Origin of the sequence: Mesorhizobium sp. LSHC420B00 (genome assembly GCF_000503055.1) — a bacterium.
Classification (GTDB): Bacteria; Pseudomonadota; Alphaproteobacteria; order Rhizobiales; family Rhizobiaceae; genus Mesorhizobium.
Genome location: NZ_AYVY01000046.1, coordinates 1 through 46,977, shown reverse-complemented (window position 1 = coordinate 46,977; position 46,977 = coordinate 1). Strand labels below are relative to the sequence as shown.

The following is a 46,977-nucleotide window of genomic DNA, read 5'->3' as shown; positions in this document are numbered from 1 at the left end:
CCTCTCGCAGGTTCTCTTCGCAAGCCCGAAGAACCTCGGTTTCGCCGAGCGATCGAGCAGCGGCAATCAGGATCGTGTAGGAGGCGATTTCCATGTGCTCGAACGTGTAGCTCGCCAGCGATCCTTTCATCACCTCGTCTCCGGCGAAGACGCCGCTCAGCGATTGCGCCATCGCCGTCAGCTTGCCGCCAGCATCCTTCATCGTGGATGAACCCTCGTCCATCTGATCGAGACAAGTCTTCAGCCGGGCAGCCTGCTGCTTGGTCTCGTCGAGGTGCTGTCGGATTCGGTCGCTCAGTTCGGGATAATTCTCGATACGACTCAACTGCCCGTTCAACATCGTTTCTGCCTGCTCTTCCATGGCATGAGCGTCTCTAAGCCATTGGACAAACCATTCCCGACTTTCTGACATTTCGAATCTCCTTTGCTACTTAAGGAAAAACTTTCGGAAGAAGACATTGTTCCGGAGCAAAGCCCGCCGAACGGCCCTTGACATTCCCAGAGGATCAGCGACGCAGCGGCCCTCAATTCACCTCGCGAAAATCCTGCAGCGATGCGTGGGAAAGGCCAAGATCGCGGAAGACCGGCGCAAGGAAAACGGCCCGTGGACGCTCGCCGCTGCGCCGCTCCATTACAAAGTCCAACTGGCACTGGCCCGCTTCCTGGCCATCGGACGCGGCGACATACGGCGACATATTGAAGTGCCGCGCATGGCATACTGCGACCGCTGCATGTCGTTCCTGGCAAGTAAGAACGGCAAGCAGATGAAGCTACCAGCGCTCGGCGAAGCTGAAGTGGTTCTCGACGAGGCGCTGATCGCGGCGGCTGGCGCTCCGCATTGCGCCTTGTGCCTCAGCGCACCACCGCAGTCACAAGGAACGCGACGGCCTCTCCGCTCGTTGATTGCTTTTCGAATCGAGCCGCCGTCATGCCCTCCACATCGATCCGCAAGATGGAATATGATCTGGATAGAAGGACCCTCTCGGTGTGGTTCGTCGCCGGCGGTAAGCGGTACGAGTTTGAGGGCGTAGCAGTGAAGGAAATGCATCGCACATTGCGCGGCGAACGTGCTCCGCAGGGATTTCCGGCAGAAGCTCTGTTGCGGCGGGGCCGAACAAGGGGCGAGCTTCTTGCCGGGCCTACGCCAACACCAGAGTGAGTTCAGGGTCCGAGACAAGCTCTAGAATCTCGCCTGCTTCGAATGCTGCCCGTAATCACACGAAAACTCATTCCCGACCGCCTGTGCCGATGATCTCCGGGGATACGCCACGACGCCTGCTTGATTTATGCGGGAGTCTCCCGACTACGTTGCTGGATGGTAGCACGCCACAACTTGAGACGGTTTTGATCGAGATGATTGTCCAAGCTGCAGACTTTCCGGCGGCCAGCTTCGATTCCGTAGCAGGCGACTGCGCCGATAAATCTGGAGGCCGAATACTCTTCAATGTTCGCGTTAACAGCCATGCGGATGTTCAGCGAGTTGCCGCCGTCGCGAGCAAATCGGACGGGGGGATGACTCCTTTGCTTCTGCTGTTGGATCGTACGGGGACATCGATCAAGATCCATGAGGTGCCGGTTGAAGACTACCCGTTGGTAGTCTCCATCGCCCGTTGGGCCAATCAGCCCCTTCACTCGCAAGCCATTACCAGCGTCAATGTCGAGGTTACCCCAATCTGTAAGGATGCGCCGGGAGTCCGGATAAATCTCAACGCGAAAAGTGCCAGTGTGCGGGTTGGACCGAAAGGGCTTGGATATACAGTTAGCACAACAGGCAAAAAGCGCCTCAGTGCGAGCATCCCGGGCACCGGACTTTCTTATTCAAAGGTTGTTTCGTCGAAGCGACAGCCAGTGCCTAGCGTGCCGTCGCAATTAGTTGCTTCTCAAACTAAGCCGTCTTCGAAGGGCCCGCTCGCCCTTGTGCTATTCGCCATGGGCGCTGGACTGGTTTGGTGCAGCACGCCATATAATTAAACCAAGATTACCGGAGGACGGTTATTAACTACTTCCGACTCGGAAAAAATACGAAATCCGAACGGGCCGATGACGACGCCGGCGACGAGGTAGCCCAGGATCGAGCCCAGTCCCATGCGTTCTGAAGATCGGAACGGCGACGACCCCTGCGGCAAGCAGCGCCACCACCTGAACGAGATCGCTACCCGATGCTTCCGCCGCCATGCCTCTTGTCCCAGTGTCTTGCAGCACTCCTTGCATGCACTGGGAGCGGGAGGCAAGGGCGAGAAGCCTGCCAGGAAGGGTACGTGCCGTTGCAGCGATTCCTCTGGTGAAACGACGGTCCCCACTTGCTTGCCGGACGTTCGGCATTTATATCTGCCAAATGCTTGACCATTCGTCTCGACCGTCTTCGCTGCCAAATATCCCGATGGATGCGCTCAGCGAAGTTCTGCAAGACTTTCGCTTGACTGGTGTCAACTATGGCCGCTGCGAACTCCGACATCCATGGAGCATAGAATTTCCGCAACAAAAGCTGCTTCGGTTTCATTTTGTCGGCCAGGGTCCATGCTGGATTCATACCGACAGCCAAGGCTGGCAGGAGTTGCGCGATGGCGATCTGGTGCTGCTGCCGCAAGGCATCGGCCACCGGCTGGCGAGTGCGCCGGACGTGGTAGGCGACTCGCTTGAGGGTTGCCAGGTGATCAAGTTGGGGGGCAACGTATGCGAAGTGGTGCGGGAAGGAACGGGCGCCACAAGCACCCTTTTCTGCGGCTCCATGGCCTTGGGCTCTTGTGCGCTCAACCCATTGATCACGTTGATGCCGTCTGTCATCAAGGGTTGCGACGTGGCTGGCAATGACCCTGTCGTAGGTCCTTTGCTGGCGGCTATGACGGTGGAGGCCGCGCAACCGCAGATGGGCAGCGCCACCATCTTGTCGCGTATGGCGGATTTGCTGACAGCCAGGCTCATCCGCTGCTGGGTCAATTGCAACGGAGCCTCGACCACCGGTTGGCTCGCAGCCATCCGCGACCCCCATATTGGCCGGGCTCTGGCAGCCATGCACCGAGATCCCGGCCACAACTGGACGCTGGGAAGCCTCGCTAGCGTGGCAGGCCAATCGCGATCGATTTTCGCCGAGCGCTTCAGCGCTGTCCTGGGGGAGGGTGCTGCACATTATCTCGCCCGCCTGCGCATGCAGCTTGCCCGCGAGTTGCTGGGCCAAAACGGCTTGTCGGTTGCCGAAGTCGCTACCCGTTTGGGCTACGATTCGGAAGCATCCTTCGCGCGAGCATTCAAGCGCATCACCAATGTCTCGCCGGGTGTTGTGCGCCGCACAATTCCCGGACGAATAGATATGAATTTCGGATTCTGAGACACATATCATCCGGGCGGACTCGTCTATGAAGACCTCTAAACTTTGGAGATCTTCCCGTGACTGACACAACATTACAGCTTGAAGAGGCCGCGATTGGCCTTGATGCCGATGCGCCAGCCACATGGAGCGTGGCCACCTGGTTCGCGGTCATTTCATTGGCGGCCACCAGCTTTGCCCTGGTGTCAGCCGAATTCCTTCCGGCAGGTCTGTTGACGCCGATGGCGCGCGACCTCGGCATCAGCGAGGGAACGGCCGGCCAGGTCGTCACCGCCACCGCTTCCGTCGGCGCCGTGACGGCCATGTTGAGCAATGTTCTCATCGGCCGGTTGAACCGCAAGACGGTGCTGGTTGGCCTCATGGCCTTGGCGGTCGCGTCCAATATTCTTGCGGCGTTGGCGCCCAATTTCTGGCTGTTGTTGTTGGGCCGGGCCGGGCTGGGGATCGCGCTTAGCGCTTTCTGGGCACTTTCGGTTGCCGTCGTAGCGAGGCTGGTTGGCGCCAATGCGACGGGTCGGGGCATGGCTATCGTTACCCTCGGCGTCTCACTCGCCACCATTGCCGCGCCGTCGATGGGTGCATTGATAAGCGACTGGCTGGGATGGCGCAGCGCCATGGCCATGACAGCGGGGCTGGCCGTGATTGCCATGCTGCTGCAGTTGCTTAGCCTGCCGACCTTGCCTGCGGCAGCAAGCAACAGTCTTGCCGACGTGTTTCGGCTGACACGGCGGCGTGGCATTCAACTCGGCATGCTTGCCATTGTTTTGCTGATGACGGGGCATTTTGCCGGCTCTGTCTATGTGCGCCCGTTCCTCGAACAGGTGACGCTCCTTGGCACCGGGCCAATTGCCTTGGCGTTGCTCGGATTTGGCAGCGCCGCTGTGATCGGCAATATTGCCGGCGGCCGCATGGCCGATGCCAATATCCGCATGGCTCTCGTGGTCACCGCCGCGCTGATGGCGTTTGCGGCGCTGGCATTGGTGCTTTTGGGGGCGCACATTGGCGTTGCCTTCGGGTTCGTTACGCTTTGGGGCTTCGCCTTCGGCATGGGGCCGGTGGTGCTGCCGACCAATCTGTCCCGTGCGGCACCTGATGCGCTGGAAGCGGCGGGCAGCCTGATGGTCGTCTCTTTCCAGGTGGCCATTACTGTCGGCGCGGTTGTCGGTGGCTATGTCGTGGACACATATGGGGCCACGGCGCCCTTGACGCTTACCGCCGTCCTTGCCGCCACGACGGCTGTGCTGGCGCTGCTGCAGCCTCGCAGCTGAGTTTTTGCCGCAGTTGACGCCGGCGGCCTCAAATCCGGGCCGCCGCGATGTCGCAGCCGCGTTACACAAGCTTTATGCAGTTCTCGCGTTGCGTTTTGCCGCAATCGGCGGCTATGGACGCTCGGCTTCGGCACGACACTGGGCGAGGCCTGCAAGGCCTATGACGAGGTAACGGCCAGCATCAAGGGCTGATTTCGGTTGGGGATCGAAGGCCGCCCCATCGGCGAATACAGCGCCGCCAAATCCCCCTCTAACGCCGCCGCGCCTCATTCACAATCGCCCGATGCGGCGCAATGGATGATCGCGCCGCACCCGAGCCTCGAGATCAACATAACTGAACAGTTCGCCAGACCGTTCGTCTCCGCCGCGCATGCCTCGTTCTCCGAATCTCTCCGGAGACACTGAATCACGCTCACAACCTCGCTGCGAGCCACTTTTTCAACAGCCTGCTAGGCGCCCGAGCAGCTGCCTCGGGTTGTGTCGCTATCGACAGGTGTGAATTCGACAGCGGCGTCCTGTTCATCACTGGTCTGGCCAACATCCTCTTCCGCGTCGCTGGAGAAGGCCGGCATGATGTCGCCCGCCAGCAGCTTTTCTTTCGAGAGCAGACCTGCGTCCTCGAGCGCTTCGATGTCGGGAAGATCGCGCAGTGTGACGAACCCGAACTGCAGCAGGAACGCCTTGGTGGTGACATAGGTGTAGGGCGCACCTGGCGTCGGGCTGCGCGGCCCGGAGGCGATCACGCCGGCACCGCGCAGGTAGCCGATCAGGTCGCGGCTGATTTCCTTGCCAAGGAAGGAGGACAGCTCCGCCCGCGTGATCGGCTGGAAGTAAGCGATCGTCATCAGGACGAGCACCTCCGACTGCGAGAGGTCTATCGTGCGCTCGCTGGCGCCGACAGCGGTGCGGATGGCGTCGGCATAGGCCGGCCGCGTCAGATGCCGAAAACCGCCGGCGACCGCGACCAGGTCATAGGGTCGGCCGCGCAGTTCCCCGCGGATGTCGTCGATGGCGTTGGCGCTAACCGCTGGCCGGCAGCGCACATCAGTGACGTGGCCGAACACGAAGCTGGCGCGCGCTATCACGCGGTTGCCGAGGAAGGTGTGCCGATGCGTGAAATTGCCGAAGTTATCGGCGCAGGACTCGGTGTGCCGGTCGTGTCGCTGCCGCAGGAGGCGGCGACGGACCACTTCGGCTGGCTGGCGATGTTCGCCGGGCTCGATATGCCGGCGTCCAGCACATGGACATGTGAGCATCTCGGCTGGCAGCCCACCGGTCCGAGTCTTCTCGCCGACCTCAGAGTGCGACTACCGTCCCGTATCCGCCAAATAAGAACGCGCGACATTGCGCCGCGCGACGCCGTTCGGTCCATCCCTATACGACGAAGTCGAAGCGCCCGATACGGAGGCCGCGATCGCTCCCCATATGCAGGACGAGCCGGGGATCGAACAGGCGATCGCTCCTGTTACGCGGATGATCGGGGAAATAGAGCTGAGTGGTCAGCATACGGCCGTCTGGCCTACTGAAGATGGCGGTGTCGACGATCGCAGAACGGTTCATATCAGGCCCGCTGCTGGCGAGCTTCATGGAAGCCTATCCCGATCTGCATCTCGACATCACGATGACGGACGCAGAGTTCGATATCGTCGAGGCCCGCTTCGATGCCGGGGTCCGGCTTGGAGAAGTCCTGGAACAGGACATGCTGGCGGTGCCCGTGTCGTCCGCCCAGCGGCATTGCGCGGTCGCTTCGCCAAAATATCTGGCCACGCGAGCCGCTCCCCTGCATTCACAGGACTTAACAGGCCATGTCTGCATTGGTTGGCGGCCGAGGCCGGATGCCGCTCCTTACCGCGGGGAATTCACCGAGAACGGCCGCGACTTCGATGTCGCGGTCGACCCCGCATTGTCGACCTACGATCTGGGTTTGATGATCCGGACGGCCTGCGCGGGAGCGGGCATCACCTTCGGCATGGTCGAGACGTTCCAGCCATACCTGACAAATGGCAAGCTCGTGCCGTTGCTGGAAGACTTCTGCCCACCGTTCGATGGCTTTTACCTGTACTATCCGAAGCGGCACCGCCAACCTCTGAAGCTCAGAGTGTTGATTGATCATGTTCGTACCCATCGCTGATCCTCTCCAATCAACCGAGGTCGCAGAATGCAATCGTTCACCATCGACATCCCTGATGCGCAGATCGAGGACCTGACGCAGCGACTTCGAAACACCCGTTTGCCCGAAGGGATATTTCAACCCGATGATGAAGACGGGACGAGCTTGCCGCTGGTCCAAGAGCTCGCACGGATTTGGCGCAACGATTTCGATTGGCGGGCGGTGGAGGCGCTGCTGAATGAACTGCCTCACTTCACGACGAACATCGGTGGCCTCGACATTCACTTCATTCACAAGAAGGGTGTCGGTTCCAATTCCAGGCCACTCCTGTTGACCCATGGTTGGCCTGGCTCGTTCCTCGAGTTCGTATCAACCATCCCGCTTCTGACCGATCCAGGCGCTCATGGCCGCAATCCGGATGACGCGTTCGATGTCGTCATTCCTTCGTTGCCCGGCTACGGATTCTCGTCGGCTCCGCAGGAACAGGGGTTTGGTGCGCGACGTACCGCAGATATCTGGAATACGCTCATGCACCGACTGGGCTATCCCAGATACCTCGCCCAAGGCGGCGATATCGGCGCAGGCGTATCTTCATGGCTGGGTGCCAAATATCCCGAGTCCGTCGTCGGCATGCACCTCAACTATATTCCCGGCAGCTTCCGGCCTCCCCTTGGAAACGACTACGCGGCCGTCAGCCTCGAGGAGCAAGCTTTCCTCGACAGAGCGGCGAAGTTCGCGGCCGAAGAAGGGGCTTACTCTCTTCTCCAGTCCACGAAGCCTCAAACCCTGGCCTATGCACTGTCAGACAGCCCGATCGGTCTGTTGGCATGGATGACCGAGAAATTCGCGAGCTGGTCGGACTCCGGCGGCGATCTTACAAAGGTAATATCGGCGGAAACCCTGCTGACCAACGTGTCGATTTATTGGTTCGGAAACACGATTGCGTCGTCGCTACGAATGTACAAGGAGAACAGGCTCCAGCCTTTTGCATATCCTGAAGTGACGTCGATATCCGTACCGATGTGCTTCGCGCAATTCCCGAAGGAGTTGCCGGCACCGCCCCGGTCCTGGGTCGAGCGCAGTTTCAACGTTCGCCGTTGGACTGAAATGCCGAAGGGTGGGCATTTCGCAGCCTTGGAGCAGCCCGAGCTTTTGGCCGCTGACATAAGGGCATCGTTTCGGGGCTTGGGAAGTGAGATATTCTCCCGCCCGCCAGGTTGAGTACGGCACCGCGATTAAGCCTGCGTCGCAACATAATTCGTAACATTTGTTGTATCGAGAAATCAAGATCGCTATATTGCACCGCGGGACGGGCCGCCGCTGGCCCGATTGGCAGGTGACTTTATGGAACCAATTATTGACGCCGTCGTCGTTGGTGCGGGACCCGCAGGTCTCAGTGCCGCTCTGTTCCTGGGGCGGGCGGGACGATCGACCGTTGTCTTCGACGGCGGCAAATCTCGCATCCACGCGGTGGAAGAAATTCGAGAGCATCTGGGATTCGACGGTCGGTCGACGGATGAATACCTGAAGCGAGCGCGCGATGAGGTCCTGCAGTACGGCGTCGAAATCAGGCAGGCATCAGTGTGTTCTGTCGTTCCGAGGTCCGACGGCGTGTTTGACATTGAATACGGGGACGGGGCAATTACCGCCAGAACGGTCGTGCTGGCCACGGGACTGAAAGATGTCCTTCCGCCATTATCGGGACTTCCGGAAGCATGGGGCCGCGATGTTCGCGTTTGCCCCTGTTTCGATGGGCACGAAGTGCGGGGGAAGCGCTTTGTGGTATTCGGGTTGCCCGAACGGCTCGCGCAAATGGCCTCCTGGGTTTGGATGTGGTCCCAAGATGTGACAGTGGTCACGGATCACGTGTTCAACGAAACTGACAGCGAACGGCTCCGGCTTCTGGACATCAAGGTCGTACCCGGAACGGTGACCGGGCTGCTCCATCGCGCGGTCAGGCTAGTGGCCATTGAAACGGCGAGCGGAGCAGAAGTCGAATGCGATGCCGCATGGATCGCCGCACCTATGACGGCGGCATCTGACTTGGCAGCATCACTTTGCGAGGTCGACGAGATCGGGCTTGCCAAAGCCGACAAACACGGCAGGACCAGTCGGCCGGGCGTATTCGCCATCGGCAACGCCAGTGATCCGTTGGCACATCTCGCCCACGCGTCGGCTGCGGGTACGAATGTCGGTCCGGTCGTGACGCTATACTTGCTCGAGCAGCATATAGCTGCTCGGCGGGCCGCATAGTCATGCGAAACGACAGCCGTCTTTCACGAATGCTGCATGTCCTGCTTCACATGGCCCGGCAGGCCAAGCCGTTCACGTCCGAGCAGATCGGCGAGATGCTCAAGACAAACCCTGTCGTGGTCCGCCGGACCATGGCGGGCCTCCGCGATGCCGGATATGTTACGTCGGTCACGGGGCCAGGCGGCGGCTGGACCATCGCCTGTGATCTCGAAAAAACCACTCTTCTCGACATCCAAAAAGCGGTCGGCGGTCCGAACCTATTTGTGATCGGGATCGACAATCCGAATCCGGTCTGCGCAGTAGAGCGGGCCGTCAATGCGGCACTCTCGGAGGCGATGGAACGCGCGGAAAGAATGCTGCTTGATAGGTTAGGAGAAGTATCTCTTGCTAGCCTGGCCATCCATTTCGGTGGCTTATGCGAAGGGAATCATGGTTCGGCGAAATAGTCCGCTTTGCGCCCCGTTCGCGACGTTCAGATTGCGATCGGCCGTGCCTGAAAGCTGCCCTCCGCTGCAGTCCGTCGCGCAACACAATGGGTCGAAACGCAGGGGTTCGGGCGCGTCCGGCCCCAATGCTTTCACAATAGAGATCAATGGTTTGTTGCCTGGTTGCCATTCTGGTAAACGAAGTTCGCAGGGTCAGAGGGAGACCGATAGACCCCCGTCGACCGCCAAAACATGTCCGTTGACGTAGGCGGCAGCGTCGGATGCGAGAAACACCACGGCTCCGCTGAGTTCCTCAGGTTGAGCCCAGCGGCCAGCAGGGGTTCGCGCCTCGACCCATTTGGTAAAGGCCTCGTCGTTGATGAGCGCGGTGTTGAGCTCGGTGGCGAAATAGCCGGGGGCGATCGCGTTGATGGTGATGCCGTGACGGCCCATCTCGGCGGCAGTCGAGCGTGTCAGTCCATGCAACCCCGCCTTCGCCGCCACATAGGCGTGAATGGTGGGGCGGCCAAGGATCGCTGCAACCGATCCAGTGTTTATGATGCGCCCGAATTTGTTCGGCAGCATCAGGCGCACCGCCTCGCGCATCATCCGGAAGCAGGCCGAAAGATTGACCGCAATCACGCGGTCGAAGTCCTCGTCCTCCCATTCGACCAACGGGCTGCGATGCTGGATGCCGGCGTTGTTGACCAGGATATCGAGGCGGCCGTGGCGTTCGACAATCCCCTCAAGCGCCGCCCTTGAGGTCGCCGCGTCCGCGACATCGAACGGCAGGGCTTCGGCCCCAATTTTTTCCGCTGCCGCGGAGAGGGTGTCCATGTTGCGCGCATTGACAATTACCGTTGCGCCGTTTTCCGCAAGCGCCTTGGCCATGGCAAAGCCAAGGCCACGCGAAGCACCCGTCACCAAAGCGACCCGGCCCTTGAGCGAGAACATTTCCGACATTGAAATCCCTGGAGCGCGATAAGACGACAATGCTGCAGTCTAATCGCAACTCGCTCCAAGGAAAGGGCGGGAGTTTCCTCCCGCCCTAAAGCATTATTTGGCGACGCAGGTATCGGCCGTCTGCGGCGTGCAGACGTCGAGGCCTGTGTAGGTCGGGTCAGCCGGGGGCGCCTTGCCGTCCTTCATATCCTTCAGTGCCATCATCGTCTTGTAGCCCATTTCGAACGGCCGTTGGCCGACCTGGCCAAGCGAGAGCCCTTCCTTCATCTGGTCGATCTGCACGGGAAGCGTGTCGGCGACGACAAGGGCCAGCGCTTTCGAGGCAATCTTGTCCTTGTACGGTGCGACCGCGGCGCGGTTGGCATCAGGAATGAACTGCGGGAAGCCACCCGTTGGAATAAATGCATCAAGGTTCGGATTTTTCGCCATGATGTCCTCAAACTGCTGCACCGAAAGCGGGAAGTCATCGTTGGTGTAGAGCGGACAGCCTTCGATTTCGGTCCAGCCATTCTGGCCCGTCAGCCGGTCCCCGGGCGAGGCCGCCGATTTGGTGCCCGAAAGCGTATCGCGAATGCCCTGCATGCGTTCATTGTGGTTGGCCGCCGCCGCGCCGCCCGACTGGATGCAGATCGTGCCGCCTTTAGGCTTGACCTGCATGGCAAGCTTGGCAAGGTTCACGCCGATCTCATAATTGTGGGTGCCGATGTAAGCGACGCGAAGCTCCTTGTTCTCGGGCAGCAGGTCGGAGTCCCAGGTGAGGACCGGGATGCCAGCTTCCTTGGCGGCCTGCAGCGCAACCGCCATCGCCGCGGCGTTCGATGGTGACACGGCTATGCCGTCCACCTTCTTGGCCACGAGATCCTGCACGATCTGCACCTGCTCGTCGCCGCCTCCATGCTCGCCGGGGCCGATATACATGCATTCCAAGGCGCCCTTCGATTCGGCTTCGGCCTTCTTGCACCCGTCGCGGGCCTGGTCGAAGAAAGGATTGTTCATGTTCTTTGGTACCAGGGCGAAGGTATATTTCGCCTGGGCGCCGGAAACGGCGAGCACCATTGCGCAAAGCGCCACGGCCGCCATCAGCAGTTTTCTTTTCATTTTGACGTTCTCCTCCTAGGTGGAATGCCCCGCAGGCCTCCCGCCGGCGGGGTTTCTAGCGGCTTTTTTTGGGCATCAAGACTGCCAGCCAAGCGGCGAGAATCGATTTGCCGCCGGTTTGCATGCCCAAAAGAACCGCGAGAACGATGAAGGCGCCGACGAAGGCGCCTTGCCAATTCGAATCGATGCCGGCCATCAGCAGCGCATTCCGGATGACCTCGAGGAACGCCGAACCGATGATCGCGCCGAAGGCCGTGCCGGCTCCGCCCATAAGGCTGGCCCCTCCGATGACCGTCGCGGCGATCACGCGCAGCTCGTAGCCTTGGCCCATGGCATTGATGGCCGAGCCGTTGTAGCCGAGGAGCAAGAGCGAGGCGACCGAAGCGGTGAACGCCGAGAAGACATAGGCCTCGAATTTGATCCAGTCGACCGGGACGCCGGTGAGCCGTGCCGCCTCCTCATTGCCGCCGATAGCGAAGAGATGGCGGGCCCAGGCCGTGAAATTGAAGACGAAACCGACGATCAGGGCCAGAATCACCATGGTCCAGAACTGCGACGACAGTTCTGGTATCCAGTGCGGTGCCCAATTCTGCGGCCCATGCAGCGGCCATTTCGCCTGACCGATCGCCTTTACGATCGGGGCATCGGGCCCGAATTGGTAGAGCATCTGGTTGGCGGAGAATACGACCGCCAGCGAACGCGCCGCGGACAGCATGCCGAGGGTGACCACAAAGGACGGCATTCCGATATAGGCGACGAAGAATCCGTTGACCGCGCCGCACGCCATACCGGAGAAAAGGCCGACGGCGAATGCGATGTACCAGGGATAGTGCCAGGTCAGGAACAGGCCGGCGACGATGACCACCAGGCCCATAATCGAGCCCACCGACAGATCGATGCCACCGGTGATGATCACCACCGTCATGCCGAGCGCCATGATGCCGAAAGGTGCGAAGTTGCGCGTGACGTTGGCGGCGTTTTCGGAGGTGCCGAAGCTCGGCTCCATAGCCGCCATCAAGGTGACGAGGGCAATGAGCGCGATCGTCACCCAGAACGGCTGACTTGAAAATACATGTTGAAGCGCCGTCTTTTCCTTGGTCGGGACAAAGTCCGACATGGCCGGTCGGCCGGTTTCCAGGGCCGACTCCCTAACACTAACCGACTCCCGACCACTATTCGCCACGGATGGCCCCCGTTATCAGTCCGGTGATTTCCTCGGGCGACGTATTGTCGACATCCTTGTCGGCAACCTTCGAACCTCGCCTGAGCACAATGATACGATCTGCAACGGCGAAAACGTCAGGCATGCGGTGGCTGATCAACATGACGCCGACACCTTGCGCTTTGAGGCGCCGGATCAATTCGAGCACCTCTGCCACCTGGCGTACCGAGATGGCGGCCGTCGGCTCGTCCATCAACACCAGCTTGGCGTTTGAAAGCCGCGTCCGCGCGATGGCTACCGCCTGGCGCTGCCCACCCGACATCTTCCTGACGAGGTCGCGCGGCCGGGTTTCCGATTTGAGTTCCCTGAACAGCGCAGCCGAGCGGTCGATCATCGCCTGCTTGTCGAGCACTCTGATCGGCCAGAAGCCCTTCTTCATCTCGCGGCCAAGAAAGACATTTTGCGCGGCCGTCAGATTATCCGCGAGCGCCAGGTCCTGATAGACGACTTCAATTCCCTTGGCACGGGCCTGAACGGGTTTATGAAAGTGACAAACCTCGCCGTCCACGACAATTTCGCCGTCGTTCGGCGGAAAATTCCCGGCCACTGTCTTGACTATCGTCGACTTGCCGGCGCCGTTGTCCCCCATCAGACCCACGACTTCACCCCGCTCCACCTGGAAGCTGACGTCGGTCAGGGCCTGGATCGCCCCAAAGTTCTTGGAAACGTGACGAACCTCAAGCACCGGCATCGCGGTCCTCCCCGGACAACATTTGCCAATTTTGTCCCGGTGTTACGCAAGGCAGCTAATCAGCGAAACGCACTCAACACAATCATTATTAGATTGGCCTTATCAGATGGCAATCTTCCTCTGCAACGGCAGGTGAGAAGCGGCTAGGCCGCTACATCAATTGCCACCAAGGAGCAGGGGAGTCCTCATGGAAGAGAAGCGTGAACTGAAATCCGCTGATATTGTTAGCACTCTGGGTAACTGGGAGAGAAAGCGCTGGTCCCGGTGGCGATCGTCGGTGGTCGACGCATGGAGAGCTGCCAAGCCAACAGAGGAGCCTTCAAGGACAATGATATCAAACGAACAGAAGCCCACGCCGTTTCGACCGTGATGAGGTCCGGGAGTTGAATGGCAGCTAACCTTGAATCCGCCCCTAAACCGGACGGTCTGAAATCGGCCCACACCGGTCGTTCACACCAACCCCACCCTGAAATCCTGCAGAACCTGAGCCAGCCCTCGCGCGCCGAGAAGGTTCGTAACACGCTTCGCCTGAAGCTTCGGCACCGCGCGATCGTAAATGGCAAGATTGGTCGCCTCATTGAGGCGCGAGGGATAAATGATCCCGTCGGGCTCGGATGGGTGCTGGTGAAACGCCAGTGACCACCGGCGTGCCAGGTTCTGGCGCTGTGCCCGGACGACATCGGTCGGCACACCCATCCGAACGGCATTGTCGCCTCCGAGATCGACCAGGCGTAGGTCTGTCGTGGTCGCGATCTCCGCATAGCGCCGTCGGGTCAGCTCCACCTGCTCTATTGGAAGATCGTCAAGGATTCCTTCGCGGCGGTCGCGGAGCACGGTCTCTAGGAAGCACACCTTCAGGGAGTCACCGAGGTAAAGAACGCCAAACCGGTTGGCGTCAAGACGGCGTCGAGGATCGCTGAACCGGCTCGGCGACTTCCCGTACCCCAATGGATCAGGATAGGTGCTCCAGTAGATCCGACCGAACGTCCGACCCCGCGGTATGGTCTCGATTTCGAGCTTTGCGCGCGCGAAATCGGGTGGAGGTGGAACGCCGGGCATTCAGTCGAAATCGCCCCTGGCCATGCCTTCTGCCGCGGCTAAAACCGAGGCGTCATCGCCTTGTTGAAGGGCTCGAAGGCCCGTCCGCCCATCGAGGGCGCCATGGCGCGACACCAGAAACCGATAGACGGCCCAGGCACTGTTGCCAAACATGGCATGCAGCGCCGGCAATGCGCCGAAGGGACGACCGTCCTCGTCGAGTTGCCAGACAGGAAAGCGGAAACCGCGTTTGGCGCCATCGATCCCGAGCACTTGACCGCTTTGCCGCCTGGCGTTGACCGTCACCCGCGACGTGCCGAGCAGCTTGGCAAAGGCATCCGCGCTCAGCATGTCCTCGCCGGCGACAATTTCGGCGACACGCTTGCGGCCACGCGCGCGCGCTCCGGCAAGAGCCGCCTCGAGATCGGCGTCGGGCATGCCCGTGTCCTCGACGGGAAAGATGTCGTCTGAAGCGATCGGTTGCTCTTCGACCGGCGTGATCGTCTGCGCATCAGCCGCCGCATCGACCTCTACCCGAAACGATACGCGGTGGCCGATCTTGCGGCTGCGTGCGATCGCTTCCTGATAGCGTTCGAGCACTACCTTCTTGAAGGCCGCCTGTGCCGGCAGCTTTGTCGTGAAACTCAGGGCGGCGACTCCCGCATGCGATGCGGTCCCGCTATGATTGCTGCGTTTTGGCGCGGCCATGATGAGAACCTCCTGCTGTCAATATGGTTACAGCGCGCAAGTTCGTCAAGTTAGATAATTTCGTAAAGTTAGTAGCGAATGGCTGCGGACTAAACGATTCCCCATGCCCGAAACCTTCCCCTCCCCGTCATCTCACGCAGCCCTAGCTCGCCGACCAGATTGAGCCCCCTGTTTTGTCACTTTTAGCCGCTCCATCATGCCGGTTGAGACGAGTGGCCGCGACAGCACGAGTCCAACCACGTCGGACAGTTTGGAACTGGCGCGGCGGTCGCGGAGTTTTCGCTCCATCTGGCTTTTCGCCAGCACCAGCCGGTCGCGTTCCTTCAGCCCGGCCAGCGCGGCGTCATGGAGGGCATCTAGGCAGGCCAGCAACCGGTCGGACCGATTGCGCGCCCGCCGCCGCTCCCGTGGAATGTTTTTGGCACCGAGATGCAGGCAGGCGAGATGGTTGGCGGCAAGACCTTCCTGCCGCAGCAGCGCGGCAACCAGCAGTGGCCCGAGCCAGGCGACATGCTGCAGCACCTCGATGTCCGACCAGGCTTCGAGCAGGACCGCGCCGCGCAGGACGACCGGCAGATCGCGCGTCCTGGCGATCACGTCCTGCCATTCGGCCAGCCGTTCTTCCTCATTCCAGTCGAGATCGTAGATCAGGCCGTTTTGCGGCTCCGGCCGGTCACGTCGTGACGTTTCCTCCTTTCGACCAGGCACGTCGGCGTCGCTCAGAATCTTCGACGAGCGCGCTAGGACAGCATCGATCTCGGCGAATTCCTCGGCTAGAAGATCATCCTCTCCATCATCCTGACCGTCGGCTTTAACGGGGCCGGCGACCTCCCCTTCCCGGCTTCTTGGCCCCGATGCCGGCGTCGCGCCGCCGCGGCCGGCCAGCGCCAAAAAACCGTCGCGGCTGAGCGCCCAGTCCGGCTTCTGCGCAAAAATGCGCCGGCGTGTCCGCGGCACCGCATGTGCGCGGGTGAGCTCGTGGGTCGGTGTGCGGATGTCCATATGGGCGTCGTGCAGGACCAAGTCCTCGAGATGGACGAGCTCGCCCTCCAGCCAAAGGGCAGAGGCCGCGTCGGCAAAATGCTGGCGCTCGACAAAGCCGTCGCGGACCGGTGAGCGGGCCAGCCGCTCGTCGAGCCGCGCCAAAGCCGCGGTAGTGCGTGCAACGGGCTCGAACAGGGTCTCCCAGGGGCAAGTCTCGAATCGCATAAGCCATTGTTTTCAGACTAGCTGATTCGAGCTAGTCAAGCTAACCGGCATTTAAGTTGACTTGTAGGGGATTTTCTCCAACGTGCTTTTCACTATCGATAATGAACCTCTTATCGATACTTAATCGTTACACTCAGGCAGCCCAGTTCCAAGTTCGTTTGCTTTCTCCCTCCGAGCCCACGATGCAGCGATCCCTTCGCAGGTCAGAAGCAGCAACTGGTATACTGCTCGTTGCGCAAGCTCCGGCAAACTCGCAACCCGGGCGCCCCGCGGCGTGGTCGTTGCGCAGTTAAGATCATAGACGACCGCGCGACTTCCCCCTCGCGTGCTAGGCACCTGCGGCTTCCTTCATGCGCGCCAGATGCTCCACGGCAGATCTGTTCAGCGCACTTGTGCAGTGCCGTCCGTTCTCCCAGCCAGACGAGCGCTTCCTCACTGATCAAGTAATGTTTGGAATAGCGGGCCTTAACACAGTGAAGACGGTTGACGAGGAAAGCGAAACCGACGGGTGCGCGTAGGCCGTCTTCCGTGATCGCGGAATTATCTGAATCACCAAGTTCGGTACTATCCACCGCGGCGGACCCCAACCCGCCCGGCCGGCGCCTATTCAGGCAAACTACCCCAACGCCCCCCAAGCGGCGCCGGCCACCTTCCCCGCTAGGCGAGCGCTTCAGTTCCTCGGCAGCTTGTGGATCTCCAACCTGACCGGGCCGCCTCTGTCACAGCTCGTACAGAACAGGGCCCTTTCGACCGTGCTGAACAGCGCATCTTTGCCATAGCGCCGGACCAGGCCAGCGGCCTTCACCTCGGCATGATGTGAGCAGTTTTTGCCCCAGGCGCGCAGCGTGTGCCATTCGCGCAGATCGCCAAGCGATACGTCGAGGCCAGCGTGCACGCTACCCGCAACGATGGTATGCGGCGGTACCGTGGGCTCGCCCGGTGTAACGATCTTCTCCATCACATGCCGGCTGTTGTAGTGGATCAGCAGCATCCCCGGCCGGCGCCTGATAGCTGCCTGCCAGGCGGGCCTGGCTGACGCTCGAATCCGGCGATCGACTTATCGTCTCAACGAGCGCCTTCTCCTCGCGGTCCCAAACCTCGATCCGGAAATTGTCCTCCGCTGTTTTTGCCATAGCCTCGCCGACCAGCGCTTTTGGCACTTCGCGACCATTCCTTCCCGCTTCAGATTGAAACAGAAATAAGGAACAAATTCCTCTCCGGTCAAGGCGCTCTTGACCTTTTTTGTTCTTATTTCGTTCGGGGTCGCAGGGTCTTGGCGGCTTCCTGAAGGCGGGCGCGATCGAGGGTCCGCTCGCCACTGTGCGAGCAGTGGGAGGGGACCCTATCAGCGCATGAAGGGACTAGGATACGCATGACGACGTTATCAACTTCAACCCACCGTGCAAGTTCCAGGCGCTATTGTGCGCAGGACCATTACCCAACGCGGTCAGACTTAGGTCCTGTGGTTTCGGGCAGCTCGAACATCCAGTCGAAATGGCGCCGTCTTGACGATCGCCAGCCCAGCGCCAGTATCCTGGCGATGGATGAGAACTACAAATATGGGGAAAGAACTGGCCTGCAGCTCGTTCGCATGGCGATTGAGCTAACCTGCCCCGCCGGCGTTCTGCCTAGCGAGGAGGCGGTCAACCTCCTCTATGGCCCGTTGCCGGTGCATGAGGGCGAGGCACTTGTAAAGGCGATCATTGAGACAGTCGAACGGCTTACGCGCGATTAGCGGGTTCCACGCAGAAAGCGGGCTTCACGTAGAAGCGATGACCAATTGTTTCCTATCAGGTTTACAAGGTCTTTGGCTTGTGGTTCGGAAATGCCGGTTTGTTGCATTAGGTGCTTCACGACCGCACCGACCGCCGTAGCCTTATCATGCTCATTTTCGTCAACCATAGGGACACCGCCCCCGTTGGTGACGGTAACTACTGGTATACTAAGCTCCCCGAAAAGACAACTGACGAGATGCTCAGATTGTATGTTTTTAACACTCCTTCCGGTGTCGTTGACTCCCCTTACGAGCGGTAGTTGAATTTGTTTCTAACTCGCGGCTCCTTTGGGAGGGAGTGAGTCAGATGCTGGGGCGCCCTTCGGGGCCATGGTTTCTATCCGAACGATCTCGCAATTTGTCAGCGGGTCTTCGATCAGGTTTGCAGCGAGCGAAAGCTCGATCCATCATCCCCGGAAGTAGATGGACTGGCAGCGACGCTCATTTCGCTCTTCGGCAACGGCTGCACCGACGAGGCGACACTTCTTCAGTTGTTCAGGAAAGCCACATAATGGCGAAAGCGAGATCCGCGCTTGGAGACGATCCTTATAGCGCCGCAGAGTTCGCCGAAAGGCACGGCTTAACTGTGAGGACGGCTGAGATCATTCTCAAGTGCAATGGTCCTTCGAAGGCGGCATGCGACGGAGCGGCGCGCGCGTTCAAAGAAGCGTTGGCGATGCGCAAAAGGCATTGGTTCGGAGACCCGCACTAACCCTCGTCCCAGAAATCCTGCAGCGAGGCATGCCGCAGGTCTTCCTCTCAGGTACTTGATGCGCGCCTTAATCCCTGGCTTGACCCATTGCGTCGCCGGCCGTTTGGGCATGTCCTTCGGCGGCGGGCCGGCATGCTCCTGCACCCGCTTCCATAGCCGTTCCCGCATCTCGCGATTGACGCTGACGAAAGCGCTGCCGGCATATTTCCGCGTGCCGGGCTCCGCCATCAAGGCGAAAGCCGGCTTGCCTTGCCCCCACTCGACACCGAGCAACTCGAATTCGCCCACCGTGTAGCATTTGGTTTTCAGCCAGTTTGTGGTCGGGCCNCGCCTCGCCCGGCAGCGCCTGGCTAAACTGGATGCGGATGTCTAACGGGATGATGCCCTCCAGGATCTCGCGGCGCTGCTCCATCGCCATGTCGCGCAGATCGTGGCCGTTGAGGTGCAGCAGATCGAAGGCGACGAAATAGAGATCGTGCTGGCGTCGCGTGATCGCTTTTCGCAGCTCGGCAAAGTCGGACAGGCCCTTGTCGTTGAGAACGATGATTTCGCCGTCGATGATGGCGTTCTCAACGTCCAGCGTTTTAGCTGTTGCGGCGAGGTCGCGGTATTTCGACGTCCAGTCGAGCCCGCGACGGGTGAAGACACGCACCCGGCCGGCGTCGATGATGATCTGGGAGCGGTAGCCGTCGAACTTGACCTCGTGAGTCCAGTCGTCGCCCTGGGGTGGCTTGGCGACCAGGGTAGGCATCATCGGCGGAATGAACTCGAGCCGGCCGGTACTTACAATTTTACGCAGATTAGAGAATTAGGCACTCGGCTTATATTAGCCAGAGCGAACAGAAGGTGATCCCGCTCGGAAACCAAAACGCGGCGGTCTGCGTTGCGGATAAATGACGAGCATCAGAACTGACAACATCGCTACCGGCTACCAAGGCAAGCCGCACGACCGGCCAGTGGATGACGAATCGAAGCACTTTGTCTACTGCCCAGTCTGCGGGCAGACGTTCGACGCGCGCGATCTTGGACAGGTGTTCCACCACGCTGAGCCGCAGCACGAGCCACTTCCGGTCGCGCAATAGTCCAGCTAGTCAAGCTCCGGCGGCAGACTGACCTTGAAACCTTCAGCGCGCCAGCGACGTTGGGATTTCGGGGAAAGAGGTAAGGAGTGAGCGCCATCACCGTCGTCGCCTACAGCCTTAGCACAAGAGAGCGCGCGATAGCTTGGTTCCGCTGATTTGAAACGCGCTACAGAGCGTCCGAAGCTACGCGATCGGCTCTAGCGGGAACAGACGTGATCGCGCGCTGATCCTCCCGCGTCTGGATGGAGGAGACGCGGACCGGATCGATTCGGCCGATCTTGCGATATCGTACGAGGGGAAGGATTTGCTAGGGGCACCGGACCTTTTCGCGCCCCGGGGCTTCACCTGGACCGCAAAAAAGTCCCGCCGCACTGCCAGGACGGCGGGACCGATCAAGCGCTTTGCACCAGGCGCGGGGATGCGAGGGGGGTGGGCTTTGCCAAATGAGCGCCGACCGTAAGCGACCCTAAGCGCAACAGCGGCAAAGCGTCTACCAACCGCCGGTTGGAGGCGACAGGACGATTGAGACACGGAGAGGTCAGGTCATCCCGGGTCGCTATCGCTCGCAACGAGACGATAGCGGAAGTTGTTGCGGATGTGCTCGTTGAAATAGCGGCCCTTGGCGAACGCGGCCCGGAGCGCCGCAAAGGTTTCCGGCGGTACCCCCTCAAACTCATACCGCTTGCCGCTGGCCACAAACCAGACAGAGAGGATTCTTCTGTCAGGATCGTATTCCGTTTTGCGTATCGAGGTGGACGGCATGACGGCGGTTCGATTCGAAAAGCAATCAACGAGCGGAGAGGCCGTCGCGTTCCTTTAGCGCGGTGAGGAACGACACTTGGTGAATGCGAGCGCCGCGGCTGGGCCTATTCGATGTTCCGGCGCGTCGGGACAGGAAGTTGGGAGGGAGCAACCGGAGCGGGTATCCGCTGCCACGCATGCACTTACAGCATTAGTGCATCGGGTTAGGTATCGCAACCTGAGCACCCTGCCACGAAGCGGCGCCTCGCGCCTTTCCCTCGAAGGGGCTTCGTCGACGAGAATGGCGAAGGGCCAGGGGTGCGGCTGAAGAAGGCCCCAGCGCCTTCCACGCAATTGCCATCTCCGGCGACGAGGTCGACAGCTTCGTCGTCCTGCCGCCGTCAGGCGCTCGTCCGACGCGGCCCTACGCTAGGTCGAGTCTTTCCTGAAGGGGTGTTTCCGGAATATGACTTTCTCGCCAACGCATCCCGCTTAGGCATGCTTGGCCTATTTAGCCACGGAACAATTAGTTCAAAACTGGCGGCTGGCCCAGCCTGAAACCCTTCAGCGCGGCGGCGATGCCCATCATCACAGACTGGTCGAGGTAGTCGAGCACCCGCAGCGTTCCCGGCACATCGCCACCAACGCCGCAGATCGGCACGACCCGGTAGTCGCCGTCGAACGGCATACTTTCACCGTTGCGCAGGGTCATCGATATCTCAGGCGACGGAAGAAGGCCATCGTTATCAACGGTCTCCCGATAGGCGCGGAAGTGGAAAATGGCGAGACCACCGCGGAATATTACGAGCGGCACGTTATCGGGAGGCCCGGCTCGTTTATCATTCCAGCCGACAGCTCGGCTGAATTTCAATGGGCCATAATCAACAAGCTAATTCGAGAAGTAAGTTTCATCTCCCGAGAGACACGCTCTTAGAACGATCGCACCGATACGCGCGGGAAGGCTCCTATAAATCTGTCGAAGAAATCTTCGGTGACGAGGCCAGAGTTGGAATGATAGACAGAGTGTTAGAAGGACCTAGGCGGCACGTATAGGCAGATTGTGTTGTCGGGGCCAGGTTGCACTTCACGATGCCGGTTTGCCGTTGCTTTTTGGGTATGGCACCAATGGAAACGCATGTCGTGTGATTGACGCACCCTGTTGTCAGCGTAGGGCACCAATTCACCGGATGGCATCTTGAAGCCCTTGCTTGTTTCGCGCACGGCGCCATCTGCGATCGGCTCACAATGCTCATCTTGGCAGCACTGCTTTTCATACCAGCTACCATGTGCGGATACCAACGGCACTCGGAAAGCGCAAGCTGCGGCCATGATAGCGCCCAACCCGAGGGCGCTGCCGTGCCTCCTCAATAGCCGGATCATGAATTATATTAGGCTTATCTTATAAGATGGCGCAAGCGAAGCTGCCTAGCCGGGAGCAACGCGTAAGCCTCGCCAGCGCGCTGGGTGCATCGGTCAGCTTCCGCGCCGTGTCGGACGTACGCTCCTGCTTTTCTCGAGTCTCAATAGCCATGCTTCGCCCCGAATTCAGTGTACGCCGCTCCAACCGTGGTCGAAACCGGGGGTTCCACCGCCAAGACAAAAGCCCGCCGGCCGGAGCCAATGGGCAAAGCCATCGGGCCGAAGCCCGCGCCCTGCGGGGAGCGCGGGCCGATCGGGATACCGATCTGCAGCAATATCCATGAGGGGAAGGACTTACTGCGTGCACCGAACCTTCCTTGCTGGCCGGTGTTCCAACTGGACTCATAAAAAGTCCCGCTGCACTACAGCGCGGCGAGACTATCTAGCGCCTTTTATACCAGGCAGGGTGTGGGCGGGGGTTGCGCTTGCCCGGTGCGGGGCTGACCGTAGGGTAACTCTAGAAGCGGCAGCGGCAAAGCGTCTACCAACCGCCTGACGCTAATTCAGCGCCGCCGGCAGGCTTGGCCCGAAACCCTTCAGCGCCGCAGCGATTCCCATCGTCACCGAATGCTCGGGGTAGTCGAGCACCCGCAGCGTGCCCGGCACATCGCCACCAGCGCCGCAGATCGGCAACATCTGGTAGTCGCCCTCGAATGGCAAAATGTCGCCGTTGGCAAAAAATCGTATTCTGGCAAACAGCTCTTCAGTAATGCCTCGACTCCGCGCAGGTCCGCTTCGGACCGTGCGCCTGATGGCGGCAGGATGATGAAGCTGTCAACCTCGTCCCAGGCATGCCGGAAATGTCGATGGCGGAATGCATGAACCCCCCGATTGGAATGTTCTCATTCCGGTCATGATCCTGGCCCAATTATGGCGACTAGCGCCAACCGTGTGCCGTAGCGGAGATACAACTCCTCGTCATCAGTGTCCCAAGCGCTGCTGTGCTACTCTCCTCGAGAGAGAACCGACCGATGGTACCTACAATCGGCACGTGGTTTCGCAAAGAAAGGCCTGCCCGATGCGCTGGCAGTTAGGGGCCGCCGAGTTTACCAGCTTAGTGCGACCTGTTCGACCAGGCCCTGCCGACGATCCAGGCAGCGAGGCCAATTATGAGCAGGACAATTGATGCCGGAATGTGCGCGAGAGTTTCGTCGGCTCCCAACCATGAGGCGTGGGGAATGAGCAGCAGAAAAGCCATGAGTGAAAGCGGCAACCATTCGGCGTTGAAAAGGTAGCTCATCAACTGGATCAGTATGATAAGAAACGCAAATAGGCACAGAAGGCGGCCGATGAACCGGAGAAGCAAAAAGGCTTGCTCTTTAAAGGACGACAACAAGGCAAAATCCCCACTGCCAAGTGGGCGTTCACCATGGAACCCGTTCGACAGTTCCTCCGTCTGATGTCCAATCTGCGGTCACGCCATTTCGACATGATCATATAGGTCTCCCCGAGCGCCAGCGCAGCGGGAGTTGCGGGAACTCAGCCTTGGCGCGGCACGTTGCTAAGTCGTTGACCATCGCAAAGGGTGTATCCAATGGCGAAAGACATATCTCGCGAGGAAGAGCAACGCGGCACCGAAAAAGTTCTCTTCTGGGGCGCTGCGATCGCTCTTGTCCTTTTTGTGTCTCTGCTGACCATCGCCCTCGTCGGGACGTCCTGATCTTTTTAGACAGCAGGATTGGACCGGCGGGCGCGAGGTCTTGTGAGCTTAGGGGCGGATGCCGGGCTGCTGCACCCTATAACCGCTCCCATCCGCCGTTTGTCTTCTCAATCGCGAGTCGAGCAGCAACGCGCTGAATTCAGAAAAATTAATTGCCACCTACAGCAACACTGTCCCCAATCCGATCCGATCGGCTGTCCTTCGCTGGAGACGAAAAGCCACGAGCGGACGCTACAGGCCCAGCTTCTCCCGGGTGCATCAATGCGTTTAGAAGCTTCCGCCTTGCTGAGGCCATCAGCATAGGCGTCAGGGTCGTCGGCCTGTTCGGCAAGAGTTTTCAAATAGGAGGCTTGTGCGGGAGTCATTGGGTCATCTCCGCTGACCCAATCTTCCGGGTCCTTTTCGACATTTGCCGATGCCTCGATCTTTGGGTTGTGCCGGTCAACCATGCCCAATCTCCCTTGATGATCACCACAATGAGAAATGATCATGATTTGTTCCGCCACATTGTTAGCCTTCTCTGACCGTTTGCATCGGCCCGGTCTGCGGATCGAAGAGAACCAGCGAAGGCCGCCTTCGGGCGGCGCTTTTGCTTCGACTGCGCCGCAACGCGGTGCAGGTCGTTTGGGTCCGAAAACACCAGAACGTATGGTCAGAGCCGCAAGGGGAAGCCAAGGAGGCGATCGGTGAAACTGCTCATGACCCAAACGACGCGCTACGTGTGTCTCGCCATCACCCCACCGCCATCCGACTTTGAGAAAGATCAGGTAGACCGGTCGAAACGGCCCGATTTACGAAGCTTCGCAAGCAAGCTCGCGGCCGCGCCGCAGTAGCTGGCAGAGGCCTGCTCGGCCATCGGCAGCGAACTCCACACGGTTAGTTCGGCCACCAGAAAGTCGTTGTCTGCGTCCATCGGCGCGGATCTAAGTTGTCCGTTTTTATCCATCACGATTGCTACCACGGTGTCGTTTGCGCCATACCCAATCGCCGCCATCCTCTGAATGCGAGTATCGCCGTCCACGCGAACGTCGAACAAGACAGATCCGCCAGTTTTCTCCGCGATGTCATCCACTCGATCGGAAAACGGCCGATTCATACCGCCTGTATTGGCGAGTGACTGCTCCAACAAGACCAGTTCAACATACTCCGCCTTCATGCCGCAACTATGGGCGCGCATGCGCAATCGGCAATCCTACCAGGATCTTTTCACACAGGAATCCCAATGACATCATCCAACGCACCGCGGCGCGAACACACAGCCGTACCCAATGCTATCTGTACGCCCATGTGTGAGCGTCGCGCGCAACGGTGGAACGGTGCCATTCTCGATGAAGCTCGAGTCCCTGCCAAGCGATCCTCAGATACGTAGGTATTTATAGCGAGGCGTATGGTGCCGAAGGATGAAGCGGTCGGCCACGGAAATGGGCTGGGTCAAGCCGGACCTAATCGGCCCTGTGAAGCACCTGCGCGGCGAGGAAGGCCTGCGGCACGCCTACCAGCGCCTATGGAGGTGTCGTCCTAGTGCGGGCGGTATTAGGATCGGCCTTGGCTATAGCTTCAGGCAAGGTTCTGCCGCGCCAGATACAAGCGATCAGTATCGGGAACAGCCAACTTGTGCATTGGTGCGGCGAGGAAACGAACGGCTTCAGCCTTTGCCTTTTCGGTCCAGATTGCCGTCAGGTAGCGGAGCCGCCTTGCCTTTGCCTTAGGCGCCCCAGCCTTGATCGCCGCGTCCTTCGAAATGTGGATCACGAGCGTGCCGCCCCTTTTAGCGCGCGGAGCCAGCGCCTGCCGCCTGGCGGACTTTCCCTGTCATTCGATGATCTTGATAATCTTGTGTGTGTCGGGGTCAACCACTACGGTTCGGTTGTCGATAACGGTGTAACGGTATTTAACGTTGGGAACTTCATGAAGCTCGACGGTGTCGGGCAGCGTTGAGCCAATGTTGAGCTCCACGCCCGGAAGTTTCACCGATGCCAGCGGCTGCTTTTTCACGTACTCCTTAATGACGGTTTCCTGTTCAGGCTCTATGACCACGTCTTGAGCGACAGCGGCCGCAACACCGGCCAGAAGCAGGAGTCCGGCCGCTGCGGTGGTAATGTGTATTTTCATGACTGCCTCCATCCATTCGAGCGGCCTAGAAAACGCCCTGCCGCGCGCGTGGCTACAGGCCGCGACGGCTGCTTAACGCTCGCGAAACATGATTGTTCCAACACTCCCCTCCTGGATTCCTCCACCGGAACCACATGCCTCTCAAGACGCTTTGGTCAATCTCCTTTCATCATCGGCGACGAAGAGATTGAGTCGCCAACTGGCCCGGTCAGCGCGATCTGGCGGGGCTTTTTTGCAAACTGTGGTGGGGAGTAGCTGAGCCGGCTAACGTGTTGGAACTTCGATCGGGCACTTCGCGTTTTCAACTCGCGTTTGAGCGTCCGATGGACGGCCGGCGCGCGCGTCACACCACGCGAAACACAAGGAGAACATCATGATCCGGAAACTTTTGGCGACCACAGCGCTGGCCACGCTGCTGGCAACCGGCGCCTATACCGGAGACAAGCTTGCTGCCGCAACACAGCCTGAAGCCACGCTTGCAGCCCCTGCGGTCGTTGCCGATGGCAACCTGGTGACCAAATTTATCGGCACCGACGTCTACAACGGGACCGCTGACAATGCCGAGAAGATCGGTGACGTCAACGACATAGTGCTCGCGAAGGATGGAACGGCCAAACTTATCATCATCGGCGTTGGCGGTTTCCTGGGAGTCGGTGAGAAGAACGTCGCCTTTGATTTTGCCAAGGCTCAGTGGGCAGAAAAGAACGGCAGCCGCTGGCTTGTCGTGCCGACGACCAAACAAGAACTAGAGGCGCAGCCCAGCTTCGATGCAACGGCATATGAGACAGCTTCAGCATCGAACGCGACCAAGCAGCCTGCAGCCACCACTGTTGACAAGACGTCCACCGGGGCCATTGACAGGTCATCGCTGACTGAAATGCCAATAGATAAGATCCGTGCAGAAGATCTGATTGGCACCACGGTCTACGGCGCCGACGACGCAAATGTCGGAAAGATTGGCGACGTCGTTCTGAGCGGCGACAAAAAGGTGGATGCAATAATAGTTGACGTTGGAGGATTTCTCGGCATCGGATCAAAGGAAGTGGCTGTTGGGATGGAGAACCTAAAATTCATGAGCGACAAAAATGGCAACAAGTATCTCTACACAAACTTCACAAAAGACCAGCTCGATGCCCAAATGGCTTACGACAAGGGCACCTATGCCCAGAATCGCGATAAGCAGCGCATGATTCTGAAATAGCAGGACCGCTATGCTTAAGAGCCCGGGTTAAGAACAGCTGGGCTCTTTGTTTGCTGGCAATAGTCTCTCCCAGATTGCCGCGCTATACTTGAGGTGCGGTGAAGTTTTTGCCGTCTTCTTTCCCAGCCGTCCAAATGGCGTGCTTCTGTTGATGAAACGGCTGGCTGTCGTACGAGATTGAAAAAGGTCAGAAGGAAAAGTAGCGATGATCAAAAAGCCCGCCAGCCGAAGCCCTTGGCGCGCGCCAGCTGATCCCGCTGAGGAACCTTTCGATCGAGCGTGATGTCAAGACGCGGATCGTTCCCATTCGATCCCCTACTCCAATTCGCCCCGCTGGCTTCGCCGGGCGGCTTTTTGCGGCGTCGCCAATAATAATCGTCATAAGTGATCCGCTGTTCGGGAACGTATGGTGTCCATTTGCATTTCCTTTGAACACCAAAGGAGGAAAATGTGAACTGGGATCAAATCAAGGGAAAATGGATGCAGTTCAAAGGCAAAGCGAAGGAGCAATGGGGTGATCTTACCGACGATGATCTTGATCGCATCGAGGGCAATCGTGACCAACTCGCCGGACGAATTCAGGAGGGAATTGCCAAGGAAGAGGCAGAGCGCCAGATAGACGACTGGTCCAGACGACTCACCTAGCGCTGGATCTAACTCGGTCCGACCGGAAGCCTCGGCGCACCCCTAATCAACCAAAGCGACGCGCGCAAGGAACTTTTCGCCGCATCTAATGTTCCCATGTTCGGGCTAGGCCAAGGAGCGTAATCATGAACAACATTATTTGGTTGGTCGGCGCCGTCGTGATCGTAATAGCCATTTTGAGCTTTTTGGGTCTGCGATAGACTGGGCGGTCCATAAGGTCCAGGCAGTCGCGGCGATCTGTTGAACCCGGATATGTAGCCCTATGGCCTTATAGTGTTGAAAAAGTCCGCAACCCAGCTCGCGGACCAATATGGCCGGAATAGTTATACCGCGATGTTTGCTGGCGCTGGTCTCCATGCAGGAGGATGGCTCGCCGGTCGTCCGGGTCCTGCCGATCACCCATACGCCGCCGTCCGGTCCCAATGATGCCATCGAGATACCGGCTGCGGTCAAGCTGCGCTTGCGGCTTGACGGTGAGCGGTCGTGGGTCGTTTCGACGGAAAGCAACCGGTTCGCGGTAGACGGCCGTTCAAGATGTCGCCTGCCAAACTGCGGCTCGCCGAGCCTTCAGTCGAAGGCAGTTGATCAGCACTGCGCACCCGCATGATGTTCGGAAGGCACACCCCCGTGCGTTCTCAAATTAGATGCACAGCTAACCAGCTGAAAACATTCACGAGCGATTCTCACAATTAACTGCAAAGCGACAGCGTAAACGGCAGATGCAACACCCGCACAATCCCCCGCATATCATACCGATGCGGTGGCGGGCATGAGCATGGCCCTACTGATGCCGCGTGAGCCGGTCCATGGGTGCGTTTGCTTCGGTTAACTTGGCCAGCGCTTGCTCGACTTTCTGCGCCGAGCGGTCCGTGCGCTCGATGTGCCGCACCATTTGCCGCCTTACTCGCGCGAGCCTTGCGGCGCGAAATACGTCGCCGTATCTCGCAGTTTCAAGGTGGAGGGTCGCGAGCCTCATGGGCGACGATTCCAATTACCTANCGAAATACGTCGCCGTATCTCGCAGTTTCAAGGTGGAGGGTCGCGAGCCTCATGGGCGACGATTCCAATTACCTAGCAGTAGAATTCGCGTATCCGCCTTTCGTTCCGATGTCCGACCTTACGCTCGCAAAGGGCTGGCCGGAGGGCCGCGACGAATGAGCGTCTGGTCACATGTTGCTGGCGGGTCGAATCGGTGGACGCGGTCGATACGCTGGCCTCTGCAACGGCTTGAACGGAACATCGGCCACCGACGAGCGGATCGGCTTCGTAGTGACCGGGATGGCAGCTTGGCGCTTGCGCAGCGCAGCCGAGATCTTGGCAACGAAGTCGCGTATTTCCATGGGTACTCCTCCCGAGCAGCTTCCCGTAGTCACGCTAGCACCGCCGCGCCCCCCATCACAATTAATTTTGATGGATCGAAATGGGTGGAGGGAAGGCGGCCACATGAGATCAGCCGTCGTCTATCTTCCTGCCAAAACAGTACTGGATACAGGGCGGCGCGACATAGGTCCGTTGTGCTTGACACAGCCTTTGCTGGTCGAGGCGTTCGGTCGTGCTGGCGGTGTCTCAATTGCCCACCGCTGTGAGAAACGGAGGGGCACGGGGGCCTCGCGCGAGCCAGTTATCCGATCCCCCGCTCAGAAATTTCTACCAAACATTCTGGCCTGTCATTCTGCACGAAATCGTTTGTTGATCTTTCATCAGTTCGGCGCAGCATGCCGTTCGGGCACTAGGGGTTGGGCTATCATGGATACCGAGCCGACACGCATCACGACTGACGCTCTTCCCGCCGCCATTCTTGAAGCATCAGACGGGGACGTGGTGTCCCTTAAAGCGGCCCTAGCAGCACTTCGTGCCCTGTGCCCCCACGTAATCGAGACGGATGCTGAATTGTGCGAAATTTTGCTTATCGCGGCCCCGCAAGAAGGGCGCGCCGTCCTGCTTGATCTTCGTGATTAGCAGGAACAAATTCGCTCGCGGTGCAGTTCGCTCCTTTTAAACATGCAGGCCCGAATGCGGTTGAAATCGATAAAGCCAAACAGGAGGTTATTGCCGAAGTTGTGCGGCGGTGGATCACCTCAGAGGTAATCCGCAATTACCTTCGCAACATGCTAAATCNCAACGTCAACAACGCCGAGACAGCCGGCGAGGAGCTGATGAAGTGGACCAAGCGTGGCCCTTGCTGGGATCTCGCGGTGCGGGTTTGCATGGCCGTGATATTCGACGAGATGGAACCTGAGGAGGCCCGTAAGGCATTCCTGGCTGCTGCCGAGGAGGAGGGTATGCTTTTTCCTGATTAGCAGGTCGCGTGGCTCTTCGCGCGAGCCCAAAGTCGATCACCGGCTCAGACATCCCTTCCAAACATTCCCACCCCCTCTAATTATCGCTCAATGGCAACCCATTGGTTCGTCCCTCCGGTCTTCGTGAAGACTGAAACCGGCGACAGGCATGGCTGCAACAATGCGAGGACAGCCCTTGAGCNGTTCGTGAAGACTGAAACCGGCGACAGGCATGGCTGCAACAATGCGAGGACAGCCCTTGAGCAACTTAAGAGGTGGACCCGGAGAGGACCTCGCTGGCACAAGGCGGTGACCCTCTGCCTGTCGTAGGTGAAATTTCTCCCAAATATCAGTCCTTTATTCCATACGATTCGAACATTGATTTTTCGTGGAGTGACCCATAAGGTGGCCGCATGGGTTCTCGCTGAGGTGGGAGGCCTCGGATGAACCTTCTGACGAACTGCCGACCGAGCAAAGTGAGTGCCCATAAGCTTGTTGAAGAGCTGATCTTACAAGCCGGTCGCGGCCAAATCATCTCCGTCAAAGAGACCATCGCAGCGGTGCGCCGAGACGGGCCGCATCTGGTGGAAAGTGACTGCGCGCTGGTTGAGCTTATAGTCGAGATTGCCCCAGCCTTTGGCCTGTTTGTCGGGTTCGATCTTCGCGAATAGCCGGATGGCAACCCATTGGTTCAACCCTCTATGAGATCGAGAGGGGCACGGGGGAACTTCGCGCGAGCACCCACCAAATTCGCATCCCTTCGGAACCCTTTCGCAGCGAAAGTGTTTCAGACCGAATGTGGGAACGACCTTATGCCGGCACGACCAACAGCAGGGACAGCCTTTCAACGGTTGATCAGCTCAGAAGATAATCGTCTGATGCTCCGCAACAGGCTTGGTCTCGAAGTCGACGAGGAACTGCCGGCGTCCCTTGCTGCATTATTGCAGGAGCTTGAGCGGCGCGAGCAGGTCGAGGCTGAATGGAGCGCCACCACTTTGGCAGCGCACGTTTCTATGGCGTTCGACGAACCAGAAGGAACCTTCAGTGACCCTCACGGCCATGCTGCGTAGGGGACGTGCCTTCCGAGGGATGATCAGTTCGGAAGACTACTGCCGGAAGCTACGCAGGCTCCTAAGGTTTGTAGGCGAACCAACTCTGACACCGACGCTTGCCACACTGGCGCGGGAGCTTTCAGAAGACTCTGAGCTGCCGAAGCAAGAATCGGCCGACAAAATTCCATAGCCGTCCTACATTTCCCCTCATGGCAACCCATTGGTTCTCCCCTCCGGTCCCTGTGAGGACTGAGAGCGCCGGTATGACCCGGAACGTCAACAACGTCGAGGCAGCCGGCCAGGAGCTGATGAAGTGGACCAAGCGTGGCCCCAAATGGAACCAATCGGTACGCGTCTGCATCGCCTGCATTGCCGACGAGATGGAACCTGAGGAGGCACGGAAGGCATTCCTGGCTGCTGCCGAGGAAACTAAGATGCTCGCTGCTCCCGGGGTGCGGTGATCCTCGCGCAATGTCGCATAACGCCAATTGCTTTTCGAATTGAATTATTTCAACCTCGCATTGCAGGAACGGGCGATGCTTGGGTCGAGATCGCCAAACATTGAGGGGGCAATTTTTGAACCGCATTTTGATTACACTCGGCGCGGCAGTCTGCGTCATATCTTCGGCTGCTTCAGCCGGACAGGGAGGGGAGCAAAACATTAACTTCCTAGCTCGGATGCCCGACGCCAAGTTGAATTTGGCCGCTACAATGGCAGGTAACGTCATCGGTGTTATTCAAAGATGCCGGGCGCTGAGGCCAACCGAAGGTGGAAAAGCAATTGTAGCTGTTCCAGTCCTTTTATACGACGGTCTGGATAAACACCTGACACCCAATCGACCTAAGTTCACGAGGGCCATCCGCGCCTATGAGGCCGCTTTGAACAAAGCGGTGCGGCGTAGGGATGATTGCCAGACTGAGAAGGCCAAGTACCCGAGACTCTACCGGTAGATAGCTGTCAGGGGGCATTGGTTACGGTCTGGAGTAATAAACAAGCGGATCTCCTGTGTCCCTGTGCGCCCTCGCCGACCTCAGGCATTTCACGCCAGATGCCGGCGATGCAGAAGATCGGCTCGTCCTTCTTTGCGAAGAGCCACTTGTCCTTGCGCTTCTTCTTGGGGTCTTCCGGATCGGTGAACTCGTAGAAACCGTCCGCCACGATCAGGCACGGGTTCGACGAGAACTCCCGGCCCTCCGAACGAAATTATAGACGGGCCGCTTGTTCGGTCCGTGCCAGCTCCAGCGCCGTTGAATCATATCGCCTTCGCCTCGGACACCCTCGACCGTCCTGATGATCGGCGCAACGTCCGTGATCTTGATGTCCTCGCGCGCCTCGAGGTTTGGCGCACCTTCGCCGAAGCGGATCTTGATCTTGAGGTCGGCGAAGTCTTCCACGATCGAAGCGACATCCACCGTCAATCGATAGTCATTGCACATCGGTCCTCCGTCCGACCGCATTGCACCGCGATCGTGTTCCTGTATGTTCGCGTGACCATGAGCGCGAAGGTTTTCGATTCCGACGCATCGCTCGACGAACGCAAGCTGTCTTGGGGCCTTCAGCCCAGCGAAGTTGGAGGCAGGCCGTTCACCGTCATCCGCGCTGAGGGCAGGACGTTTCCCAGTCACCGTTGCCTCGTTCCCGCATCCGAGTTCCGCCATCGTAGCCGCGGCAAGCCCTATAGTTTCTCGCTCGCTGACGATGACTGGTTGTATTTCGCTGGAGTCTGGCGCCAGGCGACACGGGACTGGCCTGAGGCTTATGCCATCCTGACGATCGAGGCTAACGACGACGTGGCGCCCTTCCACGACCGGCAGATGGCGGTGCTGCGGCGCGATCAGCGGATGGCTTGGCTCGACGGGACCTGCATGGAAGAAGAGCTGCTTCGGCCGTTGCCTGCCGACACGTTCGTGGTTTCGCAGCCGCGCGAAGCATCTGCACAGGCGGTGCTCGCATTTTGAACCAAAAAGAACTTTTTGATCTCGCCGGCCATCCGCCGCTCCCACTGTGATCGAGGCTAATATCGTTTGGACCTCAGTCGCTGCGTAGAATTTTCGCTTCTAACGCCGCTGCAACGAAGGCCCGTCTCGCTATCGGCGTCTGGGCTTCACCACGCAGAACCTGAAGACATGCATCCATAGCCAGTTTTCGCTTCTCCGTCTGATGAGGGAAACTTCGCAGCAGGATCGTGCCTGCGTCGTTCACATCGAATATGACGCGCTCACGGTCATGCCGGCCAATTTGCACCACCACGGGCCGGACGAACCTGCTCGACATGCAATTACTCTCTCAGTTCCGACCTCGATACGGTCTTCACCTATCATGACGTTGGGTCAATTTATACATGTATCAGCTAGGCCCGAAGAGAACTTGCAGTTGCTCAATCTCAAGACAAGTTGCCTGTCCAATTTCAGCAGGCCACTATCTGAATCCGGATGGGTCCCCGTCTTGTTTGCGCAAGAAAGCACAGCGGATTTCTGTCGCGTCCGGAAGGTGAAGCGGCGCTTGGTCTTCGGGCTTTCCTGAAGCCCGAGCCTTCTCTCCTGGGTGTCAGCCTTGACGCGGCCGCCGCCGAAATGCCGACGCGCCCAGTGGCGCGCGGATGCCGGGAGAGGAAGAGGGCGGGCGGGCCCCAGTGGCGAGTGAAGGTCCGGGAGAGAGTCTCCCGGCGCTCGCCGAGGAGCGACACCCATGACCCAGATGGAAATTCACACGCCCAAGCGCAACGAGCGTGCCGGTTATAAGATCGACGTCAGCCGCGGCCAGCGCATCGGCCGCGTGTCGTCAGAATGGTTCAACCGGCCGGCGGACGAGCGATATCTGTCGCTCACCGACCTTCGGAATTCGGTGAAGGCCCGGTCGGAGCGCAGCAAGACCCGCATCGTCGAAAGTGAGCGGATCCGCGTCGAGGCCAGCCGCGACGACCCGGAGCGCCTGAGGCTAATGCTGCCCGATGCGCCTGCCCCAATTGCCCCCACGCATTGGAGTTTCGGCCAACTCGCCAGTCTAGTAGGCGCGCCGGCCACCTATCTGCGCCAGCTTCCGGCCCCGCTCGCGGTGATCAACCTACAGCACGGTCTCCTCAACCACCGCGCCGAGCAGGTGAAGACGCTGGAAATCGAGAACGGACGCCTCGAGCTGCGAGCGGTAACAGGTCCGGACTACGGCAGAATATTTGACTCAGAACTGATCGACGCCGTGCAGAAGATCGCTGGCAACGGCAACGGGGACACTCGCTGGAAGGTGCCGGGAGTCCTCGATTGGTCGACGGGAATTTACAACCCGAACGTCGACATCTCCAACGACACGACTACGCTCTATGCGTCCGACCGAGATGTGTTTGTGTTTCTTGTCGACGACCTGAACCCGATCGAGGCCGGGCGGCTGCCGAATGGGGAACCGGATCTTTATTTCCGCGGCTTCTACTGCTGGAATTCCGAAGTCGGAGCCCGCACCCTCGGGATTGCCAGCTTCTATCTGCGCGCAGTGTGCCAGAATCGTAATTTATGGGGCGTCGAAGATTTCGAGGAAATCACCATCCGGCATTCCAAATATGCCGCCTCGCGTTTCGCCCTGCAAGCTGAGCCGGCGCTGATCCAATTCGCGGAATCATCGCCCATGCCGTTCGTCAACGGCATCAAGGCCGCGCGGGAACGGATCGTCGCAGGAGACGACGAAGATCGCCAGGGCTTCCTGCGCAAACGGGGCTTCTCCAAGTCCGAGACCACGAAGATCATTGAGACTGTTCTGATGGAGGAAGGCAGGCCGCCGGAATCGATCTTCGATTTCGTGCAGGGCATCACGCGGGTCGCGCGCGACAAGCCGCATCAGGATGTCCGCCTGGAAATGGAGGGCAAGGCCAAGAAGCTTCTCAATTTCGCCGCCTGATCCTGCGGAGGCCGGCAGCGAAAACTTTCGTTGCTGGCCTCACGTCCGGTTCGCCATCTCCATCAATCCCAGCTGCCGTGCTCCGAAGCAAAAGGACGGCGCTTTTTGCGTGGCGGTCAGGTGACGGACGAAAGGCTTTCGGCCGTCCCGTCGTGGAACAAACCGAGGGAACCCGACAACATCTACGCCCAATGTATCGCCGCAGGTCTCCCGGTCATCGACAGCTGATCCGCCAAGTTCGGTATCGTGCTGCAGCTGACGCTTGGCGGGCCGCTGGTCGCTGTCGGCCGTAAGCCCGAGCCAGCATCCTGGCATGGCCTCTCCTACGTCCCGCAGCATGCCGTCGCCAATGCGGCGGCAGGCGCCGAGGTCTGAAACATAGCCCGAGAAGGCGCAGCGCATGAGCGGCGGGCCTCTTCTCAATCTCTTCACATGACGGAATTCGAGGATCTGAATGTTCGGCACGACCGGACGCGCAACACGAGCAAGTCCGTCACCGTCGACCGGCAGGCACTGATCCATATGCTGACGGACCACGCCAGCATGCTGGAGACCCTCGGGCGGCTCGGTCGCGTCGATCCGCGAGCCGAAACGATAGCGGCGCGTCGTCATCCCGACCCATCAAATCTTGCGGCAGGCGGCCAGCGCCGGCGTGAGGTTTGGAGGCAGAGGGGGGAGAGGAGTTTCCTGACGGGCTTGGAGGTTCGGGGAGCGGCCCCGGGCCGCCCGTCATGGAGAACCTGACCATGGCAAAGAACGCCATTCAGAAGATCGCGATGAACGCCGCGGAGAATATTCCCTATGACAAGCTAATGCTGTCGCAGAAGAATGTCCGGCGCATCAAGGACGGCGTGTCGATCGAGCAGCTGGCCGAAGACATCGGACGGCGAAAGTTGATCCAGAGCCTGAACGTCCGTCCCGTGCTCGGCGGCGAGGGCGAGGAGACGGGCACGTTCGAGGTGCCCGCTGGCGGCCGGCGTTATCTCGCGCTCGGCATCCTCATCAAGCAGAAGCGCCTAGCGAAGAACGAGCTCATCCCCTGCATCGTCAACCGCAGGCAGGAAACCTCAGCCGAGGAGGACTCGCTTGCCGAGAACCTGCGCCGTGCAGACCTTCATCCGCTCGACCAGTTTCGCGCGTTCAAGAGTCTCAGCGACCAGGGCCTCGATCCGGAAGAGATCGCCGCGCGCTTCTTCGTGTCGCCGGCGACGGTGAAGCAGCGCCTGCGGCTCGCATCAGTGTCGCCGAAGCTCCTCGACCTCTACGAGAATGACGAGATCCGGCTTGAGCAAATCATGGCCTTCTCGATCTCGGACGATCACGCGCGCCAGGAGCAGGTCTGGGAACGGATTTGCAGCTCGCACACGCAGGAACCCTATTACATCAGGCGCCTGCTGACGGAGACCACGGTCCGGACCGATGATCGACGGGCCGTCTATGTCGGCGCGGAAGCCTATGAGGCGGCTGGCGGCGTCATCCTGCGCGACCTGTTCGAACAGGATTCCGGCGGTTGGTTCCAGGACGCCGCGCTCCTCGAGCAGCTCGTCTTCGACAGGCTGAAGGTGGATGCCGAGGCGATCCGTGCCGAAGGCTGGAAATGGGTCGAGGCGGCGATCAGCTTTCCCTATGGCCACACCTCCGGCATGCGGCGCATTTATGCAGAGGCGCAGGAACTCAGCGCCGAGGAGATCGAACGCTACGACGCGCTGAAGGCCGAATACGACAAGCTGGACGCGGACGATGCCCGGGCCGAGGACGCCGACGAGGCAATCGAGGCGAAGCTCGACCAGCTGGGCGCCGAACTCGATGCGATCGATGATCGTCCTCAAAGCTACGATCCCGCCCAGAAGGCCATTGCCGGTGTGTTCGTTACGCTTGCCGCGAACGGCAAGCTCCAGGTCGACGCCGGCTTCGTGCGGTCGGAGGACGAGCCGCGGACCGAGACCGGCGACGTCGATGAGGGCGAGGAAGGGGGCGCCGATGGCGGAACCCGATCCACTGGCGACGACGATGGCGACGGTGTTGTCGTCAACGGCAGGCCGGTGAATGACAGCGCTAATGACGATGGCGAGGACGATGGCATCAAGCCGCTGCCCGATCGGCTCGTCTTCGACCTGACCGCGCAGCGGACGCTGGCATTGCGCAACGCGCTCGCCGGTGACGTCGCCATCGCCATCGTCGCCGCACTCCATGCCTTCGTCCTGCAGGTCTTCTATCGCTTCGCGCCGGACTCGTGCCTGGAGATCAGCCTGAAGAGCGGCAGCTTCAGCCAAGTCGATGGTCTTGCTGAGACATCCTGGGCCAAGGAGATCGCCGAGCGGCACGAAGCCTGGAACCGCGATTTGCCTGATGAGGCGGAAAGCCTGTGGGACTTCCTTCTCGGCCTCGACGAAGCAAGCCGCAAGGCGCTGTTCGCGCACTGCGTCTCGCTGACCCTCAATGCGGTGGTCGAACCCTGGAACAGGCGACCGAAGGCGCTCGAGCATGCAGACATGCTTGGCCGCTCGCTTCAGTTCGACATGGTCGACGCGGGCTGGACGCCTACGGTCGAGTTCCTCGGGCGGCTCACCAAGGCGCGGATTCTACAGGCTGTCCGTGAAGCGCGTGGCGCAGACTCCGCGCAGCTGATCGACCACATGAAGAAGGACATCATGGCCCGTGAAGCCGCCCGTCTTCTCGAAGGATCGAACTGGCTGCCCGAGCCGCTGCGCCTTGAGGTCGATGAAGTGGCTACCGATGCTGGCGACGCGGTCGTCGGCGACATGTCGGACGAGGTGACTCTCGACGGCGATGCCGCCGAGTTGCCGGCTTTCCTTGCCGACGATGCGGATCCGTCCTCCGAAGAGCCGGTGACCATCGACGGCGACGAGGCCGACCACCTCCAGGCCGCCGAATAATCGGCCTCACGCTCGCACCGGGCCCGGCACTCCCGCCGGGCCCTTTCTCGTTTTCTGACATGGAGAAACCCGCATGTCCGCACATATCGTGTACGAATCCGCCCCTTTGGGGAGCGTTATCCGGTACAGCGACGGCGCCGCGAAACCGCCGGCTCGCTTCACCAAGAAGCTCGCCGCCTGGGAGAGCCGCAACGGCGTCGGTCGCCTGGTCAGGAAGGAACCGCCGCGCGAGCGCGCGACCTATAGCTCGCCGGCCTACTTCACCCTGCATGAGGGCGATTTCGGGCAGGGCGGCATCATCGTCGTCTCGGTCAGGCGCACCTGGTCCGTCGAGAGTGACCTGGGTTTCGAGATCGTCGAGCGTCCTACGATCGGCATGGTCCGCGTCCTGCAGGAACTCGGCGACAGCCCGGAGCTGCTCTATCTCGCCAAGGATCGCGAGGCGGCCGAACGCTGGCTCGAAACCAGTATGGTCGGGCCTATCTCGAGGAAGTCTCCGCGGACGAGGTTCGGCGCCGACGTCATCGAGGGCCGCACGGTCGCCTGATCGCTTCACCCCATAGAACCACCCCGACGACAGACCCGGGAACGCGTGAGCGGTCGCCGGGTCTTTCCAGTTTCATGGAGATCGACATGTTCGACTGGAACAGAAGCTGCTCCTATGACGAGCAGCAGAAGAGACGTTTTCACACGATAGCCCGTTCACGGCTCAAGAAACTCGCTGCCCAACTAAACCTGCCGCAGGGAAGCTTTGACCTGCGCTCGAACAGGCGGGCATAGCCGTTCCGGTGAAATTACCCTGCACCCATCACCGCGCCTACATCCAGGTCGGCCAGTTCGGTTTGTCCTCAGGTCACGGCATCCTGATCCGCACCTGCAAGGGCCGCAAGGACTATACCGGCGGGGCCAACCACTTCGTTGCGCTCGACATGCTCAACGACATCCCGGCGCTCGCCGCCGCCGTCCGTGCCGTTACTGGGGTGGTCGAGGCGCTTCGCCTTCCTCCGAGCAACGCGCCGCCTGAAGCCTGCAAACCCCATCATCGCCGGCGCACGCGCCGGCCGCAGGCCCGGCCAGTCGACAGCCACAACACCACAAGCAGTTGCGACGACGCGGTTCATGCCGCGCGTGGCCGACCTGCGTTCAGGAGAACCCCATGACCGCACATCCACCCTTCAGGAAGGTGCTCGACGGCGTCGCCACCCGCGAGCAGATGTTCCAACTGTTCAGCCGACACAAAGACACTCCCGGCATCGATCCGCTTTCCGGCACGCCCTATTCAGGCGAGTGGTTCCAGATTGCCGCGTCAGAATATCACTTCATGCTCGATTTGCTGCCGCCGCTCTTCATGCGCACCGGCATGTTCGGCATCTCGGAGTTCAAGGCTGGCAACGTGACCAGCGTATTCTTCGCGATCCGGATCCGGGGCCGCGAACGCTGGTTTCATGGCTTTTGCGACCTCACGGATCGGCAGTCGCCAGACAAGATGCGCGCCGCCATCATCGCCCACGAGACCGGCGCGAGTGACAACATGACCCGCGCGGAAAAGCTCGAGGCCATCTGGAACGCGAGGCATCCCGACTTCAAGGGGATCGCCGGCGAGATCAATCCCCACACCTGGCCTGCGGAGCACCGTGGCAAACGCGTCATTCTCGTCAACGACGGTGGCAACGGCACGATCCTGAAACTGCTGGAGGACCTGTCCGACAACGAAATCGACAACCGACTGGCGGCGATGCGCCCGCACACCAAAAGGCGAGGGAGCAACGATGAGGACCCTTCGTAAGCAGCCGACACGGGCGGACAAGCGCAGCTACGAAGCGTATTCGACCTATACCGCCGGCTTGGGTGTCTCAGATCGTTGCCGATACCGGCGCACACCGCCACCCATCGCAACATCGACCGCAGTGCCGCCCCGGACGGACGCCGATGCGAAAGCCAACTCTCCAGCGTTTCGCTCGCCGATGCAACGCGGGGGTCGGACAGGTCGAATGGCATGACGAGTTCAACGCTGACAACGATCACTCGCCCGCTGTGCTTACACCGCGGATCCTCGCAAACCCGCAGCATGCTCACCGAAAAAGACGATCGCTGGTCACCCCTCACCATAGCGTCATGGTCCAAGACAGCGGGGATCCTTGTCCAACGCATTGTCTGAATCGATGGCCGCCAATTGATTCACGAAATTGATGGAAATCTGAGATGTCGTTCCCAGCCTATGGAAGGGCCGGCATCTCCCCGTCACCGACCCTCCAGGTCCACGCACCCATCTCCGGCCGGTTCGCGATCATATCCTGCAACGAAGCTTCGAACGCTTCGCCCGCACCGGCCGGAACGACAAAGAGCGCTATCGGCTCGTCCCTGTTCTGAAGCAATGCGTTGGCGATCGGCTGGTCGGGTTGCAGGTCAAAGCGCAATCCCTTTACGCTCTTCTCGCGAAGGCGGGCGAGCCCATCGACGAGCTTTTTCTCCGGGATCGTCTCGTAGGGAATCCAGTTCTCGGACACCACCATCAACGCGACCTCCTCGACAATGGCGAGGCCGGCCGGGTTCAGTCCGAACGTAGCGATCGTCATGAGATGTGAGCTGGAATCCGCTGCCCACAGGGACAGTTCTTTCTCAAAACGCGCCTGCAAGCGGCGATGCAATGCATCGTCGATCATGAAGGGAAAACCGGGCAAATGCCTGATGACGAGTTTCTGACCGGATCGGGCGGGCACGATCTCCTTCACCTGGCCGACCAGGACAAGCAACTTTCGTGGGCCGGATTTCGGCGGGAGCGCCGTGCCGAGAACCGCGTTGCGACGATTTTCGATCGCTTCCTTGTTCTCGGCGCGAAACGGCTCGGGTACGAACAGGATGTCCGCGAGCGGTCCTCCCCTCACAGTCATTTGCCTGGCAGCCTCGAGCAGATGCCAGCGGACATTCCACCAATGTCGCTTGCCGGCCCATCGGGATGTCCAGACCGTCAATTCGGCCTCGTGCCAGAGATAATGAAGGAGGCCACGCAGCGACATCTTCCTGGGATCGGCGGTTACGCTGGCGGAACTTTGCCCCGCAGGCACGGATGCTGCGCGGCTCCCTGTCTTCGACAGGTTGAAGTCCAATTTGAGGGCCGCCATGCCGCTTTGCGGATCGAGCTGTATCGCGCTGCCCATCAAGGCGCCCAGGCCGGATAGTTCGTAAGGCGATTCATACGAATCGCAGGATGGATCATGCCCGCCGCCACTCAGCGGCATGCGCTTGATCAGATGAAGGTCGCCGATGCGCGCAATGTACATCGGGCAGCCCGGCTCGCGGCACAGGCATAGCGGACGCTCGGTGCGAGCATAGGCGTTCGCCAGCGCCGCCTGCAGGTCAGGCGCTCCCTCCTCGTAGACCGCACTGCCAATTCTGAACCGTCGCATCACCTCCGCAGCTCCAGGTCGCCGCCGCATCCCTGTCCGGACATTCAAGTCATGGCTTTGTGCAGAGCGCAACCCCTTTGGTGCGTCGGCGCCAGAGGCAGAGGGGAGCCGGGAGGAGTGCGGCCCGGCTGGCGCGGAGAGAGTGCCGGCGCGGGTGCCACTCCCCCCTCTCGCGAAGGACATCTCCATGAACATTGTTTCGACCACCTCGACCGTCGCCCGGACGGCCGCTCGCCTCGCGGTGCCGGCACATGACGCCATCAACACCGCCCAGGCGATCCATGAGGCGTCAATGCTGCTTTTGCCTTTCCTCGGGCAGGGCAAGCCTGTCACCACCGCCGCCCTGCGCACCGCCATGACGACAAGTTTTGGCGGCAGCGATGCGCAAGGGTTCTGGGTCTGGAAGGACGCCTATGAAGCGCTCGAAGTCGCCCAGGTGCTGTTTCTGCGCCGGTTCGGCCCTGCGATCCTGTCCCGGTCCACCACACCGCAGGCAACGCTGGCGATGATGAAGCGCATCGCCGAACTTCTTCCCACTCATACGCGACGGTCCGACGAGGGCCAGGCCATGCAGCAGCTCTCGACGCCCTTGCCGCTGGCCTTGGTCACAGCGCACGCCGCGGCGATCGCATCTCGCGACCTCGTTCTCGAACCCTCGGCCGGCACCGGTCTGCTCGCCGTCCATGCCGAGATGGCGCGCGCCTCGATCGCCCTGAACGAGCTTGCCGCGACGCGGGCCGATCTCCTCGGCCTGCTGTTTCCCCGGTTCCCCGTCTCCCGGCACGACGCTGCCCATATCGACGATCATCTCGACGCGGCCATGGAGCCGTCCGTCGTGCTGATGAATCCACCCTTCAGCGTCGGCGCCTATATCGACGGCCATGTCGCCGATGCGGCATGGCGGCACCTCTCCTCCGCATTCGCACGCCTGCGTCCGGGCGGGCGCCTGGTAGCCATCACCGGCACCGGCCTATCTTCCGAAAACCCCAAATGGCGGCCCGCCTTCGAACGCCTGCAGCAGCAGGGCACCATTGTCTTCACCGCGGCGATCGACGGCCGTGTCTACGCCCGCCATGGCACCACCACTGAGACCCGCTTGACCATCATCGACAAAGTTCCTGCTACCGAACCAACCAGCTTCTCCTCGCCGGGCAAGGCCATGCATGTCGAGACGTTGCTCTCCTGGATCTCGGCCCTGCCGCCCCGAGCACCGGCCGGCTTTCCGGACTCGATCGGTGCATTGTCCAGCGGCATCCTGCGCAATGCCGCCATGCACATGGGCGCCCGATCGGGGGCGAGAGCCGCACCCCTCGGTGTCTCAACGGCTGCTCCGAAGGCCATCCAATCGGTTCGTCCGATTGTGCGGACGAAGCCCGCTCGCCAGGTCATGGCAAGCAGCGCGCCTGCCGTCCCGCTCGCCTATGAGCTGCGCGACTGGATGCCCGAGGAGGGCGGCCGGCTCACCGACACGATCTACGAACCGTACGCGCTCCAGTCAATCGACATTCCCAGCGCCAAACCGCATCCGACGCCGCTCGTGCAATCGGCCGCAATGGCCGCCGTCGCGCCGCCGAAGCCTTCCTATCGACCGCTTCTTCCTGATGCGATCATCGACGAGGGCCTGCTGTCGGACGCCCAGCTCGAAAGCGTCATCTATGCCGGCGAAGCCCATTGCGGCCATCTCACCGGCGCCTGGACGGTTGACGAGACCTGCGATGTCGTCTCGGCCGCGCCAGAAGGTGCTGCGAACGCTGTCCGCTTCCGCCGTGGATGGTTTTTGGGTGACGGGACCGGCTGCGGCAAGGGACGGCAGGTCGCCGGCATAATCCTCGACAACTGGCTGCAGGGCCGCCGCCGTGCGATCTGGATCTCCAAGTCGGACAAATTGCTTGAAGACGCCCAGCGCGATTGGGCAGCACTTGGCCAGGAAAAACTTCTCGTCCAGCCGCTCTCACGTTATCGGCAGGGCACACCGATCCGCCTTGCCGAGGGCATCCTGTTCACGACCTACGCAACCCTGCGCTCGCAGGAACGGGAGGGCAAGAAATCCCGGATCGCCCAGATCCTCGACTGGGTCGGACAAGACGCGAGGGGGGACGAAGGCCCGACGGGAATCAATAGATCTTTCGATGGCGTCATCGTCTTTGACGAAGCGCACGCCATGGCCAATGCCGCTGGCGGCAAAAGCGAGCGTGGCGACGTCGCGCCCTCGCAGCAGGGCAAGGCGGGACTGCGGCTGCAGCACGCGCTGCCCAATGCCCGCGTTGTCTACGTCTCCGCGACCGGTGCGACCGCCGTCGAGAACCTGGCGTATGCGCAGCGTCTCGGCATCTGGGGCAGCGAGGATTTTCCATTCGCCAACCGAGCCGAATTCGTCGCCGCGATCGAGAATGGCGGTGTCGCGGCGATGGAAGTGCTCGCCCGCGATCTCAAATCGCTCGGCCTCTATATGTCGCGTTCGCTCTCCTATGATGGCGTCGAATACGACTTGCTCGAGCACGCACTAACCGACGAGCAGATCCGCATCTACAACGCCTATGCGGACGCCTTCCAGGTCATCCATAACAACCTGACTGCCGCACTCGAGGCCACCAACATCACCAGCGAGGCCGGCACGCTGAACCGCAACGCAAAATCGGCGGCGCGCTCAGCTTTTGAAAGTACCAAGCAACGTTTTTTCTCGCATTTGATCACCTCGATGATGATGCCAACGCTGATCGGCGCGATCGAGCAGGACCTCGCCGACGGGCATGCGGCAGTCGTACAGATCGTCTCGACCGGCGAAGCGCTGATGGAACGACGCCTTGTCGATATCCCAACCGAGGAATGGTCGGATCTGCATGTCGACGTCACGCCGCGCGAGTACGTCGGCGGGTACTTGCTGCACTCCTTCCCCACCCAGCTGTTCGAGGAATATTCGGACGCGGAGGGCAATGTCTATTCGCGGCCTGTCCACGACGAAGATGGCAACCCGGTCCAGTGCCGGGAGGCCATTCGCCGGCGCGACGAGATGATCGAAAAACTTGCATCGCTGCCGCCGGTCGGCAGCGCGCTCGACCAGATCATCCATCACTTCGGCACCGCCAGGGTTGCCGAGGTGACCGGCCGCTCGCGCCGCATCGTGAAGAAGACCGGCCGCGACGGCATCGATCGGCTCGCCGTGGAAAACCGCCCTGGCTCGGCCAATCTCGCCGAGACCCAGAGCTTTATGGATGACGACAAGCGCGTGCTGATCTTTTCGGATGCCGGGGGCACCGGCCGCTCCTATCATGCCGATCTTGGGGTGAAGAACCAGAGGTTGCGCAAACACTATCTGCTGGAGGCCGGCTGGCGCGCCGACAACGCCATCCAGGGTCTCGGACGGACCCACCGAACAAATCAGAAGCAACCGCCGTTGTTCCGGCCCATGGCCGCCAACGTGAAAGCCGGCAAGCGCTTCCTGTCGACCATTGCGCGACGGCTCGACACGCTGGGCGCGATCACGCGCGGCCAGCGCCAGACCGGCGGGGCGGGACTGTTCCGGTCCGAGGACAATCTCGAAAGCCCCTATGCCCGTGCGGCCCTTCGCCAGTTCTATCTTCTGTTGCACCAGGGCAAGATCGAGGGCTGCTCGCTCACGACCTTCGAGACTGTGACCGGGCTGTCGCTGACGACTGACGAGGGCGGGCTGCGCGACGAACTGCCGCCGATCACGACCTGGCTCAATCGCCTACTAGCGTTGCGCATCGAAACCCAGAACCTGCTGTTCGAGGTGTTCGAGCAGTTGATGGCGGCGAAGGTCGAAGGCGCCATTGCCGCCGGCAATTACGACAAGGGGCTGGAGACGATCACGGCGGAGAGCATCGTCGTTACCGATCGCCGGACGGTCTACACGCATCCGGTCTCCGGCGCGCAGTCCCATGTCCTGACTGTTGCGCGCAAAGACCGCATCCGGCCACTCGGCCTGGTAGACGCTCTGGCGATCGTACGCGCCGAGCCGCAGTCAGTCCTGCTGGTCAACACGCGTTCCAATCGAGCGGCGATCCAGCTGCCGACCGCCAGTCTGATGCTCGACGACGGAACGGTCGAACATCGCGTCCGTCTGCTTCGGCCGATTGACGAGCTGCGCTTTGGTCTTGACGCCCTCGCCGAAACCCACTGGCAGCCTGCCGACCGGAAGCTGTTCTGCGAATTGTGGCAGGCAGAAGTCACCGCGGTCCCCGAGTTCACCCCGAGCACCTTCTACATCGTCGCCGGCCTGTTGCTGCCGATCTGGCGGCGGCTGCCCGATCATGATTGCCAGGTCTACCGGATCCAGACCGATGCCGGCGAACGCATCATCGGCCGTCACATCGCGCCGACGCTGGTGGCCACCATGTTACGCAATCTTGGTATCGACCATGTGCCGACGCTTGCACCGGAGGCGGCATGGACAGGCCTGATCGAAGGCAAGATCGGCTTGCAGCTTGCCGAAGGCCTGGTCCTGCGCCGCAGCCGCGTCATGAACGACTACCGCGTCGAGCTGGTCGGCTTCACCGAAGCGATGGTCCCGCGGCTGAAGGCGCTGGGTCTGATCTCCGAAATCATCTCCTGGAAGCTGAAGCTGTTCGTCCCGACAGGCGACGAAGGCTCCGCCATCCTCGCGACACTCCTCGATCGCCATACGCTGGTCGGGGTCACCGACCGCACCGCAGCGGCTTAAGGGGAGGCGATCATGACCGCCTCGGCCTCCGAGCTGGCACGCCGCCTTGGCGAACATGCCGAGGCGGTGTGCCGCGAATATCTCTCCAACGGCCATCGCTCCGGCAATCACTGGATCGTCGGTGATGTCCGCAACGCACGCGGCCGCTCCATGCATGTGCGGCTGAAAGCCAATGCCAAAGGCCCTGCCGGCAAGTGGGTCGACGAGGCGACGGCCGAATATGGCGACCTGCTCGACGTCATCGAGGCGAGCTGCGGCCTGGTCGGATTCCGCGAGGTCGCCGATGAAGCGCGTCGCTTCCTCGCCATCCCACGGCCAGAACCCCAGTCCCGCTCATCCGATATCCAGCGCCAGCCTGCCGCGGCACGCGGCTCCCCTGACGCCGCCCGCCGCCTGTTCGCCATGTCGCAGCCGATCGCCGGCACGCTGGCCGAACGCTACCTCACCGGCCGCGGCATTCTGCTTGCCGCCCGCGAACGCGCCCTGCGCTTCCACCCCGGCTGCTACTATCGCGATCTCGTGACCGGCGAGACGCAGACCCTGCCCGCGCTGATCGCTGCGGTCACCGGCATCGACGGGCGCATCACCGGCCTCCAGCGCACCTGGCTCGCTCCGGACGGCAACGGCAAGGCGCAGATCGCCGATCCTCGACGCTCGCTCGGTCATCTCCTGGGAAATGGCATCTGGCTCGGCCTCGATCCCGGCACGCCCGTTCCGGTCATGGCCGCCGGCGAGGGTTTCGAGACGATGGCCTCGCTCCGCACGGTGATGCCGGCGCTGCCGGTGGCTGCGGCCACCTCGGCCAATCACCTCGCCGGCCTGATCTTGCCCCCCGGCTGCCGCCGCCTCTACATCGCGGCCGACGCTGACGCCGCCGGCCGGCACGGCATCGAACGTCTCAGCCAGCGCGCAGGCGAGTCAGGAATCCTCGCCCTGGTGTTGCGGCCGCAGCTCGGCGACTTCAACGACGATCTGCGCCATCTCGGCCCAGCTCATCTCGCCGCATGGCTCAGCGATCAGCTCGTCCCGGAGGATGCCCGTCTCTTCCTGCCGCCCGGATGAACGGGCGGGGCCGGCAGGCGGGCAGAGAGATCGGAAGAGCACACGTCTGAACTCCAG

At 60.6% G+C, this 46,977-nt stretch carries 45 protein-coding genes and 10 pseudogenes; 25 read left to right on the top strand and 30 right to left on the bottom strand.

All coding sequences use genetic code 11. The annotated features are described in order from the left end of the window. The 3 genes and pseudogenes from X760_RS71780 to X760_RS79270 all read right to left on the bottom strand — a co-directional run. A partial coding sequence (locus X760_RS71780; RefSeq protein WP_031195283.1) for a DUF892 family protein occupies positions 1 to 412 on the bottom strand: 412 nt, incomplete at its 3' end. 112 nt (positions 413 to 524) lie between these two features. After that, a complete protein-coding gene (locus X760_RS76925; RefSeq protein ID WP_023722822.1) occupies positions 525 to 695 on the bottom strand; it encodes a hypothetical protein in 171 nt (56 codons plus the stop codon). Between the two features lie 333 nt (positions 696 to 1,028). Next, positions 1,029 to 1,214 (bottom strand): annotated as a pseudogene (locus tag X760_RS79270) (adenylyltransferase); the annotation flags it as partial. A gap of 139 nt (positions 1,215 to 1,353) precedes the next feature. Between X760_RS79270 and X760_RS76915 the strand changes: the two are divergent. Beyond that, positions 1,354 to 1,971 carry a DUF4236 domain-containing protein gene (locus tag X760_RS76915; RefSeq protein WP_245278780.1) on the top strand — a complete coding sequence of 206 codons (618 nt, stop codon included), beginning with the start codon at positions 1,354 to 1,356 and terminating at the stop codon, positions 1,969 to 1,971. 26 nt (positions 1,972 to 1,997) lie between these two features. Here the strand turns inward: X760_RS76915 and X760_RS78610 are convergent. Next, positions 1,998 to 2,175, bottom strand: a pseudogene (locus tag X760_RS78610) (potassium transporter); the annotation flags it as partial. A 160-nt stretch (positions 2,176 to 2,335) separates the two neighbouring features. On the opposite strand from X760_RS78610, the gene X760_RS71775 reads away from it, so the two are divergent. Next, positions 2,336 to 3,325, top strand: coding sequence for an AraC family transcriptional regulator (locus X760_RS71775; protein WP_031195281.1), 990 nt, complete (start codon positions 2,336 to 2,338; stop codon positions 3,323 to 3,325). Positions 3,326 to 3,384: 59 nt separating this feature from the next. Beyond that, complete coding sequence (locus X760_RS71770; RefSeq protein WP_031195279.1) at positions 3,385 to 4,593, top strand: MFS transporter; 1,209 nt, start codon at positions 3,385 to 3,387, stop codon at positions 4,591 to 4,593. 194 nt (positions 4,594 to 4,787) lie between these two features. Here X760_RS71770 and X760_RS78605 read toward each other — a convergent pair. Together X760_RS78605 and X760_RS0140260 are read right to left on the bottom strand one after the other, a co-directional pair. Then, positions 4,788 to 4,965 (bottom strand): annotated as a pseudogene (locus X760_RS78605) (IS5/IS1182 family transposase); the annotation flags it as partial. A gap of 77 nt (positions 4,966 to 5,042) precedes the next feature. Further along, positions 5,043 to 5,657: an SMC-Scp complex subunit ScpB gene (locus X760_RS0140260; protein WP_051409782.1), complete on the bottom strand. Its 615-nt coding sequence runs from the start codon at positions 5,655 to 5,657 to the stop codon at positions 5,043 to 5,045. On the opposite strand from X760_RS0140260, the pseudogene X760_RS78600 reads away from it, so the two are divergent. Then, a pseudogene (locus tag X760_RS78600) lies at positions 5,652 to 5,888 on the top strand (NAD-dependent dehydratase); the annotation flags it as partial. The gene X760_RS0140260 and the pseudogene X760_RS78600 sit on opposite strands and share 6 nt — an antisense overlap. Before the next feature lie 79 nt (positions 5,889 to 5,967). On the opposite strand, the gene X760_RS75810 reads toward X760_RS78600, so the two are convergent. Further along, a complete protein-coding gene (locus X760_RS75810) occupies positions 5,968 to 6,180 on the bottom strand; it encodes a hypothetical protein (RefSeq protein WP_023722817.1) in 213 nt (70 codons plus the stop codon). Here X760_RS75810 and X760_RS71765 point away from each other — a divergent pair. The 4 genes and pseudogenes from X760_RS71765 to X760_RS71750 form a co-directional block, all read left to right on the top strand. After that, positions 6,101 to 6,724: pseudogene (locus tag X760_RS71765) on the top strand (LysR substrate-binding domain-containing protein); the annotation flags it as partial. The gene X760_RS75810 and the pseudogene X760_RS71765 sit on opposite strands and share 80 nt — an antisense overlap. Before the next feature lie 27 nt (positions 6,725 to 6,751). Then, on the top strand, positions 6,752 to 7,924 hold the full coding sequence (locus X760_RS71760) for an epoxide hydrolase family protein (RefSeq protein WP_023722815.1): 1,173 nt from the start codon (positions 6,752 to 6,754) through the stop codon (positions 7,922 to 7,924). A gap of 123 nt (positions 7,925 to 8,047) precedes the next feature. Then, positions 8,048 to 8,956 carry an NAD(P)/FAD-dependent oxidoreductase gene (locus X760_RS71755; protein WP_023722814.1) on the top strand — a complete coding sequence of 303 codons (909 nt, stop codon included), beginning with the start codon at positions 8,048 to 8,050 and terminating at the stop codon, positions 8,954 to 8,956. 2 nt (positions 8,957 to 8,958) lie between these two features. Further along, positions 8,959 to 9,402, top strand: a complete 444-nt coding sequence (locus X760_RS71750; protein WP_031195276.1) for an Rrf2 family transcriptional regulator — start codon at positions 8,959 to 8,961, stop codon at positions 9,400 to 9,402. Positions 9,403 to 9,594: 192 nt separating this feature from the next. Here X760_RS71750 and X760_RS71745 read toward each other — a convergent pair whose 3' ends face one another. The 9 genes and pseudogenes from X760_RS71745 to X760_RS71710 all read right to left on the bottom strand — a co-directional run bounded on the left by X760_RS71745 (position 9,595) and on the right by X760_RS71710 (position 17,301). Further along, positions 9,595 to 10,344, bottom strand: coding sequence for an SDR family oxidoreductase (locus X760_RS71745; protein ID WP_023722812.1), 750 nt, complete (start codon positions 10,342 to 10,344; stop codon positions 9,595 to 9,597). A 93-nt stretch (positions 10,345 to 10,437) separates the two neighbouring features. Next, positions 10,438 to 11,442 carry a sugar-binding protein gene (locus X760_RS71740; RefSeq protein ID WP_023722811.1) on the bottom strand — a complete coding sequence of 335 codons (1,005 nt, stop codon included), beginning with the start codon at positions 11,440 to 11,442 and terminating at the stop codon, positions 10,438 to 10,440. Positions 11,443 to 11,497: 55 nt separating this feature from the next. Further along, positions 11,498 to 12,559 carry an ABC transporter permease gene (locus X760_RS71735; protein WP_023722810.1) on the bottom strand — a complete coding sequence of 354 codons (1,062 nt, stop codon included), beginning with the start codon at positions 12,557 to 12,559 and terminating at the stop codon, positions 11,498 to 11,500. Positions 12,560 to 12,614: 55 nt separating this feature from the next. Continuing rightward, entirely contained in the window at positions 12,615 to 13,355 is a 741-nt protein-coding gene (locus X760_RS71730) for an ATP-binding cassette domain-containing protein (RefSeq protein WP_023722809.1), read from the bottom strand. Positions 13,356 to 13,805: 450 nt separating this feature from the next. Beyond that, complete coding sequence (locus tag X760_RS71725; RefSeq protein ID WP_023722808.1) at positions 13,806 to 14,414, bottom strand: RES family NAD+ phosphorylase; 609 nt, start codon at positions 14,412 to 14,414, stop codon at positions 13,806 to 13,808. Beyond that, entirely contained in the window at positions 14,415 to 15,101 is a 687-nt protein-coding gene (locus tag X760_RS71720; RefSeq protein ID WP_023722807.1) for a hypothetical protein, read from the bottom strand. A gap of 132 nt (positions 15,102 to 15,233) precedes the next feature. Further along, a complete protein-coding gene (locus tag X760_RS71715) occupies positions 15,234 to 16,310 on the bottom strand; it encodes an RHE_PE00001 family protein (RefSeq protein ID WP_023722806.1) in 1,077 nt (358 codons plus the stop codon). A gap of 328 nt (positions 16,311 to 16,638) precedes the next feature. Continuing rightward, positions 16,639 to 16,786: pseudogene (locus X760_RS78595) on the bottom strand (nucleotidyltransferase); the annotation flags it as partial. Between the two features lie 194 nt (positions 16,787 to 16,980). Next, the gene (locus X760_RS71710; protein WP_023722804.1) at positions 16,981 to 17,301 is read right to left on the bottom strand and encodes a hypothetical protein; all 321 of its coding nucleotides are present in this window, start codon (positions 17,299 to 17,301) and stop codon (positions 16,981 to 16,983) included. 600 nt (positions 17,302 to 17,901) lie between these two features. Here X760_RS71710 and X760_RS0140250 point away from each other — a divergent pair. Next, the gene (locus tag X760_RS0140250; protein WP_245278778.1) at positions 17,902 to 18,045 is read left to right on the top strand and encodes a hypothetical protein; all 144 of its coding nucleotides are present in this window, start codon (positions 17,902 to 17,904) and stop codon (positions 18,043 to 18,045) included. A 747-nt stretch (positions 18,046 to 18,792) separates the two neighbouring features. On the opposite strand, the pseudogene X760_RS71695 reads toward X760_RS0140250, so the two are convergent. The 5 genes and pseudogenes from X760_RS71695 to X760_RS78585 form a co-directional block, all read right to left on the bottom strand. Further along, positions 18,793 to 19,547 (bottom strand): annotated as a pseudogene (locus X760_RS71695) (ATP-dependent DNA ligase). A 70-nt stretch (positions 19,548 to 19,617) separates the two neighbouring features. Further along, positions 19,618 to 19,854 (bottom strand): hypothetical protein, encoded by a 237-nt coding sequence (locus X760_RS76905; RefSeq protein WP_156948333.1) that lies wholly within the window; start codon positions 19,852 to 19,854, stop codon positions 19,618 to 19,620. A 567-nt stretch (positions 19,855 to 20,421) separates the two neighbouring features. Beyond that, positions 20,422 to 20,640: a KTSC domain-containing protein gene (locus tag X760_RS71685; protein WP_023722798.1), complete on the bottom strand. Its 219-nt coding sequence runs from the start codon at positions 20,638 to 20,640 to the stop codon at positions 20,422 to 20,424. Between the two features lie 505 nt (positions 20,641 to 21,145). Further along, positions 21,146 to 21,331 carry a hypothetical protein gene (locus X760_RS78590; protein ID WP_036245881.1) on the bottom strand — a complete coding sequence of 62 codons (186 nt, stop codon included), beginning with the start codon at positions 21,329 to 21,331 and terminating at the stop codon, positions 21,146 to 21,148. 1,205 nt (positions 21,332 to 22,536) lie between these two features. Continuing rightward, complete coding sequence (locus X760_RS78585) at positions 22,537 to 22,698, bottom strand: hypothetical protein (protein WP_023722795.1); 162 nt, start codon at positions 22,696 to 22,698, stop codon at positions 22,537 to 22,539. An 874-nt stretch (positions 22,699 to 23,572) separates the two neighbouring features. Here X760_RS78585 and X760_RS78980 point away from each other — a divergent pair. Continuing rightward, a complete protein-coding gene (locus X760_RS78980) occupies positions 23,573 to 23,698 on the top strand; it encodes a hypothetical protein (RefSeq protein WP_023722793.1) in 126 nt (41 codons plus the stop codon). A gap of 254 nt (positions 23,699 to 23,952) precedes the next feature. On the opposite strand, the pseudogene X760_RS78580 reads toward X760_RS78980, so the two are convergent. From X760_RS78580 to X760_RS71655, 4 genes and pseudogenes are all read right to left on the bottom strand, one after another. Then, a pseudogene (locus X760_RS78580) lies at positions 23,953 to 24,147 on the bottom strand (DUF3072 domain-containing protein); the annotation flags it as partial. A 314-nt stretch (positions 24,148 to 24,461) separates the two neighbouring features. Next, on the bottom strand, positions 24,462 to 24,875 hold the full coding sequence (locus tag X760_RS71665; protein ID WP_245278779.1) for a hypothetical protein: 414 nt from the start codon (positions 24,873 to 24,875) through the stop codon (positions 24,462 to 24,464). Between the two features lie 380 nt (positions 24,876 to 25,255). Then, positions 25,256 to 25,450: a hypothetical protein gene (locus X760_RS77555; RefSeq protein ID WP_023722791.1), complete on the bottom strand. Its 195-nt coding sequence runs from the start codon at positions 25,448 to 25,450 to the stop codon at positions 25,256 to 25,258. A gap of 60 nt (positions 25,451 to 25,510) precedes the next feature. Continuing rightward, positions 25,511 to 25,810 carry a DUF1236 domain-containing protein gene (locus X760_RS71655; protein ID WP_031195273.1) on the bottom strand — a complete coding sequence of 100 codons (300 nt, stop codon included), beginning with the start codon at positions 25,808 to 25,810 and terminating at the stop codon, positions 25,511 to 25,513. Between the two features lie 373 nt (positions 25,811 to 26,183). Between X760_RS71655 and X760_RS71650 the strand changes: the two genes are divergently transcribed. The 3 genes and pseudogenes from X760_RS71650 to X760_RS78575 form a co-directional block, all read left to right on the top strand. Next, positions 26,184 to 27,011 (top strand): PRC-barrel domain-containing protein, encoded by an 828-nt coding sequence (locus tag X760_RS71650; RefSeq protein ID WP_023722789.1) that lies wholly within the window; start codon positions 26,184 to 26,186, stop codon positions 27,009 to 27,011. Positions 27,012 to 27,461: 450 nt separating this feature from the next. Further along, positions 27,462 to 27,656 carry a CsbD family protein gene (locus tag X760_RS71645; protein WP_031195272.1) on the top strand — a complete coding sequence of 65 codons (195 nt, stop codon included), beginning with the start codon at positions 27,462 to 27,464 and terminating at the stop codon, positions 27,654 to 27,656. A 310-nt stretch (positions 27,657 to 27,966) separates the two neighbouring features. Continuing rightward, positions 27,967 to 28,170, top strand: a pseudogene (locus X760_RS78575) (plasmid maintenance toxin (PemK-like)); the annotation flags it as partial. 652 nt (positions 28,171 to 28,822) lie between these two features. Here X760_RS78575 and X760_RS76895 read toward each other — a convergent pair. Beyond that, on the bottom strand, positions 28,823 to 28,996 hold the full coding sequence (locus tag X760_RS76895; protein WP_023722783.1) for a hypothetical protein: 174 nt from the start codon (positions 28,994 to 28,996) through the stop codon (positions 28,823 to 28,825). Between the two features lie 639 nt (positions 28,997 to 29,635). On the opposite strand from X760_RS76895, the gene X760_RS78570 reads away from it, so the two are divergent. The 4 genes from X760_RS78570 (at position 29,636) to X760_RS71615 (ending at position 31,448) form a co-directional block, all read left to right on the top strand. After that, a complete protein-coding gene (locus X760_RS78570; RefSeq protein ID WP_023722781.1) occupies positions 29,636 to 29,956 on the top strand; it encodes a DUF982 domain-containing protein in 321 nt (106 codons plus the stop codon). A 422-nt stretch (positions 29,957 to 30,378) separates the two neighbouring features. Beyond that, positions 30,379 to 30,606, top strand: coding sequence for a hypothetical protein (locus X760_RS76890; RefSeq protein ID WP_156948331.1), 228 nt, complete (start codon positions 30,379 to 30,381; stop codon positions 30,604 to 30,606). A 141-nt stretch (positions 30,607 to 30,747) separates the two neighbouring features. Continuing rightward, the gene (locus X760_RS71620) at positions 30,748 to 31,005 is read left to right on the top strand and encodes a hypothetical protein (protein ID WP_156948329.1); all 258 of its coding nucleotides are present in this window, start codon (positions 30,748 to 30,750) and stop codon (positions 31,003 to 31,005) included. A 191-nt stretch (positions 31,006 to 31,196) separates the two neighbouring features. Further along, positions 31,197 to 31,448: a DUF982 domain-containing protein gene (locus tag X760_RS71615; RefSeq protein WP_023722778.1), complete on the top strand. Its 252-nt coding sequence runs from the start codon at positions 31,197 to 31,199 to the stop codon at positions 31,446 to 31,448. Between the two features lie 560 nt (positions 31,449 to 32,008). Here X760_RS71615 and X760_RS71610 read toward each other — a convergent pair. Beyond that, a pseudogene (locus X760_RS71610) lies at positions 32,009 to 32,424 on the bottom strand (SOS response-associated peptidase family protein); the annotation flags it as partial. 57 nt (positions 32,425 to 32,481) lie between these two features. On the opposite strand from X760_RS71610, the gene X760_RS71605 reads away from it, so the two are divergent. Next, positions 32,482 to 32,946 carry an SOS response-associated peptidase gene (locus X760_RS71605; protein ID WP_023722775.1) on the top strand — a complete coding sequence of 155 codons (465 nt, stop codon included), beginning with the start codon at positions 32,482 to 32,484 and terminating at the stop codon, positions 32,944 to 32,946. 73 nt (positions 32,947 to 33,019) lie between these two features. Here the strand turns inward: X760_RS71605 and X760_RS71600 are convergent, their stop codons facing one another. Further along, entirely contained in the window at positions 33,020 to 33,262 is a 243-nt protein-coding gene (locus tag X760_RS71600) for a DUF982 domain-containing protein (RefSeq protein WP_023722774.1), read from the bottom strand. A gap of 414 nt (positions 33,263 to 33,676) precedes the next feature. Here X760_RS71600 and X760_RS71595 point away from each other — a divergent pair, with 414 nt between their 5' ends. Then, positions 33,677 to 34,873 carry a hypothetical protein gene (locus X760_RS71595; RefSeq protein ID WP_031195270.1) on the top strand — a complete coding sequence of 399 codons (1,197 nt, stop codon included), beginning with the start codon at positions 33,677 to 33,679 and terminating at the stop codon, positions 34,871 to 34,873. Positions 34,874 to 34,912: 39 nt separating this feature from the next. On the opposite strand, the gene X760_RS71590 is transcribed toward X760_RS71595, so the two are convergent. Then, a complete protein-coding gene (locus X760_RS71590; RefSeq protein WP_023722772.1) occupies positions 34,913 to 35,485 on the bottom strand; it encodes a hypothetical protein in 573 nt (190 codons plus the stop codon). A 134-nt stretch (positions 35,486 to 35,619) separates the two neighbouring features. Between X760_RS71590 and X760_RS71585 the strand changes: the two genes are divergently transcribed. The 4 genes from X760_RS71585 (at position 35,620) to X760_RS71575 (ending at position 39,556) form a co-directional block, all read left to right on the top strand. Beyond that, positions 35,620 to 37,770 (top strand): ParB/RepB/Spo0J family partition protein, encoded by a 2,151-nt coding sequence (locus X760_RS71585; protein WP_031195269.1) that lies wholly within the window; start codon positions 35,620 to 35,622, stop codon positions 37,768 to 37,770. A gap of 73 nt (positions 37,771 to 37,843) precedes the next feature. Next, a complete protein-coding gene (locus X760_RS0140210) occupies positions 37,844 to 38,317 on the top strand; it encodes a hypothetical protein (RefSeq protein WP_348633265.1) in 474 nt (157 codons plus the stop codon). A gap of 241 nt (positions 38,318 to 38,558) precedes the next feature. Further along, a complete protein-coding gene (locus X760_RS78565) occupies positions 38,559 to 38,930 on the top strand; it encodes a hypothetical protein (protein WP_023722768.1) in 372 nt (123 codons plus the stop codon). A 23-nt stretch (positions 38,931 to 38,953) separates the two neighbouring features. After that, positions 38,954 to 39,556 carry a DUF1419 domain-containing protein gene (locus X760_RS71575; protein WP_348633264.1) on the top strand — a complete coding sequence of 201 codons (603 nt, stop codon included), beginning with the start codon at positions 38,954 to 38,956 and terminating at the stop codon, positions 39,554 to 39,556. A gap of 430 nt (positions 39,557 to 39,986) precedes the next feature. On the opposite strand, the gene X760_RS71570 is transcribed toward X760_RS71575, so the two are convergent. Then, entirely contained in the window at positions 39,987 to 41,177 is a 1,191-nt protein-coding gene (locus X760_RS71570) for a DUF1173 domain-containing protein (RefSeq protein WP_023722766.1), read from the bottom strand. A gap of 187 nt (positions 41,178 to 41,364) precedes the next feature. On the opposite strand from X760_RS71570, the gene X760_RS71565 reads away from it, so the two are divergent. Both X760_RS71565 and X760_RS71560 read left to right on the top strand, forming a co-directional pair. After that, positions 41,365 to 45,858 (top strand): strawberry notch family protein, encoded by a 4,494-nt coding sequence (locus X760_RS71565; RefSeq protein WP_023722765.1) that lies wholly within the window; start codon positions 41,365 to 41,367, stop codon positions 45,856 to 45,858. 12 nt (positions 45,859 to 45,870) lie between these two features. Next, positions 45,871 to 46,920 (top strand): toprim domain-containing protein, encoded by a 1,050-nt coding sequence (locus X760_RS71560; RefSeq protein ID WP_023722764.1) that lies wholly within the window; start codon positions 45,871 to 45,873, stop codon positions 46,918 to 46,920. Positions 46,921 to 46,977 lie beyond the last annotated feature (57 nt).

Coding starts and splice junctions, on each gene's coding strand:
- X760_RS76925 (WP_023722822.1), bottom strand. CDS start 695: ATGTCGCCGTATGTCGCCGCGTCCGATGGCCAGGAAGCGGGCCAGTGC.
- X760_RS76915 (WP_245278780.1), top strand. CDS start 1,354: ATGATTGTCCAAGCTGCAGACTTTCCGGCGGCCAGCTTCGATTCCGTA.
- X760_RS71775 (WP_031195281.1), top strand. CDS start 2,336: ATGCTTGACCATTCGTCTCGACCGTCTTCGCTGCCAAATATCCCGATG.
- X760_RS75810 (WP_023722817.1), bottom strand. CDS start 6,180: ATGAAGCTCGCCAGCAGCGGGCCTGATATGAACCGTTCTGCGATCGTC.
- X760_RS71760 (WP_023722815.1), top strand. CDS start 6,752: ATGCAATCGTTCACCATCGACATCCCTGATGCGCAGATCGAGGACCTG.
- X760_RS71755 (WP_023722814.1), top strand. CDS start 8,048: ATGGAACCAATTATTGACGCCGTCGTCGTTGGTGCGGGACCCGCAGGT.
- X760_RS71750 (WP_031195276.1), top strand. CDS start 8,959: ATGCGAAACGACAGCCGTCTTTCACGAATGCTGCATGTCCTGCTTCAC.
- X760_RS71745 (WP_023722812.1), bottom strand. CDS start 10,344: ATGTCGGAAATGTTCTCGCTCAAGGGCCGGGTCGCTTTGGTGACGGGT.
- X760_RS71740 (WP_023722811.1), bottom strand. CDS start 11,442: ATGAAAAGAAAACTGCTGATGGCGGCCGTGGCGCTTTGCGCAATGGTG.
- X760_RS71735 (WP_023722810.1), bottom strand. CDS start 12,559: ATGTCGGACTTTGTCCCGACCAAGGAAAAGACGGCGCTTCAACATGTA.
- X760_RS71730 (WP_023722809.1), bottom strand. CDS start 13,355: ATGCCGGTGCTTGAGGTTCGTCACGTTTCCAAGAACTTTGGGGCGATC.
- X760_RS71725 (WP_023722808.1), bottom strand. CDS start 14,414: ATGCCCGGCGTTCCACCTCCACCCGATTTCGCGCGCGCAAAGCTCGAA.
- X760_RS71720 (WP_023722807.1), bottom strand. CDS start 15,101: ATGGCCGCGCCAAAACGCAGCAATCATAGCGGGACCGCATCGCATGCG.
- X760_RS71715 (WP_023722806.1), bottom strand. CDS start 16,310: ATGCGATTCGAGACTTGCCCCTGGGAGACCCTGTTCGAGCCCGTTGCA.
- X760_RS71710 (WP_023722804.1), bottom strand. CDS start 17,301: ATGCTGCTGATCCACTACAACAGCCGGCATGTGATGGAGAAGATCGTT.
- X760_RS0140250 (WP_245278778.1), top strand. CDS start 17,902: ATGGCGATTGAGCTAACCTGCCCCGCCGGCGTTCTGCCTAGCGAGGAG.
- X760_RS71685 (WP_023722798.1), bottom strand. CDS start 20,640: ATGCCGTCCACCTCGATACGCAAAACGGAATACGATCCTGACAGAAGA.
- X760_RS78590 (WP_036245881.1), bottom strand. CDS start 21,331: ATGACCCTGCGCAACGGTGAAAGTATGCCGTTCGACGGCGACTACCGG.
- X760_RS78980 (WP_023722793.1), top strand. CDS start 23,573: ATGGCGAAAGACATATCTCGCGAGGAAGAGCAACGCGGCACCGAAAAA.
- X760_RS71665 (WP_245278779.1), bottom strand. CDS start 24,875: ATGCGCGCCCATAGTTGCGGCATGAAGGCGGAGTATGTTGAACTGGTC.
- X760_RS71655 (WP_031195273.1), bottom strand. CDS start 25,810: ATGAAAATACACATTACCACCGCAGCGGCCGGACTCCTGCTTCTGGCC.
- X760_RS71650 (WP_023722789.1), top strand. CDS start 26,184: ATGATCCGGAAACTTTTGGCGACCACAGCGCTGGCCACGCTGCTGGCA.
- X760_RS76895 (WP_023722783.1), bottom strand. CDS start 28,996: ATGGAAATACGCGACTTCGTTGCCAAGATCTCGGCTGCGCTGCGCAAG.
- X760_RS76890 (WP_156948331.1), top strand. CDS start 30,379: ATGAACCTTCTGACGAACTGCCGACCGAGCAAAGTGAGTGCCCATAAG.
- X760_RS71620 (WP_156948329.1), top strand. CDS start 30,748: ATGCCGGCACGACCAACAGCAGGGACAGCCTTTCAACGGTTGATCAGC.
- X760_RS71615 (WP_023722778.1), top strand. CDS start 31,197: ATGGCAACCCATTGGTTCTCCCCTCCGGTCCCTGTGAGGACTGAGAGC.
- X760_RS71605 (WP_023722775.1), top strand. CDS start 32,482: ATGAGCGCGAAGGTTTTCGATTCCGACGCATCGCTCGACGAACGCAAG.
- X760_RS71600 (WP_023722774.1), bottom strand. CDS start 33,262: ATGTCGAGCAGGTTCGTCCGGCCCGTGGTGGTGCAAATTGGCCGGCAT.
- X760_RS71595 (WP_031195270.1), top strand. CDS start 33,677: ATGACCCAGATGGAAATTCACACGCCCAAGCGCAACGAGCGTGCCGGT.
- X760_RS71590 (WP_023722772.1), bottom strand. CDS start 35,485: ATGACGACGCGCCGCTATCGTTTCGGCTCGCGGATCGACGCGACCGAG.
- X760_RS71585 (WP_031195269.1), top strand. CDS start 35,620: ATGGCAAAGAACGCCATTCAGAAGATCGCGATGAACGCCGCGGAGAAT.
- X760_RS0140210 (WP_348633265.1), top strand. CDS start 37,844: ATGTCCGCACATATCGTGTACGAATCCGCCCCTTTGGGGAGCGTTATC.
- X760_RS71570 (WP_023722766.1), bottom strand. CDS start 41,177: ATGCGACGGTTCAGAATTGGCAGTGCGGTCTACGAGGAGGGAGCGCCT.
- X760_RS71565 (WP_023722765.1), top strand. CDS start 41,365: ATGAACATTGTTTCGACCACCTCGACCGTCGCCCGGACGGCCGCTCGC.
- X760_RS71560 (WP_023722764.1), top strand. CDS start 45,871: ATGACCGCCTCGGCCTCCGAGCTGGCACGCCGCCTTGGCGAACATGCC.